The organism is Pseudomonadota bacterium (genome assembly GCA_026388315.1).
Classification (GTDB): domain Bacteria; phylum Desulfobacterota; class Syntrophorhabdia; order Syntrophorhabdales; family Syntrophorhabdaceae; genus MWEV01.
In genome coordinates this window covers 1-42,614 of sequence record JAPLKA010000087.1, presented here as the reverse complement: position 1 = coordinate 42,614, position 42,614 = coordinate 1, and the positions used below count along the sequence as shown (strand labels likewise).

Here is a 42,614-nt window from a genome sequence, read left to right as displayed (position 1 = left end):
TTCACTTATTTTAAAATTGTTGATAACATTGACTTTAATTTTGCAAATAGTGTATTATTAAAATATGGGCGGTTAGCTCAGATGGTTAGAGCGCTGGTCTCACATACCAGAGGTCGTAGGTTCGACTCCTATACTGCCCACCATTTTTGTTTTCAGGGGGTCCAATGTCAGGACATAGCAAGTGGAGTTCAATAAAGCACAAAAAAGGTGCAGCCGACGCAAAAAGAGGGAAAATCTTTACCAAGCTCATCAAGGAAATAACCACTGCGGCAAGGATTGGAGGCGGCGACCCGGAAGCAAATGCACGATTGAGGGTTGCCGTTGCACAGGCAAAAACTGAAAATATGCCGAAAGATAACATCGACAGGGCAATCAAAAAAGGTACCGGGGGCCTTGAAGGTGAGAGTTATGAAGAGTATACATACGAGGGGTATGGACCAGGTGGAGTAGCCATATTGATCGAGGTGTTAACGGATAATAAAAAACGTACAACCGCAGAGGTCAGGCACACCCTTTCGAGGTTAAACGGTAATATGGGCGAAGCAGGCTGCGTATCCTGGATGTTTAATAAAAAAGGGTATATATCCTTCGATAAAAAAACCGTTGATGAAGATAAAATTATGGAGCTTGCCCTTGAGGCAGGTGCCGAAGATGTTACGGCAGATGAAAATGAGATAGAGGTGATTACCGATATTTCAGATTTCGAGAATGTAAAAAAGGTATTCGACTCAAATGGGATAAAATATACCGTTTCCGAAATCAGTATGATCCCTCAGACATCGGTAAAGCTTGACGGCAAAAACGCCGAAACAATGCTAAAACTCATGGAGATGCTTGAAGATTCCGACGATGTGCAAAATGTATACGCCAACTTTGACATTTCCTTTGAGGAAATGGAAAGATTAACAAGCGGCAAATGAGACCTTATGGTCATTCTTGGCATCGACCCTGGTTTAGCCAGTACCGGTTTTGGTGCAATCACATTCAATGATAGCGCTTCCCCTTCCCTCCTCAAATGTGGCTGCATAAGGACATCACCCGGACTCCATATTTCTGACAGGCTGGCCCAGATATACAATGATATGGAGCACCTTATAACATCTATCAATCCTGAGCTTGTAGCTGTCGAGAATATTTTTTCCTTAGTCAGGTATCCAAAGGCCGGCATATTGTTAGGCGGGGTGCTTGGCATTATATACTTATCCGTCTTTCAGAATAATATCCGAATGGTTGAGATTACACCTAAAGAAGTAAAAAGTTCTCTTGCGGGATACGGCAACGCAAACAAAAAACAGATAAAAGAAGCCACGCAGAAGGCGCTCAAAATCAGTGAACTCTTGTCGTTTCATTCGGCAGATGCACTGGCAATAGCGCTTACCGCCTATTACAGAAAAAGCTTTCGGGGAGTCAAATGATAAATTATCTGGAAGGGAAACTGAAGAGGATATATGACGATCGCATTACCCTGCTGGTGAGCGGTATTGGTTACGATGTACTGATTCCTGCATATGTAATGAGTGAAATCAGGAAATCTCATGATCCGGATACGGAAATAAGCCTTTATATCTCATTTAACCAGACCGAAAGGCAGCCCAAACCTATTCTTGTAGGGTTTAAAAATGAATTAGACAGGCAATTTTTTGAGCTTTTCATTTCCGTTGAGGATATCGGGCCCGTTGCAGCGATTAAGGCTATTGTCATGCCGGTAAGGGATATAGCCCGTGCAATTGAGGAAAAGGATATAAAGGCATTGAAACGTTTAAAGGGCATTGGCGAAAGGAAGGCCGAGAAAATCGTTGCCACATTAAAGGGAAAAGTTGCCAAATATGCATTGATACCGGAAGTTTCGCTGCCAGTTGAAGCAAAAGAAGATTTCAAAAAGGAAGTCGAATATGTCCTCATCAATCAATTAGGCCATAAGACAATAGAGGCCCGGAGGATGATCGAGGAGGCAATAAAACGGAATCCCGACATCGCATCTTCGGAGGAATTGTTTGAAGAGGTATACAGAGGTCAAAAACAGTGATAAACGAAGAATCTGTAAAAACATCACATGCTGCAAAACAGGATGTGGTTCAAGACCAGGATGAAGCATTAAACATCAATTTACGGCCGAAAATGCTCTCGGAATATGTCGGGCAGGACAAGGCTGTAGAAACACTAAAAATAGCAATAGAGGCTGCTTTAAAGAGAAATGAGCCCTTGGAGCACATTCTTTTTAACGGCCCCCCCGGCCTTGGAAAAACTACCCTTGCGCATATCATTGCAAACGAGATGGGAACGAAAATTATCACCTCTTCCGGGCCTGCGCTGGAAAAAGGCGGCGATTTGATGGGTCTCCTTACCCACATGGAGAGAGGAGATGTGTTTTTTATCGATGAAATCCACAGGATTCCAAAGGTCGTCGAGGAATTTCTGTATCCCGCCATGGAAGATTTTGCCGTTGACTTCATATTTGATAAAGGGGTGCATGCACGAACCCACAGGTACAGACTGGAACTGTTCACGTTAATCGGCGCTACAACGAGGGCGGGACTTCTTTCATCGCCATTAAGGGATCGGTTCGGTATCACGCGGGACCTGGATTTTTATGCTGAAAAAGACCTGGTCCACATCATCAAACGCTCCGCTTCAATCCTCCAGATTGCAATAGATGAAGATGGGGCCTATGAGACAGCAAAAAGGGCAAGAGGAACGCCAAGAACAGCCAACAGGCTTCTAAAGCGTATCCGCGATTATGCCCAGGTAAGGGCTGAAGGACATATCACGAAGGAAGTTGCCCTTGAAGCCATGAAATTAGAAGGTGTTGATGAATACGGGCTCGGCGAAACTGATAGAAAGTTTTTGAAAACGATTATACTGAATTATAAAGGAGGGCCTGTAGGCATCGAAGCCATTGCCGCAACGCTTCAGCTTGAAAGCGATGTCCTCATAGAAGTGGTAGAACCGTTCCTATTAAAAATGGGTTTCATAATACGAACATCCCAGGGAAGAAAGGCCACTGAGAAGGCATATGCCCACCTTGCAATACCCCATAAGGTTAAATCAGGCGAACTATTCGATTAATATAGTATAATGCGAGGCAAATGAACATAAATATTGGAATTATCGGTGTAGGGGGTGTTGGTGGATACTTCGGTGGTAAGATCTGCAAACTGGGGACTGCGCAAGGGATAAACACCTACTTCATTGCACGAGGCAAGCACCTTGACGAAATCCGTAAGAATGGGCTCCATGTCAGCACCGCAGCTGAAGGGGATTGGGTTTGCATGCCAACTTTCGCTACAGATCGTATCGAAGAGCTGCCTGTTCTTGATGTCTGTTTGTTGTGTGTTAAATCCTATGACCTTAGGAATGTCGTCTTGCAGCTTCAGAGAAAAGTATCGGGGTCAACCTTAATAGTTCCCTTGCTGAATGGTATTGATATCTACGAAAGGATAAGAGAAACCCTCAGCACCGCTAACATTTTGCCCGCTTGTGTCTATGTGGGTACCCATATTGAAACATATGGGAAAGTGACCCAAAAAGGTGGAGCATGCAAAATTTTCCTCGGTAAAGACCCGCAAGCAGCTAACGCAGCTCCCCACCCACTCTTCGAGCTTTTTCATACAAGTGGCATCAAGTATGAATGGTTTGAAGATGTTTACCCTGAAATCTGGGGAAAGTATGTTTTTATTGCAGCCTTTGGTCTCGTAACGGCAAGTTTTGATAAAACGCTTGGACAAGTTATAGAATCGAGTTCTTTGAGCAATTACGTCCTTTCTGTCATGAATGAAATTGTAGCGCTTTCCAGAAAGATAGGGATTGTTTTGCCGGAGACAATCATAATGGATTCCTATCAAAAAGGTCGCAATTTCCCATATGAAACAAAAACTTCATTCCAGCGTGATTTTGAGTGCATGAACAAACCAGATGAACGTGATTTGTTCGGTGGTACGATCCTTCGCCTCGGTAAGCGGTTAGAGATCGAGACTCCTGTTACACATGAGTTATGGGAGGTTCTAAATCATAGAAAACCCTTACCATGGTAAGGATAGAAACTATCACGGTCAGGTTTTGTTTTCTTGCATTACTGGACCTGGGTGTGTATCGGAGGGAATTTGCGGACACAGTGTCCGCAATCGTGATATAGCTGTTTTGTAATTATATTTTTCTTGACAACTATCTGAAATTGCAGGAATATTAAAGACAAAAAAGGGCTGGGTCGGCATAAACCATCACATCTTCGGAAGCTGCCCTTTTAGATTCATGGGGGAATCGGGGTTGAAAAGCATCAGGGGGATATCAAACTATCAAAAAAATAATGACATTGTGATGTGGAATGTCCTCTCTCATTTGGTACTCCATGGCTCTGCTGTCAATAATAAGCGCCCTGTTGCTCAAATCTATTTCACGCCGGAACACTGTTTTACTCTCTGCTCCCTGCGCTTTCTTACCCATGCATCGATATGCTTCCATTCAATTTTCAAACTTGACCTGGTCTTCGAACATGAAAATTGGCCTGAACGTGGCCTGGCCGCAGGCCCATTTCAGCCTATCGGCAGGGTCCCAAGAAATGCTCGAAGTCGCGGTTCGCAAAAAGTTCTTCCGGCTTGCTACCTCAAATGTGCCCGATGGTTGTTTGGGCAACAGACCGTAAAGATATGACCCTATATTCCACGTGCTGGGCAAGCCGGGAATCAGCGTGAGGAGCCCCTCGATGGATAGAAAGGTTGTACGTATTTCAGGGTGTGCTGTATATCCCGGCCATGGAGGGGGAAATACAGCACCAGGAGAGGAATATCGGGATATATTGCTGTAGAGATGTATAGTTAATTGTTATGCCTATGAGGACTTCATGAACCTTGATGACGTACAGAAAATCATGCAGATTTTACAAAGCATGAAAGCATTACTCGGTCAGCAAAATCCGTGGATTCCGGTCTATGCGGCCATTGGTGGCGCCTTGGCTGGTGCTATTGCCGCGATTATTCCAAATATGATAATCGAAAGACTTAAAGAACGACGAGCAGTAAACGCTCTTTCCGACTCCATAGTCTGTGAGGTGTCGGCAATACTCACAATAATCAAGCACCGCAGGTACCTCGAGACCACTGAACAGATTGTTGCAAACCTTTTTTCAACACCAGGTAGCACTCGGCAGCTTCAGGTTGTGGTCCCAGATAACTATTTCAAAATCTATCACGCCAACCTGGACCGGGTCGACCTAATTCATCGTAGCATCCGGGTGAAAGTCGTGACATTTTATCAACTGCTTGAAGCAATCATTCAGGACGTTAAGCCAGGCGGTTTGCTATCCGTTGCCGCTCAACGTGCAGAGCCATTCGCTGAAGCCCTTTCAATCCTCAAACAGGCGATAGAGCTTGGTCACGAAATTGAACATATTTGGGGCGATAGAACAAGGCATAACCATGGCGTGCACCCGATCGCCGAAAAAGCCAGCTCCGGGTGACGCCCGCGTTAGCCAAATAAAATAGGAGGCAATAGCCATAGACATACCTTTTCTTGAATTCGATACCACGTATGTACTACTTCAAAAAGAGGGTTATCTCTTCCGCTCCTCTCTTTGTGCAGGTCTCACAGGCTTGCGTAATGCAAACTTAAGCAATAAAGGAGGGTACTATTTGGCCTTCTTTGAGCTTTCTATCGGTTTTGAAAGGCTAATGAAGACTATATTAGTTATTGATCATATGAACAAGAACCGCCTAACAATTCCACCGGGACTGAAGCTGAAGAGCTTAGGTCATGACTTGGTGGGTCTATTTTCTGCATGCAAATCACTTGATACCGCGAGAGACGTAAAGGAATTTTTAGAAATCAAGCAGGATTCAATCGAGGATCGAATTATTAAGTTTCTGTCGGATTTTGCAAAAACCGATAGGTACCACAATTTGGATCATCTGACAGGCAAAACTGTGCCGAAAGATCCGCTGGCGGAGTGGTCAAAAATCCTGAAAAAAGTGCTTGAAAGCGATGTTTCAGCGAGACACATCAAAAAAATAACGCAAAAAACTAACGTTATTTCTTCGCTTATTGAGAGCCGCTCGGTTGTTGTTGGCCACGATCTGGAAAACCGACCTCTCGATCTTAAAACAATGGTTTTGCAGCCGACATTACAGGACATTGCCGCAAAACATGTAATTTACCATGTGATGGTGATTATCAAACCACTTAAGATGCTCTTGTCGCTCGTAACAACTATGGCAATCCAGCTTCACGATGGTGAAATGAGGAACAAACCTAGGGTTCCATTCATGAATGAATTTCTTGATTTCGCGTGGTTCAATAGACCATACATTCTTAGAAAGAAAAGGTGGCCATAATGACCGAACGGACACATAAGCAACAGATTATTCCGGGTACATAGGTAACACTTTTGTATTAATTCATAGACACGAAGAGGATCAAAATGGCATCTGACAAAAGTTTCATTGAATTTATCGTAGACCAAATGGGAAATGCTGGATTTATTTCTCACAAGAAAATGTTCGGTGAGTATGCAATATATTGTGACAGTAAAGTCGTGGCGCTCGTTTGTGATAATCAGCTTTTTATAAAACCAACTGAAGGTGGCAGAGCGTATATAAGCAATATTGTTGAAGCTGCACCATATCCCGGAGCTAAGTTGTATTTTCTAATAGAAGATGCATTTGAAGATCGGGAATGGATCAGGGGTTTAATCAAGATAACAGCACAAGAACTTCCGGTTCCCAAACAAAAACGAAGTAAAACAAATTGACAGCCTCTTGAAAAGACAGGAAATTGAACATAATGTTGCCAAGGGACGGAGACCGGGATGCGCATCGGAGAAAATTGCTGACAATGTGTCAGCAATTCTTAAAATCTCCGAAAAAGCAATACAGCCAAGCAAATCCGTGAAGTATAATATGTTATCAGTTATGGGTATAAAACTTTGATTGCAATCGAAGGCACGAGGACGTATCTGAGAAAGTGGTAGCAACATTTGCTACCACTTTTGAAATCTCCGTAAAGTCAATATCCACCTTGTTTCGCACGCTTTTGCTTTTAAAAATATTTCCCGGGATTCGGAGAACAATTGCCTTGAAAAACATAAAGAGTCATATAGCTGTTTTGTAATTATATTTTTCTTGACAACTGTCTGAAATTGCAGGAAGATGAAAGACAAAAAGGGGCGGGAACTAACAACATAGCAGGACAACAGGAAGGGGAGGAAAACAATGGGAGACAAGGGAAAGAAGGACAAAGAAAAAGGCCAGAAGCAAAATACTGACAAGCAGCAACAGAAAACAGCAAAAAAACTGGAGAAACAACCCAAAAGAACCTCTTGACGGTTTCGGCAGTTATGCGTCAACAGATTCATATCGGCACGTTCGTATTGATAGTTTACTTTTCTTGTGTTATTCGTATTGCATGCTGAAAAGTAAATTCCTATCAGTCTGTGTTCAATATATTTTGTCCCGGATTCCGCAAATGACGTCAATCAGAAGCGGATATGTGATATCTGCGTTTCTTCTCATGACATTCTCACTTGTTATTGCAATCATCTGCCGGGTTACTCCAGTATATGCGGACCAATCACAGAGTTTCGTCTGGGTGGCAGACACCCGTGGGGATGCAAACAGCGATGTCATCAGTTGGAGTGTTCTCATCCCCATCGTGAACTCTATCCTTGCCCAGAACCCCGCCCCAAAGGTAGTGATCTTCGGCGGCGACGCAGCCTACAGGGGTGGCACGACCAATTTGACAGATTTCAAAACCGGGTTTACGGATCGCATAGAGGGCGCGGGCATCCCCGTGGCTTTCGCCATAGGCAACCATGAGATATACACGAGGAGTGGGGAAACCCCGGCCCCCCTGGACAGGCAGACGGAATTCCAGGCCATGTTTAACAAGCCAAGCGACCTCTCCCCCATCGTGATGCAGAACGGCCCCGCCGGTTACGATAAGTTGGCCTTCTCATTCCGTATAGGCAATTCTCTCTTCATCGTTGCCGACAGTTTTTATGCTACCTCAAACGCGATTGAGCCGTCATACGGCGTCAGCCAGGCGCAACAGGACTGGATAAAAGGCCTTCTGCAAAACAACAACTCAGCCCATACTTTCATGCTTACCCATGTCCCGTCATGGACTCCTGGACATCTTTCGGTCGACAGCAATATGGCGGATTTCTGGCAAATGATCACCACTTCAGGCAGTGCTACAAATACCAATGCCTCCATTCTGTTTGCCGGACATGAGCACCTCTACTTCCGCACCCTTCATGACGGAACACATGAAGTGCTCGCCGGTACCGGCGGAGCCCCTATAGGGTGCGAAACCGGTGAGGAGTGCAACCTTACCATCTTCTACCCCGGCGACATCCTTGCCCTACGTTACAACTACGCTACCGTTTCCGTCAACGGCAGATACGTCACCGTAAGTGTACTTGACCAGGCTAATCAATTTATCGATTGGTTTCAGTTTTTCGACAATTCCGGAGTGAACAATTCCACTATCACCAACACGGCCGCCATCGCACCGGACTCGGCAGAGAAACAGCCTACAGGCATCCTTGCGGGAAGCAGCAACACCATCAACAACAGCGCTGCCATAAGCAACGTCATCACCGGCATAGACGCTGTCAGCAACAACATCATCACTAATTCCGGCAGTATCACCCCGTTGTCCGGCGGAAACGGCATCCACGTCTACGACAACAATACAATAACAAACACTGTAGCCGGAAACATCACGGGAAACTCGACAGACCTGTGGGGAATATGGGTCAATACCGGAAACACGGTGGTTAACCAGGGTACGGTCGCGGTTTCGGGAACAAACAGTGTCGCTTTTTTAGCCCAGGGCGATAATAACATCCTCACCAATACCGGCACCCTCAGCGCTTCCGGAACAGACTCCTACGCAGCGAAGTTTCTGGGCACAGGGAATACCCTCGTTAATTCCGGTACCATTTCGGGAAACATCTGGTTCGATGCCGGCAACAACGCCTTCACCAACAACGGAACCCTCAACGGCTCCGGCAGCCTCTACAAAACCGGATCGGGAACACTGACCTTACGGGGCCCCGCATCTTATACCGGGGGTACGTATCTCAATGGCGGCGTCATCAATGTCACACAGGACGCCAGTTTGGGGGCATTGTCCGGCGGCCTGCTTTTTAATGGAGGAACCCTGCAGGTGTCGGCGGACATGACATCAGCCAGGAACACAACCCTCAATTCCGGCGGCGGTACGTTCGATACCAATGGGAATGCCCTGACGCTTTCCGGCGTCATCTCCGGTCCAGGAAGTCTCACAAAGGCGGGGACCGGGACCCTAACGCTTTCCGGCGTCCATACCTATACCGGTCAGGGCACCGTGTCCGAAGGGATGCTCTTCCTTACCTCGGGGGCTTCCCATAGCAGCACGCTGACCGTGAATCCAGGGGCCACAGTGGGTGGTTACGGGACGCTTGGCAACGTGAACAACAATGGAGTTGTATCGCCGGGAGGGTCCATCGGCACCCTCAATATTATCGGCAATTATACCCAAGGCCCAGGGGGAACCCTTGATATCGAGATAGCCTCCACGACCAGCAAGGATCTCCTTGCCATAAACGGTACAGCCAACCTCAGCGGTAGCCTCAAGGTTCTATGGTCAGGTGGATACGTCCCGGAGCCGCAGAATAAATTCACCATCCTTACTGCTTCATCAGGGATAACGGGACAGTTCTCCTCTCTTCTTACCAATATTACCCCGACGGTACTCTTTAAACCCAAGTATGATATTCCCAACCAGGCGTACCTCATGGTAGAGAGAGACTACACCAACCAGACCCTCCTCCCCTACCTCACCGTGAACCAGAGGGCGGTAGGCTCCATGCTCAATTCTGTGGGGAATACCGCAACAGGGGACCTTGATACAGTCTTAACCGTCATTGATGCCCTCCCCGCATATGGACAGACAGCATATGCCTTAGATCAGCTTGCCCCCAAGGGCAGTGATGCCCAATCCGGCATGGGGATTAGCAGCGCCTCCTTCCAGACAGGGAATCTCTCTGAACGCTTAAGCGATCTCAGGTACGGGATACGGGGTACGAGTCTCAAGGGGCTGTACTTCAAGAACGGGAATGGAGCACCGGTAATGCTTGCTGATATCAATCCGGATCTTACCGGTATGCTTCCCTCGGGGGTGGATGAAAGATGGGGTTTCTTTGTGAAGGGCAATGCCGTCTACGGGGACCAGAAAGACACACCGGATATGACAGGGTATAACTTCACCAGTGTGGGTATCACCATGGGTTCCGACTACCACTTTTCCAAAAGCTTTATCGCCGGTCTCATGTTAGGGCTCAACAACTCCAGGGCCAATGTGGACAATATGGGCAGCAAGGTGAAGATGGACAGCTATACCCTGGGAACCTACGGGACCTACTATAAAAAGAACTTCTACATGGACGGCAGCATAAGCTACGGCTTTGCCAACTACGACAATACCCGCCGTATCGTCTTCCCTGGACTTGACCGTACTGCAGCATCATCCCCTAACGGCAACCAGTTTACCGCTTACACAGGTACAGGCTACGACCTCCGCAAAAGCAACTGGATCATCACCCCGAATGTATCCTTACAATATACCAAACTCAATACAGACAGCTATACCGAGAGTGGTGCAGGCGCCATAAATCTCAATGTGGACAGACAGAACACCGAGTCCCTTCTGGGGAATGCAGGAGCCAGGGTGTCCTATACCTGGCAGACCGATAAGGCAGTCATCATGCCGGGTATCCGCGCCTCCTACGGATATGAGTTTTCACGGGACAGCCAGAACGTTACTTCACGTCTCGCACAGGGGAGCTCACCCTTCAGTATCCAGACCATGTCCCCTGACAGGAACTTTCTCTCCCTCGGTGCAGGGATTACCGCTTTTACCGTCCGCGATATGTCTGTCTACATAAACTATGATGTTCAGATCGGCGAGAACAAATATGTGGCCCAAAGCGTGAATGCAGGGCTGAGGATGGGGTTCTGACAATTACCCTGCATGCCGTCTTTCATTGCCCGGACACAGGAAGAGGATTACAGAGTAATTGGTAATCGGGAGTAATCGGGGTCGGACCAAACCCCGGTGAAATAGAGTAGCAAATTCATTTCACACGGAGGCCCGAAGACCTATCCAAGGAAATTGCATTCACAAAAGAATCGGTCGTGAAAACATTAGGTATACCTGAGAATCACATAATTGGTGTGTTCCACAGGTGAATAGCATAGCCTCTATTCACCCCTGAGTGCGGTAATGGGATCAACCCGTGCTGCTTCACGGGCAGGATAGAAACCGGAAAAAACACCGACTGCGGTTGAAACACCGACACCAAGAAGAATCGCAGCATAGGATACAATAAAATCCCACTTCGCAAAGTATGCGAAGATATAAGAAACTGTAATCCCCAGCAGTATACCAATGATGCCCCCTGCAAGACAGAGGGTAACAGATTCTACGATAAACTGACTCTGTATGTCACTTTGCTGAGCGCCAAGGGCCCGGCGGATACCGATCTCCTTTCTCCTCTCCGTAACGGAAACGAGCATTACATTCATTACGCCGACACCGCCTACGATAAGAGATATACTTCCGATAGCGCCAAGGAGAAGCGTAAAAAGCCGCATCTGTTTGCCCATGTCTTCTATCAACTGCTCGGCAGTGCTTACCTTTATGGTGAGCCCTCTCTGTTTTGCACCGAAATAGTGGTTTAATTCTTTTTGCAGGACAGAAACGGGCTGAATTTTTTTCAGTCTTGCCAGAAACGTGTTGATACCTCTTTCTTCAAAGCTCCTCGATGCAGTGGTGATATGGGTGATTACTCCTTTATTGAGCCCACCCGGCAGCATTCCCCCGCCTTCAGAAACCTTATTGATAACCCCGATAACTGTGTAGATGCGCTTTCCGAACTTAAAATCCGACCCAAGGACATTTTTGGTCCCCGATTTTTGCAAAAAATCTGCAAAATCGGACCCTATGATACAAAAATATCTGTAGCTGTCGAGGTCGGATATCAGTCGTCCCTCGCGGACTGTCAGTTTGCATATATCAAAAAAAGATTGTGTCACACCAAGCATGTCGATGAAAGCGTTTTTGCTGCCATGTGAAAATTGGGTACCAGAAACAATATAGGGTGCAACACTTGCAATGCCGGGAACATGTTTGCCAAGGGCGAGGGTTCCCGAAAGGGGGAACGTTGCCGTTTTGTTCGGGCTGTCGTAATCCTTAGAGACCGTTATGATGTTAATGCCCATATCCTCGAACTGTTTAAGGGCTTGATTCTTGACTATCTCCCCGATGGATATCATACCGATAACAGAACCAATACCTATAATAATACCGATGAGCGCCAAAACAGTCCGTTGCTTGGCGCTTGAGAGGCTCTCCAATGCCTCACTTATATTGACCCGAAGCATCATTGTTTGCCTGTTGGATCCTGTCTGTCGGTGATGACTCCGTCCCTAAGTTCCGCCATTCTCTTGCACTGCCTCGCTATATCAGGGTCATGGGTAATAATCACAAAGGTAATCCCCTCCTTCTCGTTCAACTGCTTGAAAAATGTTAAAATTTCCTGCCCTGTTTGGGTGTCGAGGGCGCCGGTCGGTTCATCGGCAAGGATAATTGCCGGGTTTCCTACCAGGGCCCGTGCGATTGCAACCCTTTGTTGCTGACCCCCTGAAAGTTCGTTCGGCTTATAGTTGGCCCACTTATCCATCTCAACCCTCTTGAGATATTCCATTGATTGCTCTTTGATCTCGTTTTTTTTAAGGCCTCGATATATGAGCGGGATGCCAACGTTCTCAATGGCGGTCTTACGGGGAAGAAGATTGTATGATTGAAACACAAAACCTATCTTCCTGTTCCGCAGGGTTGAAATCACCCTGTCATCATCATAGGTTATCTGTGTATCTTCAATAAAATACGATCCCGATGTCGGTTTATCGAGGAGCCCCATGGTATTCATCAACGTTGATTTTCCACTACCTGACGGCCCGATGATGGCGAACAGCTCCCCTTTCTCTATTGTCATGGAGATGCCCTTGAGAACTTCCACCTCTTCAGGGCCGACCTTATATGTCTTGTGTATGTCGATTAACCGCAGCACGAATCATTCCTCAATCAGCACTTCATCGCCTTCTTTTATACCGTTGATAATCTCCACCGAATCGGGGGTGGTAATGCCGGTCTCAATCTGCACCCTCACGGGTTTGCCGGTTCCCTTATCTCTCACGGCAAGGAAATAACGCCCATCCCCCTCTGTTACTGCCTTGATAGGGACGGTAAGGGCATCAGCCCTTGAGTAGGTTAATATTTTAACGTCGGCGGACATGCCAAGGCGTATCTTCTCCATCACCGACTGAGGTATCCCCTTGAGACGAATCTTATCCATCTCCGACTGGGGAAGTCCGCCGAGGAGGATGATCACCCTGAAGGAAGGCGGCCCTTTCTGTGCCTCATCCTGTGTTGCCTGTGATGAGATGCTGGATACCTTTCCTTTCAGCACTATGCCGGGAAAGGCATTCCCTGTTACCGTCACATCCTGACCGTTTTTTATTTTCAGCACCTCTATTTCGTCTACATCAACCTGAACGGAAAGATTCTCGATATTTCCTATTGTGATAAGCGTCTCCCCGCGAGTGAAGGAAACACCTTTGTCAACCCTTTTACCTTTCTTGTCTTTATCTCCGGAAGAAGGCAAGACAACGATTCCGTCAATGGGTGCAGTCACATTCGCCCGGTCAAATTGTTTTTTTAATTCGTCGAATTTTATTTTAGCGCTTTTCATATCCAATACAGCTACTTCAAGATAATTCCCAGCGCCTTTTGCCCTCGCGTTTTTCAACTCATCAACTGCATTATCATAGTCAAGCTTGGAGCTCGAATATTGTTGCTTGGCGTTTTCATACTCCGTTTCGGCGACAATCCCTTCTTTAAACAGACCTTCGGTAGCCTGAAACGTCTTTTTTTGAGCTTCTAATGTCATTTTTGATTTGGAAAGGGAGCGCTTCGCTTTCATCACATCATCACTGTTTTCCCAGTCCCGCATATCCTTTACTTTGTCGGCCGCCTTTATGTAATCTGTCTTTGCCCCGTCATATTTAACTTCAATATCGGATATATCCAGTTCTAACAGGGGTTGACCTTTTTTTACAAATGCTCCGTACTGGAATGATGTTTCTTTTACAACTCCGTCAAAGGGGCTCACGATATTTACTACTTCGCTGGGTTTCAACGTCCCCTCCAGGGCAATGCTTTCCGATATTGGTCCGGGTTTTACTGTGAATGTCCTCACTGTCGACGTCTTTTCCTTCATGTGCAGGCTTTTCTCTACACGTCTCTCTATGTAAGGCATCTTTTTCCATACATAAAGCCCGACGACCACAAATACCAGAATAATAAAGAGTGTTACAAAGATGCGTATCTTATGTGCCTTTTTCAAGTCTGCCATGATGGTATTACATTCACGCTCAACCTCAAGATATGCCTCCCTGAGCTTTTCGTGCTTTTCTATCATTTCCTCGAAAGAATTGGTATGGGTCTTATCTGGTTGTTCCGGTTCTGCCATACTGTCATCACCTCTCATCATTTGTCTGCCACCTTTACTTCATTGTCATCCTTCTTTACCTCGATCCTCCATGTTTTTAATGTAGTACCGAGCGTCTGATCGAGGTTCGTCAGGGCATTAATGTAATTGATAAAATTAGAAAGTTCATTGTTCTGCGCATTTATGAGATCATTCTGGAAGCTGACCAATTGAAAATTAGAGGTCTGGCCGGCTTTCAATTTTTTGTTTTCTATATCAAGTTTTTGCTGCGAAAAAACGCGCGTCTGCCTGGCAAGCTCCAGTTGTTGAAACTGCATTTCTACGGTCCGTATAGCATTCTGTACGGCTATCGATAGAGTAATATCCGTTTTTTTCAGGCTAACCTTTGCCTGGTCATAGGCTACCTTGTTGGTGAGATAATTTTGCTCATAGGTCAGGTCATTAAAAGGGATGGAAAGGGTTATTCCCGCATTCCAGTCACTCTTCCCCGCGCTTGCTAATGCATCATAGACAAAGGGGTATTGGGTGCCGGTTATGCCGCTGCGTCCAACGCCTGCCCCCAGGGAAAGACCCCAGAGGCGGTTGTTTTTCGCTACCACGTAATTTAATCTCGCTGTCTCAACGTTCTGCAATGCCTGCAGGTAGTTAGGGCTGTTTTTCCTGGCTATCTCCATGGCTTCCTGAAAAAAAGGAGGAGTAGCCTTCACATCGCCCTCGTCCACGGGCTCGAAAAAGGTGTTCTGGTCGATGTTGAGTATCTGGATCAGGGCGAGTCGCGCAGATTCAATATTGTTCCTGTCCTGGACAATCTGTAGTTTTCTCTGGGATATATCGGCATCTGACTGGACAAGCTCCGTTCTTGCCATCCTTCCGGCATCTATCAGTTTCTTGTTTGTCTCGTAAGTCTTCTGCGATGTGTCCAGCGCCTCCTGATCTATCTTGAGCTGGCTCAGTGCCTGGGAGTAGGTTCTATATTGCTGTATGGCCGAGACTATTGTATTGATTATTGTCCCCTTTAAATTAAGGACGCTGATTTCTTCACTAACACGTGCGATCTTCACCGATGCTGTAGTGACCTCGACCCCGCCGCCCCTTAGAAGAGGCTGCGCAAAAGAGAGCGACCAGGTGGGAGAATATTGGTTGAGTTGCTGAACATCCGCTTTGTTTGCAGGGTTATCCCAGGTAAAATTGAATGTGCCTCCCGTAGGAATAGTCACCAAAGTGCTGAATAGGGCGTCCTGATTGGAACCCGTTGTCCTTGGTATATCCTGCGGGTTTGTCGAAATGCGCTGGCTTGAGAGCTGAATGGCGCCCACGCCGAAAGGGGTAAACTTATATTCGGCAACCTTGAGATTAAACCTATCGCTGATACGACTCAGAAAATTGCTCCTGATGTCGAGGTTATTCTTTACGGCCAGCATTACACAATCGGCAAGGGTCATCTTTGGCAGTTTTTTCTGTTGGTTTTCCTGGACTTCCTCAGAATATCCCTGAGGAGACAGGAATATGAGAATAACAAAAATTAACCAGAACTTTTTCATGTACTTACCCTATAATATCAGATAAGGGCCGGCTTTGCCACTATCTTCGTAAGCCGGGACGGTGCATACCTGCCTTAACCGGACTCCTCTTCTTCTCCACTCTCCCCGTGATGTTTGCTGCCAATAAGGTGTCCCATGGCAGTTGTGCCATTTTCCTCCTGTGTCAACACAACAGCTTGAACTGTGCTGACACCCCTGGCACTTTCCCCCGCATTTTTCATAGCTGCCGTTGCACCACGCGGCGAGGTAGCTCCATTGACCGCTACCGTGACAGGGTTTGCACTCAGAGTGTTTCCAACTATAGCACATGCTGAAAGTGGTAGTCGCCACAGTCTGAGATGCGCTCCCGTCGATATCTCAGCCAATTTTCATGTCGTCGCAGAATGCATCGGCGTGTCCGGAGAACACACCAAGGGAGAAAATCACGGCAACAGAGATGTGCAAATACCTCCTTTTTCTACTTCTTCTCAATCTTCAGTACCGTATGGGCTATGTAGGTGTTTCCTTTTTTGTTATAACCTACACGGACGGTATCACCGGGTTTGATAGTCTTGTTGCCCACGATGGTGGCCTCTGAGGTATTGAAGGCAATGTCCACTTCATCGATGACAAGTTCCTTAAGAACCGTATCCTTCTCTTGGAGGAAAAACTCTCCTTCTATGGTCGCCTTTACGGTCATGGTCTTCTTTGCGGGATCAAAGGCAGTCACTTTCCCCAAGAAGGTCTGGATGGAGGAACGGGGCTGTCTTTTAGGGATGATAAGGACGGTATGTGCGATATAGCTGTTTCCTTTCTTATCGTAGCCTACCCGGATAAGTTGGCCTCTGACAACGCCGGAGATGTCTTTAACCCCCTGGAACTTTGCCGTGGAGACATCGAAGGCGATGTCCATCTCATCGGTCTCAAACTCTTTAAAAAGGGTATCTCCTTCAGAAAAGTAGTATTCGGTCTCGATCATGGCGGCAATGGTGATGGTCTTCTTCTCAATATTAACTGTCTTTACCCTTCCGGCAAAGGTCTGTATCATAGAACGTTCCACCTTCTTGGACGCTGCCTTCTTTGGTGCAGGTTGTGTCTTTTCCGCGGCGCTGAGGTCGGCGGTTGAAAAAACGGTGAGGATCATGAGGGCAAAATAAAAGATTAAAAGCTTTTTCATTGGTGGTACCTCCTGTTCTTTGTAATATTCTGTAGCCATCTCCAGCCCGTACCTGACCGAATACACAACATACCCCGTCCGGTTCAACGCTTAGAATCGGATGATTTTTTGCGGCCGATAGAAGAACCAGAGCATCCTGCTCCGTAACAATTACCGTTGTTGTCCCAGCAGGCTGGCTGGTAACCGTCCAGTTTGGTGCTACATCCCCAGCAGTTGCCCTGACACGCTGAATAATCGCCGTTGCAGTGATTAGCCGGTGAGGCGTCTCCACCACAAAATTCACAGCTAAGATCATACCATTTGTAGCAACAGGGGCAACTGGCATTTCCTAAATAGCTTCCATTTCCGGCATTTGCATAACAGTAAGCCGTGAAGTTCGAGCAGTCGGCATAACCAGATCCTGCAAATCCCAGAATACTCACCGTCATAAATAGGACCACCAATACTGTCAGTTTCATAACATTCCTCCTTCTCGGAATTTTTGATATATTATATATCTGGATCACAAATCCCTCCTTTGCAGATCATCCTGCTACGGCACGCTTGTGCAGTTAGGGTGAGCAGCTAAAGTTAAAGATCGTACCTTTCGTGGTGATTGTGAAGGAGTCAGGGAGGGGATTCCCGGTAGACCAATTGTAGGTACAACTGCCCCCGCCCCCTACCAGGGTAACATCCGCTTCTATGTTGGGGACAGCCTCGAGAATCTGAACGCATTTTGTGAGCCCGAGTGTGACATCGCCCGTTTCATATTCCTGTGTGTCCGCATGGACAACAAGCTTGGCAACAAAACCCCCCTTGTTATGCAAGCATATAGTCTTTGAATCTGCTTTGGTAATGTTGCCAAATCCAAAAAAAAGACAAAACGTAATAAAGATCATAAATATCTTTCTCATGTGAAACCTCCTTTATTAAACAGCCGATTTTTTTATCAAACATATAAACAATATTTCCAGGTCCATGTTGCTTTCAATATTGGCAGTCCTCATCTCCCTGTTTATTAAAGCCGCAGTTCTCGTTTGACCAGCATGCGCAGCAATTATCTTTGCGCCCTTCGTAGTTACCATTGCACCATCCGGCGAGGTAGCTCCATTTACCCTCGCCGCTACAGGGTTTGCACTGAAAACGCTTCCAGCTCCAGCACATACTGAAAGTTGTAGTTGTGTAGTTGGAATGGTAATGGTATTTCAGGTAATCTTTAGCCATTTTACGGAGATCATTGATTGTAGATGCTTCAGGGTTGGCAGCTTTTTCTCTCATAGTGCAACCCTCAACAAAAACACTGACGGCAAAAAACCAATAAGAAAACGAGCGGGAGTGGATTCTTCATCACATCTCCCACAATTTTCCTGCTATTTTAAAACGGGACAAGCCCTTATCGTTGACATACATTGTTGTGCAAAGCAAAGACTTGTCCCAAAGGAACGACCATGTCAGCGTATTACTGTTCGCATTTGACGCTCAGGGTAGTTCCGGAAGCAAAGTATGTTATATTACCTGTATAGGAAGGGTTGTAGGGGATTTGGGGACTACAGGATACCGTTTTCCCCATTATTGCCTTTACCTCGACGGTATACGACGCGCCGGATGCGAGGTTCGCTAACGGTTGACATTTGGTGCTGCCAATGGGGAAACTGCCTGACCAATCGGTCTGCCAACTGGCTGAGGTTACCCGCATCTCTGCAGCGTACCCTGCGCCTACTTTCAAAAAGACGCATGCTTGCGATTGAGCTCCCACTGACGACACCATTAGCATGAGTATCATCATGCTTGCAAAACCAAAACAAATGACCTTTGAAAAATGTTTTTTGTGATCCATAACGCCCTCCTTTTTTTTAGTTCATTTACTATATTACGTTACTTTTTATAAATGTCAACCTTTAATTGAGAAGGTCCTCATAAAAAGAAATGGGCTCAGCCCTGGATGGGAATGGGGTCAAATATTTACAGCCTGTTGCCCAAATATACATACAACAAATGATAATGGAATATGAGCAGGGAGCTAAACAGTGTTCCTGCGAATATTGATATTTATGAAATACATTAATCCTATATTCCTGCAGATGGCAGCAGGCAGGGAAGGAAGGAAAGTAGTGAAGGGTCGCGATACGAGATGCGAGGAACAATGGAACATAATAAATTAAACGCCAAGGTAGGCTGTCTTTACGTGCTCATTATTGAGTAATGATTCACCTGTCCCCTGTAATACTATCCTGCCGTTTTCCATTACATAGGCCCGGTCGGCTATTGCGAGCGTCAGTTTTACATTCTGCTCTACAATCAATACAGTGGTACCCTCTTCTTTGATCCTTTTAATGACATTAAAAATATCTTTTACAAGTATGGGGGAAAGGCCGAGAGATGGTTCATCAAACATTTGTAATTTTGGCTTGCCCATAAGCCCTCTGCCTATGGCCAGCATTTGCTGTTCACCACCGCTGAGAGTGCCTGCAAGCTGTCTTCTTCGCTCAAGAAGTCTCGGAAATAGCTCAAACACAAGTTGTTTGGTTATCTCACGCTCTTTTTTTGCTTCTCCTTTTAAAGAACCCATGTCGAGGTTTTCTTCAATGGTCATTTCCACAAAAAGCCTTCTTGCCTCAGGAACATGGACTATCCCGGTTTCTATCAGCTTGTATGGCTCCAACCTGTGAAGAGGTATATCATTAAAGAGTATCTCACCTCTTCTGGGTCTCAATATGCCTGATATTGTTTTTAAGGTTGTTGATTTCCCTGCACCGTTTGCGCCAATGAGGGCAACGATCTCGCCTTGTTTTACCTCAAAAGAGATATCCCAGATTACCTGAACATCACCATAGAAAACATCAATATTTTTTATCTCAAGCATTGTGTGCCTCTCCTAAATAAGCTTCAATCACAACGGGATTACGGCCGATTTCTAACGGTGCCCCTTCTGCTATTTTCTGGCCATAGCTCAACACAACAATTCTGTCAGAGATAGACATGATTACTCTCATATGGTGTTCGATAATCAGTATAGTGATGCCTCGCTCCGTTCTTATCTTGTTTACGATCTCTATCTGTTCGTTAATCTCTGTAGGGTTAAGCCCTGCAAAAGACTCATCAAGCAGAATAATCTCAGGCTTTGTGGCAAGTGCACGGGCGATCTCAAGCCTTTTTCTTCTACCAAGCGGCAGGCTCTTTGAGATAACGTTTCTGTCCTCATAAAGATTTGTAAACTTCAGCACTTCCATGGAAATTTCTTCAGCCTGAGCCTTAGTCTTTGTGCGTATAAAGGCAGAAGCTATTACGTTGTCGAGAGTGGACATTCTTTGTAAAGGCTTTACTACCTGAAAAGTTCTTGCAACCCCAAGCTTGCACAAGACGTGAGGTTTCAGGTTTGATACCTTTTCCCCTTTTAAAAGGACATCGCCCTTAGTGGGTGGGTAAAACCCATTGATTACATTAAACATTGTTGTTTTACCAGCGCCATTCGGCCCGATAAGGCCAAGGATCTCTCCTTTGTTCAAAACAAAAGAAACATCCGTGAGAGCTGCGAGCCCACCAAATTGCTTAGAAACATTTCTAACCTCAATTAAACTCATGATGACGCTCCCTTTTTGCCCTTGAAAGGTTTAATCAGTTTCCGGAAATCACCAACAATACCATTCGGGAGGAACATGACAATAAGAATCAGTATAATACCAAATATTGTCTGATGGGCAGCCCCTATAAAAGGGATAGAGCGTATTTCTTCGGCAAGAAAAACCATGATTACCGCACCTACAATGGGACCCCAGTATGTGGCAGCGCCTCCAACCATAACAACCACAACAGTAGCAATTGATACTTCCGAGAGTGGAAATACTGTAGATGGGTCAATATAACCCATATAATTCATATAATAGGCGCCTGCGATTCCGGTTAAGACCCCGCTTATACAGAGAGAGATCGTTTTGTAAAAGGTCGTGTTTATCCCGAGCGATTCTGCTGCATCCTGGTCCTCCCTGATTGCAACAAAATAGTATCCAAGCTTTGACTCCATGACCATCTTAATCAGTATGTACGTTCCGGCAGCAAGCAGGAGAATTATGTAAAAATACCACGTTTTATCAACCCATGTCCTTTCTCTGAGCATAATACCCATGTTGCCCTTGGTAAAGTCTACAAGGTTTTCTGCTGCAACTCTGCAAATTTCTCCAAGCGCAAGGGTTGCAAGGGCAAAATAGGCGCCTCTCAGCCGAAGGCAAATATATCCAACGACAAGTGATAGCGCTGTGAGTATCAACACACAAACAGGTAGCCCCCACCAGGCAGATATGCCAAGGTGTTGGTAGAGAAGCCCCGCTGCATATGCACCCATACCAAAGAATGCAGCGTGACCAAAAGAAACCTGACCTGTATATCCGCCGAGGATATTCCAACCCATACCGATTATAGACCATATGAGAACAAGTATGAATATGTGCATAGCATAAGTGCTCAGGCCTATAAATGGTAAGGTGCACAGGATCGCTAATATTATCAGAGGAAGGAATTTTTTCATTTTCCTAACCTCCGCTTTCTGAGAATCGACGCTACTCCTCCAGGGAGAAATACAAGGGCTGCCACGAATATTGAGAATCTTCCTGCGGGTGCCCACCCCATACCAATATATGTAGCTGTCATAGATTCAAAAATTCCGAGGATCAGACCACCAATGACTGCTCCATCTGTAGAACCCATGCCGCCTATGACAGCAATGACGAATCCGATATTTGTAAATTGTTTTCCCAGTGCAGGGTATAAATAATAAATGGGGAGAAAAAGACAGCCTGCGACGGCAACCAGGACCAACCCGATGCCAAACGTCACCATCCTCACCCAGTTTACATTTACGCCCATAAGGAGCGCTGCATCAAGGTCTTGCGCCGTAGCCCTGATTGATTTGCCGGTATCGGTTTTTGTGAGGAACATCCATAAAGCAATTGTAATCATGACAGCAATGACGAATGATATTGTCCACGGCATGGAAAGGGATAGCTCTACAGGAGAATTTTTCCAGAAATCAGTCAGATACCAGGCGCTTGATGCATAGCTTACCGGCGTAGAACGATAGTCGCCTGTGAAAAACACGGTTGCGAGGTTCGAAAACACCATAGCCAGACCCACTGTGAGTATTACCTGATTATGAGGTAGTATAGAGTCTACTTTCATTACAGGGGTTAAAAGGTATTTCTGGATAGCAAGCCCAAAGAAAAAGAGCGCGGGACCAGCGATAAAGACAGATACATACGGGTCTATACCAAAGAAAGTAAAGAGCCAGTATGCAATATACATGGCTATCATCATAAAATCCCCATGGGCAAGGTTGATAACCCTCATAACCCCCATGATAAGCGCCATACCAAGAGCTATCAGGGCATAAAGGCCCCCTAATAGAAAACCGGATATGAGTGTCTGAAGAAAAAGTTCAAGCTGGGCCATTAATCCCCCTTATATTACTTTACTTTCTGTCTCTCCACTTTGGAATAGGATATACGTATTTTGCGCTTGCATATTTTAGAGGCCAGATGGTTTCATGTTTGCCCTTAATGACTTGCATTACAAGGGTATCCATGAAGTTCTGATTCGTGTAACCTTCCTTGTCCTCAAATTTTACAGGACCAAAGGCTGTCATCATGCTCGTTGCTTTAAAGGCAGCACGGATATCATCAGGTTTCCAGGATTTTGCCCGTTCTAAAACGTCCTTTATGATATAAAGAGCTGAGTATGCCTCTGCGCCGTGATAAGAGGGATAATCTTTGTACATCTTTTTGTATTTTTCCGCAAACTCCCTTGAACCTGGATACGTTACCTGTTGGCTCCAGAGGGTTGCTGTGACTACCAATTCTGAGGCCTCTTTTGCATTTTGTATAAATTCAGGGATTGCAAAACCTGCAGCGCCGCCGGCATAAAGGTTTGCATCAATTCTCAATTCTTTTATCTGCCTCATAAGAAGCGCTGCATCCATGACATAAGACACCATGTAAATAACATCCGGTTTTGCTGCTTTAACCTTCGATAAGATTGGTTTAAAATCCACAGCGCCTTTTTCGTACTGTTCTTTTACAAGGACTTTTATACCCACTTTAGCTGCCTGCTTCACCATATCCTCAGCGCCTGATGTACCGAAATCGGAACTTTCATAGAGGATTGCAATTGTTTTTGGTTTTACAACTTCCTTCAGAAAGGACATAAGCCCTGTTGCATAATAAGCGTTTGTAGGGTTCATACGGAATACATATTTGTATTTCTGTTGGGTAATGTCATCCGTTGCACCCGTAACTACCAGATAGGGAATCTTTCTTTCCTCGGCTACTGCTGCAACGGCCTTCGAACAGGAAGAGCTATACTCACCGAAAATAACAGGTTGTTTTTTGACATCAATAAGCCTCTCGACTATTGAACGTGATACTTCCGGTTTTCCTTGAGAATCCTCAAATTCCAGCACTACTTTTTTTCCCTTAATGCCTCCTTTTGCGTTTATTTCCTCCAGGGCAATTTCGTATGATTTTTTCTCGATTTCGCCAAATTTAGCGTTCGTACCGGTGAGCGGCAGCGGAATACCAAGTTTTAATACATCCTGTGCAAATAGTTGAGGCGCAAAAAGACTCAATAAAAACATGCATGCTACAATTACCGAGAAACGTTTCATGTTGTGTTCCTCCTTACTTTAATAAAATTTTGTTGTGTAACGAAATGGCTTGATAGATAAGCCCCTCAAAAAAAACTCCCCATATTTCCAGTAAACCATGTATGTCTTTAATAATATCTTGTAATTTTTTTGTCAATAAAAAAGAGCAGCATTGGCAAAATATTGTATACAAAGGATAATATCGCGTATGGAATGAATGTTATTTCCCATTCTTACATAGCATTCACTTTCATGTCTCAAGCCTCTGGCAGATTTTTCCTGGCCGATTTCACGGTTTTACGCTCAAGCTCAGATATAACCTGAGCGCCCAACAAGAGGATTAAGGCTGCCGCCTCTGTGGTGAGAAGAGCCACCACCGCTGTGGCGAAGGAACCGTAAATCAGATTTACCATGGATAGAGCCGAGTAATACCACACCATCACACGGCGGGTGATCTCCCATAGAACCGTTGCGGTTATCCCGCCGATCAGCGCATAATGAAAACTGATACGTACAGTGGGCATCACCAGGTATATGGAAGCGAGCATGAGCACCTCGCCAATGATTCCCAGGAGATATAGCGCAATTCTGGAAGCGCCTTCAAGGCTCAAGGTCCATCCAAGGATTATCAGTTGCCTTTTTTCCAATGTGTCCAATACCCCCGCAATGAATGAAACGAGCAAAATGCCGAGACACATTGCGAAGACGTATAGATAAGGAATAAGAGCGGAAACGAGAAAACGGCGGCGCTGTTTTCTGGCACGATGAGAAAAGATCACCGACATGGCGTTTTCGAGCACTGTAAAGGCTATGGAGCTGAAAAACAGCATGACCAGAAATCCGATAATACCGATCACCTTACGGTGCACAAGAAATACCCGCACCTGCTCCTTCAATATTGCTGCATAGCCGGGTATCACCATTTCTAAATACGTGGATAAGGTTTGAAACAATTGTTCTTCCCCGATAAAATGGGACAGCACAATAAGGGTGAGTATTGACATGGGCACGATCGACAAAAGGGCGTAGTATGCAAGGGCGCCGGATAAGAGCAGACCCTGATTGCGCTTAAAACTGCGCAATACCCTCAGCGAGAATCTGAAAAATCCTTTCAGTGTCCAGCCCCCATTTTCCTGCTTCTGTTTCATGGGACAAGAATAGCACAAATTAAAGAATTATTTTATTTATTCCTTTCTGGAGTCAGCGGGGTTGCTGCACGGAACCGCTATAGAAGACCTCGCATTTGCCGACTTGGGCAAAGCGTTTTGTTTGCTTGTAAAGATTCAAGATCGGGCTGGCAAGGGACTCGACCGTGCTTACCACACCGACTTGGGGAGCACCGAACGGACCGCTGATACTTTGTTTGAATTTTGCGCATCCCCTGGCGTCGAGAAGCGCCACTGTTACGTTATTATATCGCTCGCTGACAAGATTGAGTTTGCCTTTAAGGGCTACCCGATTATGGCGCGTCGCAAATGCGCAGTCCCTGGCGTCGGCCTCACCGCTCTTAATCTTCCAGTGGGAGACAAACTGCGTGATGGCGCCCCGCCCTCCCTGGGCTTGGTAATAAACGTCCCCGTAACGGTACCCTTTGAGGGCAGCGGAACCAAGAGGGCCGGCTACGAAAAAAGCACCGATGTCGACAAGGTTGAACTTCTGGCTCGTTTCAAACGTTGAGAGAACCTTGTCGAGGTCCACAGTATAAGTGGTGAGATTATTACCCTGGAGAGACAAAGTACCATCCATGCCGCTCATCAGGCTGCGGCCCCTTTTTTCTTTCACCGTCAAGGAGGCAACAAAATCACCCTTCCCGCTGATCAGCCTTTTTACACCAAAGGATTCCTGAAGTTTTTCGAAGTCCAGTTTCAACACATTTATATTGATTTTATACTCAGTGTCGGCTTCCGACTTGTTTGCTGTGACATCTCCTTCGCCCTTCGCGCCGAAGATATCCATGGTAAGGGGTTTAAGGGAAAATACCCCCTTCTCCGCTTTTATACTGCCCCTGATACTGTCAATTTTGAGGTCTTTTTTTCGCATCTCCATGCAGTCCATGGTTCCCGCGAACGAGATGTGCCTTATAATGTCCCCTGAGGTGTCCGCTATCGAAAGATCCTTGATAACCAGATTGATTTCTTTCAACTCGGTTTTTTCGCCCGTCTTCTTGTCAAGATAGACAAGGGACCCTTTGGACAGCTTGAACTCCTTCAGGCTCAAAGACGTTCCCGGCCCCCCTTTCGTCGATTTCTTTTCAGTACTCTCGAAATTGTATTTTCCCTCGGCGTCCTTCACGATAGTGACAGCCGGTTTGACAAGCTCGCAACCAGTGACCTTGAGCTGTTTCCTCAGCAAAGGCATCAACTCCGCCCATAGTCTGAGGCGTTCAAGTGAAAGGATTCCGCCGCCCTTGACGGCAACATGGACATCCTTTGCCGATATGCCAAAGGGAAAGAAAGAGAGCCCCATCTTCCCATTGATCCTTACATCTAAGCCGGTAGTCACGGAGGCAACGGTTTCGATCTTCGACTTGTAAGAATTGATATCGAATAATAATACAGCTACGATTGCAGCGATTACAATCAAAGCAACTACACCGCCCGCGATGATCAGACCTTTTTTTCTTTCTGTCCTGATAGCTTTCACCCTGATACAGATATTTGCTTATTTTAAGTATATGCATTTTTGTTCAAGTGTCCACCTTTTCAAGTAGATAAATTTAGATATAACATGTATATCTGAGTTAACGGCCACTTTAAAGAGCAGCTTGCCGACGGGTTAAGGATTTTTGAAATTCGGATGGGCTATATGGAGGTTGTAGATATTGAAGAAATACTCAAAAAGGCCGGGATTGTCGAGAAAGGCATCTTTTACGGGCTCGAAGAGATTGCTACACATCATGTCATATGGAAAATATTTTCTATATTCAAAAGGCTTGCACCCCCCTTTGTACAGTTCCACGATTTACCCCCCAACAAACTTCACGGCGTTGTCACAAGAATAGAAATGTAATCTAATATTAGTTTATACCTGAACCGCTCCTTCTTAACCCAAATAATGCAATATATATTACGATGTCAACAGAGCCGGGGGTCGTGCTGAATTCTTGATAATAATTGACACAAAACGGTTGAGGGTTGCAGGTAATAAACCCGCAACCCTCAATGAACTTTACTTCCTTAATAAATTTTTACTTGAATCGAGATTGCCAGCGAAAAAGCATTTTACATTCAATCGGTATGTTTCCAGCTAAAGTCTTTGCCAATTCTTCAATACGTTTTATATCTTCATAAACATAAACAACGCCTCGTAAGGTTAATCCATATCGAGACAATCCTTCTTCTTTAACTATAACATCAAGAGATGAAATAAAAAATTCGGAATTGATTGCGATCTCGGCCTTTACTTTTGCAGCAAGGGTTCTCAACTCTAAAACCTTCTTAGCCTTTTCTGTTTTAAATTGATCCTTTTCTACCAGTTCATTTTTTATAATGGCAACAATCTCATCATAAGTCTTAACGCCTGTATCAAATACCATGTCGTATTGCTTTGGGTCATTCCATTGGCTTCCATAAATCATATAAACCGCACCTGCCATATCCTTATCGGCCTTTTCAATGAGCCAGCGCGCATACTCACTGTTTGTTTCCTCCTGCCATTTCATAACATTTTCAATTCTTTTCTCGATAGGTCCTTCTGTTCGTATTCTTAGTGCAAAAGGAATGTCTTTAAGCAGAAAGTTTCCACCCCTGCCCATTATTACGACATTATCCTTCATGGCATAGCCCAGGATATGATACTGGTTCAGCGCAACAAATGCCCTGAAAGACCACTTGTGTTTGTCCCAAGTGCTTGGCCGAACCTCGTCGAACATCTTTGCCTGTTCCTCCCACTTGATACCCACCTTTTTCATATCCTCAAGAATCTTTTTTCTATCGACATATTCGTAGCCCATGGCTGCTGCCACGGCTTGTCCAATCTCTTTCCCGCCGCTTCCGTATTCCCTTGCTATGGTCAATATTGCCATATATTCCCCCTTATTATTTTGCGAATGGTATAACCCATATAAGCATAGCCGGAATATAGCAGAAGATCAATGATATGATGACGTAAGGCACTGTAATACCGAGGAATTCTTTCAGGCTAACCTTTCTCTGGTCTTCCTTTTCACCGAGGTTCTTAGCGACAAATAATGCCGGGGCGCCTGCAACGGTCAGGTTACTGCCCAGAGTGCCTGCCCAGAGGAGCATCCAGTAAAGAGGCCATGGATTTATTCCAGTATCCTTGGCAAGATCTCTGATGACATAGAGCATGGTAAGAATATAGGCATCATGTTCCACGATACCGACAATCGGAGCAGTAACCCAGTAAAGCACAGTGCTTCCGACAATAAGGCTCTGCTGGATTAACGGCGTGATCGCATTGGATACCAGCTTTATTACGCCCGCATGTTCCAGCCCTCCCACCAGGGCAAAGAGGGAAACGTAGAAAAAAACCGCCCTCCAGTCGAGCTCGGAGAGGACCTGTTCAACATTGGGGATTTCGAGGGTAAAACGGTCTTTAAATATTTCAAACACAAGGATGATTGCGATGGCGCCCCACATGGCGATGAATCCCAGGGTATAGCCGAATATCGGCCGCAAAGCCATGGCAATGATTGTAAGAACAAAGATACTGCAGGTAATTATTGCAAATGGTTTGTCCTTAATCAGGTCGGAAGGTTTCTCGCCAGCCATGGAGGCGATATCCATTTTGATATCCTTATATTTTCTCGAAAACAGCCAGTAAAAGTACGCGCATGTAAAAAAGTATGAAATACAGAGAATAAAAAATGACGATGGCCTTCCGAGATACCATATAAAACCACTGAATTCAATGCCTGAGACACTGTGGAGCATCTGCGGCGGTAGGTCACCCAACAGCATAGCGGTACCCATAAAGTTTGCGCACAAACCTACAAACATGACTGGCGCAAAGGCGGGAAAATTAAATCGCCGGCATGCATGAAAAACAACCGGGGCAAACATGAGGACAACAACAACATTATCAATCAGCATGGAGACAAGCCCTGCAAGTGCGCCAAGGACTGTAACAAATATTGCCACGTTTCCTTTAGACATTCTTAAGATGATGGCGGCTAAAAAATCCGGCACACCGGATTTTCCGAAATAGCCCGATATGATCCAGATGCTGAGAAGTATAGCTATAACATTCCAGTCAACAACTTTAAACGCATCAATGTCGCTGTATACACCCGCAAAGATCATCAGAATGATCCCCAGGAGCGCCGCGATAACACTGTCAATCCAGCCCGTAATAACAAGAATTATGCTGGCGAGAAAAATAACACATGCCGCTATTTGCAGAAAATCCATCTCCATGTACCCCCTGATATTTTATTATATAGCTTCTTTAAAAAATAGGGGCGGGAGGATTTCCCCCACCCCTGAATGATTCTGCATAAAAAACACCATTTCTTTCATATATAATGGGCAGTTTAAATAACTCCCATGCCTTTCAACACGGAGAGCATAACCGCTGCCGCCATAACCGAACCGACCTGACCGCCTGCATTGGCGCCCATTGCATGCATAAGGAGATAATTTTTCTTGTTATATTTCTGACCTTCCTTCTGAACAACACGGGCAGACATAGGGAAAGCGGAGATACCTGCCGCACCGATAAGCGGATTCACCTTTCCGCCTGTCACGTAATAAAGTATCTTTCCGAAGAGTACGCCGCCCACCGTGTCAAGGCATATGGCCAAAAGACCCAGTGCAAGAATAATTAAAGTTGTAGGTTTCATAAATAACGGTCCGTTCATTGTAGCGCCGATTGATAATCCGAGAAACAAGGTAACGATGTTGGCTATCTCATTTTCAGATGCCTTGGTAAGTCTGGCAACTGCACCGGACTCTTTCATAAAATTGCCGAGCATGATCGTTGCAAGAAGCGGCAAGCCCATCGGTGCAATAAGTCCGCCCACTACGGTGATGACAACAGGGAAAAGGAGGGCTGTGGTATCTGAAACAGTCTTCTTGTGTGTCTTCATGATAGTCTCACGTTCTTTCTTTGTGGTGAGCATCCTCATAATCGGCGGTTGAAGCACCGGTACTAATGACATATACGAGTATGCCGCAACCGTGCATGGACCAAGCAGTTCCTTTGCATATTTGGATGCTACAAAGATAACTGTTGGCCCGTCGCAGGCGCCTATGATTCCGATGGTGACAGCTTCGTTATAGGGAAAACCCATCCAAAGGGCAATAAGAAGTACCAGGAATATACCGAGCTGCCCTGCGGCCCCCAATAGAAAAGTATAGGGGCTTTCAAGTACAGGCCTGAAATCCGTCATGGCCCCGATACCGACAAAAATGAGCAAGGGGAACAATTCCGTTATAACACCCATATCATAGAGGGTCCTGAGAAAGCCTTCTTTTTCCATAAGATCTGCAAGAGGAACATTCACAATAATACACCCGAAACCAATCGGAACGAGAAGTAACGGTTCAAAATCTTTTTTAATGCCGAGATAAAGGAGAGTTCCACCGATTATCATCATTAACGCATTTGACCATTGAAGCGCTGCAAAACCTGCTATAAGTCCGGATAAACCGCCTAACATTGCATCAATCATATACCTTCCCTCCTTCCCTTTTAGTCTTCTTTTTTGTACGGAAAAATCTTTTTCAAAGCCGACATGATAAAACTGAAAAGAATGAGGGTTACAATTGTTCCGCCCATCCCGACTACAAGCATGGTTAAGCCGAACGTCCATTTATCCATCATAGGCCTGCCTCCTCGAAGGTTTTTTTGTTTCGTATTTCATATAATTATCAGGGTATATTGTCAAGAGAATGTTTTCACAATATAACACTTTGTAGTATAAAGTATACGGTAATTTATTATCACCGAGGTAACAATCAGGAAATTCCTGATTTTCATCTTCGAAAAACCTGAGAGAGCCATACAATCATTTCGTTCATTTTTTCACTATTATCGGGGCTTACGTCGCCCCCTCCAGCAGCAAAGCTGCCGGAGCCTTCCCCTCTCGCACGCTGCACGTGCTAAGGCTCATTGTCTTGACCGGGAACTCACACCTGTCCCCGTAAGGGGGTCGCCCCCTCTTCATTTTAAATGCTCAAAGGGTTAAAACGGTTTGAGCGGTCTTAATGAATTTCTTATGGTTCGAGGGAGGTAAGACCCTCCCTGATTGCGTACTTGGTCAATTCCGCTACGCTGTGAATGTCAAGTTTCTCCATGATCTGCTGGCGATGGGTTTCTATGGTTTTAACGCTCACATTCAAAAATGCGGCTATCTGCTTTGTTGCCTTTCCCTCTGCAAGGAGTTGGAGCACCTCCCTTTCCCTTACAGTGATTTTTGTAAAAACTGATTCTTCATTCTTTGGAAGAGAGACAATATACTCTTTGATAACCACATCCGTTATTTTGGGGCTCAAATAGGGTTGCCCAGCCATGACAGTTTTTATGGCCAATGCCAGCTCCTCAAAGGCGCTGTCTTTTAAAAGGTATCCGGAAGCGCCTGCCTTTAACATCTGAAGGACAAACCTTCTGTCAGAGTGCATGGAAAGGGCTATCACCTTTATCCCCTGTGTCTCTGAAAATATCTGTCGCGTTGCATCAATACCGTTCATATCGGGCATCCCTATATCCATAATAATAATATTTGGCAGCAGCTTTTTTGCTAATTTTATGGTTGTCAAACCGTCTTGAGCTTCACCTACAACCTCCATGTCCGGCTCCTTTTCCAACAAAGCCCGGAGACCTTCCCTTATGATTTTATGGTCATCCGCTAAAAGAATTCTTGTACTCATATTATATTCCCCTTTTTTTTATTTCAGGTGCGAGAGGCGCTACAAGGCAAATCCTGGCTGAGCGTCCTCTCTGTGACCGGATATCCATTTGTCCCCCTAAATGACTCAGTCTCTCCCGAATACTGAAAAGTCCAAACCCTTTATTTTTATCCAGATAGGAATTCATCCTGGAGACACTGAAACCAATCCCATCATCGGCAACATGGATTGAAATAGTATCGCCTATTCTTCTCACTGTTACCTTAACTTTTTGTGCGCCCGCATGTTTTGCTACATTCACAAGCAGCTCACGGACGGCGGTAAAGAGAAAAACACGGATTTCATCGCTTACCGGTTTTGGATGGTTATCGTTTTCAAACTCATACATGATGGCGTGCTGCTCATGGACCTGCTCCGTAAGCCACTCCAGCGCAGCTTCAAGCCCCAATTCATAGAGGATCGGCGGGCTGAGCTCAAAAGTTAGTGACCTTGTGTAACGGATTGCCTGCTCTATGTGTTCACGAACCTCTTTTAAATTATCTATAAAAGTACTTGTTTTTGCCAGTTCGAGCAGTGCGCCGAGTTTTATCTTTGAAATAGCGAGGATCTGACCGATATGGTCATGAAGTATTGTTGCTATGCGACGTCTTTCTCGCTCTTCGGCCAGAGACAGGTCAGAGGCTAAAGACCGCAGTTGTTTTTGATAGGAATCTATTTTCTCTTCAGCTTTTTTCTGCTCGCTTATATCTTCAACAGTCCCTTCGTAATACAGGACTGCTCCATCGGCTGCCCGGATCGCCTTTGCGTTTTCGCGAACATAAATAACGCTATTGTCGTGACGTTTCCATTTTGCTTCAAAACCCCTGACCCGCTCCCCCTTTTCAAGCCTCTTCTTGATCTTCTTTTTCAGATACGTCGGCTCATAATCTGCCTTTTTTGAAGAAGATGATGCCAGTTCATTAAATGAATTATAACCGAGCATCCTCACAAGGGTCGGGTTCGCCATAAGTATGCGGCCATCCGGATTGGTCCGGTAGATGCCGATAGGGGAATTTTCAAACAGGTTTTTATACCGCTCAGCTCCTTTGCGGAGCATTTCTTCAATAAGTTTTCGCCTGTTTAGTTCAAGAACGAGTCTTTCGTTGGCCCCTCTCAATTCGGCGGTTCGCTCCCCTACCCTGTGTTCAAGCCCATCCTTTGCTTTCTGTAATGCTTCTTCGGCCTGCTTATATTTTGTGATGTCATTATTAATCTCCATAATGGCAACTGGATTATTATTTACATCTTTTCTTAAAGCCCAACGGCTTTCAACGATAATCCTTTTCCCTCCAATGCTTTTATGAGTAAGCTCGCCCTCCCAGCGTCCCTTTTCAAATAATTCCTTTTTTATATTATCAAACGGTTCAGGAAATTCCGTTTTCAGGAGTTCATGAATATTTTTACCAAAGGCTTTATCCTTTGACCATCCATATCTTTCCACGGCACCATGATTCCAGAATATAATTGTTCCGCTGATATCACTCACAATTATTGCATCCTCCGCAATATCGAGCAATTCAGCCTGTTCTCTTAACCTGTCTGCCTGCTTTTTAAGCTCATTTTCCGTCTTCAACCGCTCTGTGACATTTCGAACATTCACCATTATAACGTGGGAATCGCCATAACTGATCAACGTGGAGCTTATCTCCACATCAATAAGTTTACCATTCTTTGATACATACTGGCGTAAGCCGGATAAATATTCCCTGTTCTGAAATACCTTCTGGATATTTATGTCTATGGTTGCCCTGTCCAATGTAACAATTTCGTACATCGAGAGGTGCAGAATCTCATCTTCAGAATAACCGAGCATTTTTAAAAACTGATTATTTGCCTCGAGGATTTTCCCTGAATTAGGATCAAATATGTAGACCCCGTCTGACGATTGTTTAATGAGCGACCTATACCGCTCCTCGCTTTCCCGCAAGGCCTTTTCTACACGCCTCAGCTCTGCCTCAGATTTTTCAAGTTCACTGATCTTCTGTCTGAGTCTTGCAAGCTCACTCATCGCTCAATACTCCATAATTCATTCAAAATTATAATTTTTATCCTTTGCAGTGATAATATTCCATAATTTACAATACAAGAGTGTACTTGTCCAATTCATTACATATAACTTTTCACAATACACATTCTCACATTGACAATCAATAAATGCAAGGTATACAATTGATTCACCGGCAGAAATATTGTGAATATGAAATAGTCTAAAAAAATCAACACAGGACTGTATAAATGGAAAGAAAAAAGACAAAAAAAATCCAAATCGGTAAAATATCGGTCGGGGGAGACAGCCCTATAGTTGTTCAATCAATGCTCAAAACAGACCCGGATAATATTCAGGAAACATTGAACCAGGCAAGAGAGTTGAAAAAAGCCGGATGTGAGCTGATAAGGATGGCCCTGCCGCAGGAAGATACATGCAAAATCATCCCGTTTTTCAAAAAAGAAATTAACATGCCGCTGATTGGCGATATCCATTTCAACCACAAGATCGCACTCAAGGCCATGGAATTAGGTATTAATGCCATAAGGATAAATCCTGGCACGATCAATAACGTAAGGAAGGTAAAAGAAGTCATCCGTTGTGCAAAAGAAACAAAAACCCCTGTGCGAATAGGTATCAACGTTGGGTCCATAGAGAAGAGAATACTGAAAAAGCATGGGAAACCAAACGCAGATGCCATGGTTGAAAGCGCACTTTATTATACAAAAATGTTCGAAGATTCGGGCTGGACCGAACTGAAGGTTTCATTGAAAGCATCAGACATCTTTCAGACGATAGAGGCCAATAAAAAATTTTCAGAAGTATCTGACTATCCCGTCCATGTCGGAATCACCGAGGCTGGGCCAATTTTCTCAGGTGTTATTAAATCCGCTCTCGGTATTGGGATACTTCTCTATGAAGGTATCGGCGACACCATACGGGTTTCTTTGACCGGCAATCCTGTCTATGAAGTTGATGCGGCCTACCATATACTGAGAAACTTGGGGCTCAGAAAACGAGGAATAAATATTATATCATGCCCGACCTGCGGAAGATGTAAAACAAATCTAATGGAAATAGTTGATAATTTTGAAAAGGAAATTAACCATTTTGATGGGCACTTAAACGTTGCCATCATGGGATGTGAAGTCAATGGTCCAGGCGAAGCCAGAGAGGCGGATATTGGAATTGCTTTTGGTGCAAACAAAGCCATGCTCTTTTCAAAAGGCGTTGTCATAAAAAATAATATTCCAAAAGAAATGGCTAAGGATTTACTGAAAGAAGAGATTTTTAATATGACAGCGCGGCAAGAGGGGCAAGGGGCAAATAACCAATAACCAATCTTCCAAATCACAAACAATTTGGAATTTGTTATTTGACTATTGGAATTCGCCTTTAATCGTGTCAGTACTTTTCTTTACAAAGAGAATCCTTTGAATAACCGTTACGTGGGTTAACACTGCAAGGATTATAACAACATAAGGTAAAAGATTAAAAAGCAATCCGATAAACAATATTATTAACCGTTCGGGTCTTTCCAGTATGCCGGTGTTGCATTGGATGGAAGATGCCTCAGCCCTTGCCTTGGCATAGGGAATAATTGCAATACCTATGGAAGCAAAGAACGTCAGAATGGCATAGAGGGTATCGCCCTGCATTGCAAAAAAAATAAACAAACCAAACATAATGAAAAGGTCTGAATACCGGTCAAGAACAGAATCAAGAAAAGCTCCGAATATTGTGACGTTGCCGGTATTTCTTGCCAGAGCTCCGTCCATAAGATCGAAAAACCCTGAAACAAGGAGGAAGATGGCGCCAAACAGCAGAAAACCGAAGGCTATGCAGAAAGATGAGATGATCGCAAAGACCATTCCCGCTATAGTAAAAACGTTGGGGTTTATAACTTTGTTTTTAAAGAATAGAGAGTAAATTTTAAGGAATACAGGGTCAAGGGCATGGCCTATCTTTGCACTAATCACATGCGATGCCTATCTTTCCCTTTCGCCTTTTATGAATGCCTCCACCATCTCCCTGGCCTCATTATCGGGGAATTGGTTAAGGGGGTGCTTCATTGTATAGGCCGATATGGATTCCAGCACTCCTCCGACCTTTCTATCTCTTGCAACTTTGCAGCATCGTATAGCGTCTATCATACAACCGGCGCTATTTGGCGAATCTTCTACGGAAAGTCTGAGTTCCAGGTTTATTGGTATGTCTCCAAAAATCCTGCCTTCGATTCTTATGAAGCATACCTTATTGTCATTCTGCCAGGGGACATAATCAGAAGGCCCTATATGAATATTCTCTGATGAAATAGGTATACTTAACGACGATTGGACTGCTTCAGTCTTGGAAATCTTTTTTGAAACAAGCCTGTCTCTGTTGAGCATATTTAAAAAATCAGTATTCCCGCCAGTATTGAGCTGGTACGTCCTGTCTATTTTAACCCCTCTGTCATCAAATAATTTTACAAGTGCCCTGTGAACAATCGTGGCGCCTATCTGAGATTTAACATCATCACCTACAATAGGTATTTTCTTCTCTTCAAATTTCTTAACCCAGTCCTTATCTGAAGCAATAAAAACAGGGATACAGTTTACAAGACTTGCCCCGCTTTCAAGGCAACACCGGGCATAAAAGCGAGCCGCTTCCTCAGAGCCAACCGGTAAATAGTTGATAAGGATTTCTACATTTTTTTCCCTGAGCACCGAAACCACATCTTCCGGTTTCTTATCAGATAAGACAAACGTCCTGTTTTCAGGATAGTCTTTCATATGCGGAGAAATACCATCTAAGGCGTGGCCCATGGAAACAAATACATTTGATTTGGGAATGTCTTTTTCAATTGTCTTTGTGCAGTTTGGATTTGCGAATATTGCCTCTTCGATGGGGCTTCCGACTTTTCTCTTATCAATATCAAAGGCGGCTACAATCTTTAGATCCTCAGGTCTGTAACCACATATCTCATAGTGCATGAGGCCAATTACTTCATCCTTCTTTTTTGAGTAGTAATTAAGCCCCTGTATCAGGGAACTCGCACAATTACCAACACCAACTACACCAATGCGTATTTCTCCCATCCTGACCCCTTATGATTTTTTTCTTTTAAAATATTTGTCTTAAAATGTCAAAATAAAATATGGAGGCCTATTTCTTATAACGTTGTATACCTGCTTCATACAAATCATTTCCATGTATATCATTTATCACAAATAACGGTAAATCTTTCACCTCAAGTTTTCTTACTGCCTCAGGTCCAAGTTCCTCATAAGCTATGATTTCTGAAGATACCACGCTTTTTGAAAGAAGAGCGCCTGCTCCGCCGGTTGCGCCAAAGTATATGGATTTATACTGTTTTATGGCATCTTTTACCGGTTGAGACCTTTTCCCTTTGCCTATCATACCTTTCAGACCCAGGGAAAGTAACCTCGGGGCGTACGTATCCATCCTTGAACTTGTTGTTGGTCCACATGCTCCTATGACTTTGCCGGGAGGAGCCGGTGATGGCCCACAATAATAAATAATCTGTCCTTTTATATCAAGAGGAAGTTTCTCACCTTTTTCTAAAGCATCGATAAATCTTTTGTGAGCAGTATCCCTTGCGGTATATATATACCCGCTTAAAAACACTTTCTCGCCAGCCTTTAACCCTTCAATAACACTATCTTCCAGTGGAGTTGTAATTTTTTTAATTTCCATTCTTTCACCTCATTTTTAGCGGATAGCTAATAGCAGAGGGTTTATCTCTACGCTCTACGCTATATAATTACTTCCTTAATCCTGTGCGCATGACACTGTATATTCACAGCTACAGGGAGCGAAGCTATGTGGCATGGCATCATTTTAATATGCACATCCAGTGCGGTGACGGTGCCACCATAACCTTGCGGGCCAATACCTGTTTTGTTTATTTCATCAAGGAGTTCCAGTTCAATGGCAGCAATAACAGGATCATTGCTTCTTTTGCCGAGGGGAACCATTAAGGCTTCTTTTGATAAAAGGGCGGAGGTTTCGAAATTGCCCCCTATTCCTACACCAACAATAATTGGCGGACACGGATTAGGCCCACCTTTGTTTACCATATCAAGTACAAATGATTTTACGCCATCTTTGCCCTGAGAAGGAACAAGCATTCTTGCTTCCCCATAATTCTCGCTTCCACCGCCCTTTGGTAAAGCTACAATCTTTATTTTATCCCCCGGAACAATTTTTGTATGAACAATAGGCGGCGTATTATCACCTGTATTTTTCCTTGTAAGAGGATCACAACAGGACTTCCTCAAATATCCATCTTTGTATCCTCTCCTTACCCCCTCAGCAACGGCATCAACCAGTGACCCGCCAACAATATGAGCATCCTGACCAATTTCCATAAACGTTACTGCAAGCCCGGTATCCTGGCAAATAGGTATGTGCTCTTCCCTGGCAAGATTCGCATTGACAATCAACTCTTTGATAACCTCTTTGCCGACAGGAGATCCTTCTCTCTCTGCTGCCTTACTCAATGCATCTAAAACGTTGTCGGAGAGGTTGTAGTTTGCATCAATAAATAGTTTCTCTATAGCAGAAACTATTTTATCTACATGGATTTCTCTCATAATTCACCCCATATTGAAATCAATTCTTCACTCTTCATTGTTATTCTACGTATGCCTCAATAATGCCCTTATCCATAAGCAGACCCACTTCATCCCTGGCCCTTTTTATCTTAGTCTCTGCCATCTGAAAAAGTTCTTTCTCAGTGAATTTCAAACGTGCAACACCCTGTTCCATTGCCTTCTTTGCGACGGCAACAGCCTCCCGCGGGAATATTTCCCATTCATCCATAGTAGGGAGAAGATAATCTTCACGCAATCCTTTATCTTCTGCACATTTTGCAAGTTCGTAGGCTGCAGCAATGCACATCTCATCTGTAATGGTTCGCGCCATCACATCGAGGGTGCCCCTGAAAATCGCAGGGAATCCTACAGAGTTGTTTACCTGATTCGGGAAATCACTTCTGCCGGTGGCAACTACCCTGGCGCCTGCCTCTTTTGCTTCCCATGGCCATATCTCGGGTATGGGGTTTGCACAGACAAACACTATACCATCATCTGCCATTTGACTTATCCATTCCTTTTTGATCGTATCAGGCCCCGGTTTTGAAAGGGCAATCACCACATCCTGCCCTTTTATCGCTTCTTCCATGTCGCCATCCCTGTTTTCAGCGTTGGTTATCTGACAGAATTCAAGTTTTTCTTTATGGGTTGGCTTTATATCATCCCTTTTCCTGCTGAGTATGCCCTTACTGTCAACAACGAGAAACTTCTTCGGGTCCGCTCCTGCCTTTATGATCATCTTCGTTATACATACATTGGCTGCGCCTATACCGATCATGGTGATCTTCACATCCTCAATTCTCTTTTTCACCACCTTCAAGGCGTTAATGAGGCCTGCCAGGGTGACTGCGGCAGTTCCCTGCTGGTCATCATGCCAGACGGGGATGGAGGCCTCGGCCCTTAACCTGTCAAGGATGTAAAAACATTTCGGGTTCGCGATATCTTCAAGGTTTATTCCACCAAACGTCGGGGATATTATCTTAACTGTTCTGATTATTTCATCGGGGTCTTTTGTATCAAGGCAAATAGGAAATGCATCCACTCCGCCAAGATATTTAAAGAGAAGCGCCTTGCCTTCCATGACAGGAAGCGCTGCCATAGGACCTATATCGCCTAAGCCAAGCACCCTTGTCCCATCCGTAACAATGCCGACCATATTGGCTTTATTGGTGTGTTGAAAAACTTTTTCGGGATCCCTATAAATGTCCATACACGGCTCTGCAACCCCGGGCGTGTACCATATGGCAAAGTCTTTAATGTCCCTGATAACACATTTTGGCACAATCTCAATCTTCCCTTTGTAGAAGGGATGCATCTTCATTGCATCCTGTGCCGGTTTTTTTGCCTTCTCAATGAGTTCTTCCTTGGTTACTTTTGAAGCTTCCATACAATGCCCCTCCTTAAAGATTTTTTTCGAGGATATTTGCTGAAAACATTTTATAGATAATTAACGAAAATTCAAAGGAAAATATTTAATTTTTATACACTAATCTTCCATGCCCTTGACAAAGAATAACGGTATCGGTTATTCTATAAAAAATGGGCCCATAGCTCAGTTGGAAGAGCCACCGGCTCATAACCGGTAGGCCCCTGGTTCGAGCCCAGGTGGGCCCAAAAAGATATTTTTTATATGAATATATTAAAAAATGAAATAACATTTATTGAGGGGGGTGTTCCAAATGGTTCACCCCCCTTTAAATTTTTGGAGGGACTGAATTGGAGCACGAATTAAAAACTATCCATGAAGCACAACAGTTAGATACACAGATAATTGAAAAGGAAAAAAAGTTGGTTTCAGCTCCAATGATGATTGAAGCAATGGATCAAGAAATCGAGGAACTGAAAAGCAAAATATTAAAAGAAAAAGAAATTATAGATGAACTGGAAAAGGAAAGACGAAAAAAAGAAAAAGAGCTCGATATTGATAAAGAGAAGATAAAAAAGCATGAATCCAAGCTTTATGAGGTTAAGACGAACAAAGAGTACCAAGCCTTACTTAAAGAAATTGAAACGGCAAAAGCGACAAATGACAAAACAGAAGAAGATATATTGATTTTGATGGAAAAGGTTGAAGAACTCAAAAAAGATTTTGAACATTTATCTGCACAATTAAAAAAGAGTGAAAAAGAGTTTGAGCAGAAAAAGAACAAATTGTTAAAAGAGGTTGAGACCATAGACAAAGATGTGAGGAAACTCAAAGAAGAAAGGGACAATTTACTGAGTATTGTAAGCAAGAATTTGAAAGCTACTTACAGAACCCTTATCGAAAAGAGAGCAGGAACTGCTGTTGTAAATCTTAAAAACGGTGTCTGTCTTGGCTGTTTTATGAACATTCCTCCGCAGCTTTTTATCGAGGCCACAAAAAACAGACAACTTATACTCTGTCCGAGCTGCAACAGGATATTCTATTTTCAAGAAGAATTTGAAGAACAATAATGGCATGGCATATATACATTGATGGGGCATCTTCCGGTAATCCAGGGGAGGCCGGGGCAGGTATTATTGCATTTGATGAAAAGGGAAATGAAATACTCAATGAAAGCATTTACCTTGGACATATGACAAATAATATGGCCGAGTATTCAGCCCTCATCGTTGCATTACAAAAAGCAGAAGAAGCATCTGTCCATGACCTGTTCATTTATACAGACTCTCAACTCGTGGCGTATCAGATACAGGGGAAGTATAAAGTAAAAAATCACCAATTAAGCAAATATGTTAAAAAGGCAAAAACCATTATTAAACATTTCAATAATTTTGACATACAATATATACCGAGAACAGAAAATAGATTAGCTGATAAACTTGCAAAAAATGGAGTAAATAAAAAAGGGTAGACGGGTAATCGCCCCGTTCAACGGGGAGGAAAGTCCGGGCATCGAAGGGCAGGATGGTCCCTAACGGGGACTGGGGAAAACCCTAAGGAAAGTGCCACAGAAAAGACACCGCCCTGCTCGCCTTCGGCGAGAGTTATGGGTTTTTTGAAACTATAAACTCCGGGGCTTCAGCCCCGGCAAGGTAAGGGTGAAAAGGCGAGGCAAGAGCTCACCAGTGCTTAGGCGACTAAGCAGCTTGGCAAACCCCATCCGATGCAAGGCCAAAAAGGGGGCTGTCATAACCGGCAGCGAGGATTGCCCATCCTTTAACTCGGGTAGGCCGCATGAGGTTCAGGATAACCTGAATCCGAGAGAAATGATTGCCATCCCGCCACAGGCGGGAAACAAGACCCGGCTTATAGTCTACCCTTCTTTTTTTTAATGCATCTGATAGCTGGTAAAAGGGGGAACAATGACAATCTTCGTTATCGTTGGAATGCCTGCTTCCGGCAAAAATATCGCACGCATATATGCTGATTCAAAAAACATCCCCTACTATGCGACGGGAGATGTAGTGAGGGGAGAGGTCAAAAAACGGGGTCTTGAACCAAATGCAGAAAATACGGCAGGGGTTTCCACAGAATTAAGAGGTATTGACGGCATGGGCGTTACAAGAAAGGCTTTGTTGTTGGCCGTTGACACAAAGAACCCCCTTGTTTTTCTTGAAGGGATGCGATCGTGGCCTGAAATTGAATTGATCCGCAGAAAGGCAACGTGTATTGTGGTTGCTTTCCTTGCACCAAAGTCTTTGAGATTAAACCGGATAACCTCAAGAGGAAGGCCGGATGATTCTCCCGATGCCTTTGAAGAACGCGATATGCGGGAAATTGCATATGGTACTGCCACACCTGTAGCATTAGCCGATGAATATATTCTCAACACCGGAAGCATAAAAGATGCCTTTACAAGGCTTGAACAGATTATTAAAAACCATGTAGCAAAATCAGATTGTTAAATGAAAATATTACTACCTGTTATATGCATATTGTGTGTCTCTTTGTTTCTTTGTAATCTTGGGGTAAGAGACTTCTGGGCACCCGATGAGGGCGACTTCGCAGAAATCGTAACAGAGCTGAAAGACGACTTTACCGTACCCCATCTCAATGGAACGCCCTACGGCGAGAAACCACCATTATTCTACTATATCACCTATGCATCTAAAAACATCTTATCCTTTACAAAAGATGAAGTTTCCATGCGATTCTCTACTGCCGTCTTTGCCATCGCCGGAGTGATATTTTTTCTTCTCACCACATGGAAGTTCTTTGATAGCAAAAACGCCATGTTTTCCTCACTCATCCTCTTGAGTGCACCTCTGTATTACTGGCAGGCAAGGTACCTTCAGGTTGACATGATCTTTTCGGTCTTTGTCGCCGGCAGCCTTTTATCTTTCTTCTGGTTTTACTATACCGAAAAAAAGGGCTTTTTTTACCTGTTCTTTTTACTTATGG

43 protein-coding genes, 2 tRNA genes, 1 other RNA gene and 1 pseudogene are annotated in these 42,614 nt (G+C 44.6%); 18 read left to right on the top strand and 29 right to left on the bottom strand.

The features are described from left to right. Positions 1-66: 66 nt before the first annotated feature. The 6 genes from NTX75_12565 (at position 67) to NTX75_12540 (ending at position 4,031) form a co-directional block, all read left to right on the top strand. Positions 67-143: transfer RNA gene (locus NTX75_12565), tRNA-Val, on the top strand. A gap of 21 nt (positions 144-164) precedes the next feature. Then, positions 165-920 (top strand): YebC/PmpR family DNA-binding transcriptional regulator, encoded by a 756-nt coding sequence (locus NTX75_12560; protein ID MCX5817050.1) that lies wholly within the window; start codon positions 165-167, stop codon positions 918-920. A gap of 6 nt (positions 921-926) precedes the next feature. Continuing rightward, positions 927-1,415: a crossover junction endodeoxyribonuclease RuvC gene (locus NTX75_12555; protein ID MCX5817049.1), complete on the top strand. Its 489-nt coding sequence runs from the start codon at positions 927-929 to the stop codon at positions 1,413-1,415. After that, positions 1,412-2,026 carry a helix-hairpin-helix domain-containing protein gene (locus NTX75_12550; protein ID MCX5817048.1) on the top strand — a complete coding sequence of 205 codons (615 nt, stop codon included), beginning with the start codon at positions 1,412-1,414 and terminating at the stop codon, positions 2,024-2,026. Before NTX75_12555 ends, NTX75_12550 begins: the two co-directional genes overlap by 4 nt. 44 nt (positions 2,027-2,070) lie before the next feature. Next, the gene (ruvB, locus tag NTX75_12545; protein MCX5817047.1) at positions 2,071-3,066 is read left to right on the top strand and encodes a Holliday junction branch migration DNA helicase RuvB; all 996 of its coding nucleotides are present in this window, start codon (positions 2,071-2,073) and stop codon (positions 3,064-3,066) included. Between the two features lie 20 nt (positions 3,067-3,086). Then, on the top strand, positions 3,087-4,031 hold the full coding sequence (locus NTX75_12540) for a 2-dehydropantoate 2-reductase (GenBank protein MCX5817046.1): 945 nt from the start codon (positions 3,087-3,089) through the stop codon (positions 4,029-4,031). 253 nt (positions 4,032-4,284) lie between these two features. Here NTX75_12540 and NTX75_12535 read toward each other — a convergent pair whose 3' ends face one another. After that, a complete protein-coding gene (locus NTX75_12535) occupies positions 4,285-4,440 on the bottom strand; it encodes a hypothetical protein (GenBank protein ID MCX5817045.1) in 156 nt (51 codons plus the stop codon). Between the two features lie 397 nt (positions 4,441-4,837). Here NTX75_12535 and NTX75_12530 point away from each other — a divergent pair, with 397 nt between their 5' ends. From NTX75_12530 to NTX75_12515, 4 genes are all read left to right on the top strand, one after another. Then, positions 4,838-5,452 carry a hypothetical protein gene (locus tag NTX75_12530; GenBank protein MCX5817044.1) on the top strand — a complete coding sequence of 205 codons (615 nt, stop codon included), beginning with the start codon at positions 4,838-4,840 and terminating at the stop codon, positions 5,450-5,452. Between the two features lie 172 nt (positions 5,453-5,624). Further along, on the top strand, positions 5,625-6,323 hold the full coding sequence (locus NTX75_12525) for a hypothetical protein (protein MCX5817043.1): 699 nt from the start codon (positions 5,625-5,627) through the stop codon (positions 6,321-6,323). Positions 6,324-6,409: 86 nt separating this feature from the next. Then, on the top strand, positions 6,410-6,739 hold the full coding sequence (locus NTX75_12520) for a TfoX/Sxy family protein (protein MCX5817042.1): 330 nt from the start codon (positions 6,410-6,412) through the stop codon (positions 6,737-6,739). 737 nt (positions 6,740-7,476) lie between these two features. Further along, on the top strand, positions 7,477-10,992 hold the full coding sequence (locus NTX75_12515; protein MCX5817041.1) for an autotransporter domain-containing protein: 3,516 nt from the start codon (positions 7,477-7,479) through the stop codon (positions 10,990-10,992). 242 nt (positions 10,993-11,234) lie between these two features. On the opposite strand, the gene NTX75_12510 is transcribed toward NTX75_12515, so the two are convergent. The 17 genes from NTX75_12510 to NTX75_12430 all read right to left on the bottom strand — a co-directional run bounded on the left by NTX75_12510 (position 11,235) and on the right by NTX75_12430 (position 26,495). Then, complete coding sequence (locus NTX75_12510; protein ID MCX5817040.1) at positions 11,235-12,419, bottom strand: ABC transporter permease; 1,185 nt, start codon at positions 12,417-12,419, stop codon at positions 11,235-11,237. Then, positions 12,416-13,105, bottom strand: coding sequence for an ABC transporter ATP-binding protein (locus tag NTX75_12505; protein MCX5817039.1), 690 nt, complete (start codon positions 13,103-13,105; stop codon positions 12,416-12,418). Before NTX75_12505 ends, NTX75_12510 begins: the two co-directional genes overlap by 4 nt. Before the next feature lie 3 nt (positions 13,106-13,108). Next, positions 13,109-14,587: an efflux RND transporter periplasmic adaptor subunit gene (locus NTX75_12500; protein MCX5817038.1), complete on the bottom strand. Its 1,479-nt coding sequence runs from the start codon at positions 14,585-14,587 to the stop codon at positions 13,109-13,111. After that, the gene (locus tag NTX75_12495; protein ID MCX5817037.1) at positions 14,584-16,086 is read right to left on the bottom strand and encodes a TolC family protein; all 1,503 of its coding nucleotides are present in this window, start codon (positions 16,084-16,086) and stop codon (positions 14,584-14,586) included. Before NTX75_12495 ends, NTX75_12500 begins: the two co-directional genes overlap by 4 nt. A 74-nt stretch (positions 16,087-16,160) precedes the next feature. Next, complete coding sequence (locus tag NTX75_12490; protein MCX5817036.1) at positions 16,161-16,451, bottom strand: hypothetical protein; 291 nt, start codon at positions 16,449-16,451, stop codon at positions 16,161-16,163. 92 nt (positions 16,452-16,543) lie between these two features. Next, positions 16,544-17,242 carry a hypothetical protein gene (locus NTX75_12485; GenBank protein MCX5817035.1) on the bottom strand — a complete coding sequence of 233 codons (699 nt, stop codon included), beginning with the start codon at positions 17,240-17,242 and terminating at the stop codon, positions 16,544-16,546. A gap of 83 nt (positions 17,243-17,325) precedes the next feature. Continuing rightward, complete coding sequence (locus NTX75_12480) at positions 17,326-17,700, bottom strand: hypothetical protein (GenBank protein ID MCX5817034.1); 375 nt, start codon at positions 17,698-17,700, stop codon at positions 17,326-17,328. A gap of 93 nt (positions 17,701-17,793) precedes the next feature. Further along, complete coding sequence (locus tag NTX75_12475; GenBank protein ID MCX5817033.1) at positions 17,794-18,135, bottom strand: hypothetical protein; 342 nt, start codon at positions 18,133-18,135, stop codon at positions 17,794-17,796. Positions 18,136-18,208: 73 nt separating this feature from the next. Then, the gene (locus tag NTX75_12470) at positions 18,209-18,499 is read right to left on the bottom strand and encodes a hypothetical protein (protein MCX5817032.1); all 291 of its coding nucleotides are present in this window, start codon (positions 18,497-18,499) and stop codon (positions 18,209-18,211) included. A gap of 181 nt (positions 18,500-18,680) precedes the next feature. Beyond that, positions 18,681-19,058: a hypothetical protein gene (locus NTX75_12465; protein ID MCX5817031.1), complete on the bottom strand. Its 378-nt coding sequence runs from the start codon at positions 19,056-19,058 to the stop codon at positions 18,681-18,683. A 321-nt stretch (positions 19,059-19,379) separates the two neighbouring features. Continuing rightward, positions 19,380-20,084, bottom strand: coding sequence for an ABC transporter ATP-binding protein (locus tag NTX75_12460; GenBank protein MCX5817030.1), 705 nt, complete (start codon positions 20,082-20,084; stop codon positions 19,380-19,382). After that, entirely contained in the window at positions 20,077-20,802 is a 726-nt protein-coding gene (locus NTX75_12455) for an ABC transporter ATP-binding protein (protein ID MCX5817029.1), read from the bottom strand. The genes NTX75_12460 and NTX75_12455 overlap by 8 nt, the downstream gene beginning before the upstream one ends. Continuing rightward, positions 20,799-21,743 (bottom strand): branched-chain amino acid ABC transporter permease, encoded by a 945-nt coding sequence (locus NTX75_12450; protein ID MCX5817028.1) that lies wholly within the window; start codon positions 21,741-21,743, stop codon positions 20,799-20,801. Before NTX75_12450 ends, NTX75_12455 begins: the two co-directional genes overlap by 4 nt. Beyond that, positions 21,740-22,663: a branched-chain amino acid ABC transporter permease gene (locus NTX75_12445; protein MCX5817027.1), complete on the bottom strand. Its 924-nt coding sequence runs from the start codon at positions 22,661-22,663 to the stop codon at positions 21,740-21,742. The genes NTX75_12450 and NTX75_12445 overlap by 4 nt, the downstream gene beginning before the upstream one ends. Positions 22,664-22,682: 19 nt before the next feature. Continuing rightward, a complete protein-coding gene (locus tag NTX75_12440) occupies positions 22,683-23,873 on the bottom strand; it encodes an ABC transporter substrate-binding protein (GenBank protein MCX5817026.1) in 1,191 nt (396 codons plus the stop codon). Positions 23,874-24,109: 236 nt separating this feature from the next. Then, entirely contained in the window at positions 24,110-25,000 is an 891-nt protein-coding gene (locus tag NTX75_12435; protein ID MCX5817025.1) for a YihY/virulence factor BrkB family protein, read from the bottom strand. Between the two features lie 52 nt (positions 25,001-25,052). Beyond that, positions 25,053-26,495 (bottom strand): AsmA family protein, encoded by a 1,443-nt coding sequence (locus NTX75_12430; protein MCX5817024.1) that lies wholly within the window; start codon positions 26,493-26,495, stop codon positions 25,053-25,055. 156 nt (positions 26,496-26,651) lie between these two features. Here NTX75_12430 and NTX75_12425 point away from each other — a divergent pair. Then, positions 26,652-26,861, top strand: a pseudogene (locus tag NTX75_12425) (potassium transporter Kup). Positions 26,862-27,039: 178 nt separating this feature from the next. Here the strand turns inward: NTX75_12425 and NTX75_12420 are convergent. The 6 genes from NTX75_12420 to NTX75_12395 form a co-directional block, all read right to left on the bottom strand. Further along, positions 27,040-27,876, bottom strand: a complete 837-nt coding sequence (locus NTX75_12420) for a cytidylate kinase family protein (protein ID MCX5817023.1) — start codon at positions 27,874-27,876, stop codon at positions 27,040-27,042. 13 nt (positions 27,877-27,889) lie between these two features. Beyond that, on the bottom strand, positions 27,890-29,224 hold the full coding sequence (locus NTX75_12415; protein ID MCX5817022.1) for an SLC13 family permease: 1,335 nt from the start codon (positions 29,222-29,224) through the stop codon (positions 27,890-27,892). Positions 29,225-29,346: 122 nt separating this feature from the next. Further along, positions 29,347-30,486 (bottom strand): sodium ion-translocating decarboxylase subunit beta, encoded by a 1,140-nt coding sequence (locus tag NTX75_12410; protein MCX5817021.1) that lies wholly within the window; start codon positions 30,484-30,486, stop codon positions 29,347-29,349. A gap of 20 nt (positions 30,487-30,506) precedes the next feature. Further along, positions 30,507-30,638 (bottom strand): OadG family protein, encoded by a 132-nt coding sequence (locus NTX75_12405; protein MCX5817020.1) that lies wholly within the window; start codon positions 30,636-30,638, stop codon positions 30,507-30,509. Between the two features lie 392 nt (positions 30,639-31,030). Further along, positions 31,031-31,684 (bottom strand): response regulator transcription factor, encoded by a 654-nt coding sequence (locus NTX75_12400; protein MCX5817019.1) that lies wholly within the window; start codon positions 31,682-31,684, stop codon positions 31,031-31,033. A 1-nt stretch (position 31,685) separates the two neighbouring features. Beyond that, positions 31,686-33,710 (bottom strand): PAS domain S-box protein, encoded by a 2,025-nt coding sequence (locus NTX75_12395; GenBank protein MCX5817018.1) that lies wholly within the window; start codon positions 33,708-33,710, stop codon positions 31,686-31,688. A gap of 227 nt (positions 33,711-33,937) precedes the next feature. Between NTX75_12395 and ispG the strand changes: the two genes are divergently transcribed. Beyond that, entirely contained in the window at positions 33,938-35,026 is a 1,089-nt protein-coding gene (gene ispG / locus NTX75_12390; protein ID MCX5817017.1) for a flavodoxin-dependent (E)-4-hydroxy-3-methylbut-2-enyl-diphosphate synthase, read from the top strand. Positions 35,027-35,068: 42 nt separating this feature from the next. Here the strand turns inward: ispG and NTX75_12385 are convergent, their stop codons facing one another. From NTX75_12385 to NTX75_12365, 5 genes are all read right to left on the bottom strand, one after another. Beyond that, complete coding sequence (locus tag NTX75_12385) at positions 35,069-35,668, bottom strand: CDP-alcohol phosphatidyltransferase family protein (GenBank protein ID MCX5817016.1); 600 nt, start codon at positions 35,666-35,668, stop codon at positions 35,069-35,071. Between the two features lie 9 nt (positions 35,669-35,677). After that, on the bottom strand, positions 35,678-36,769 hold the full coding sequence (locus NTX75_12380) for an inositol-3-phosphate synthase (protein ID MCX5817015.1): 1,092 nt from the start codon (positions 36,767-36,769) through the stop codon (positions 35,678-35,680). A gap of 67 nt (positions 36,770-36,836) precedes the next feature. Beyond that, on the bottom strand, positions 36,837-37,388 hold the full coding sequence (locus tag NTX75_12375; protein ID MCX5817014.1) for a Fe-S-containing hydro-lyase: 552 nt from the start codon (positions 37,386-37,388) through the stop codon (positions 36,837-36,839). A gap of 59 nt (positions 37,389-37,447) precedes the next feature. Next, the gene (locus NTX75_12370) at positions 37,448-38,287 is read right to left on the bottom strand and encodes a fumarate hydratase (protein MCX5817013.1); all 840 of its coding nucleotides are present in this window, start codon (positions 38,285-38,287) and stop codon (positions 37,448-37,450) included. 40 nt (positions 38,288-38,327) lie between these two features. Continuing rightward, positions 38,328-39,674, bottom strand: a complete 1,347-nt coding sequence (locus NTX75_12365; GenBank protein ID MCX5817012.1) for an NADP-dependent malic enzyme — start codon at positions 39,672-39,674, stop codon at positions 38,328-38,330. Positions 39,675-39,828: 154 nt separating this feature from the next. Here NTX75_12365 and NTX75_12360 point away from each other — a divergent pair. The 6 genes from NTX75_12360 to NTX75_12335 all read left to right on the top strand — a co-directional run. Further along, positions 39,829-39,901, top strand: a tRNA-Ile gene (locus NTX75_12360). 102 nt (positions 39,902-40,003) lie between these two features. Continuing rightward, complete coding sequence (locus NTX75_12355) at positions 40,004-40,723, top strand: C4-type zinc ribbon domain-containing protein (protein ID MCX5817011.1); 720 nt, start codon at positions 40,004-40,006, stop codon at positions 40,721-40,723. Next, on the top strand, positions 40,723-41,124 hold the full coding sequence (locus NTX75_12350; GenBank protein MCX5817010.1) for a ribonuclease HI family protein: 402 nt from the start codon (positions 40,723-40,725) through the stop codon (positions 41,122-41,124). The genes NTX75_12355 and NTX75_12350 overlap by 1 nt, the downstream gene beginning before the upstream one ends. Beyond that, positions 41,117-41,538: RNase P RNA component class A (rnpB, locus tag NTX75_12345), an RNA gene on the top strand. Before NTX75_12350 ends, rnpB begins: the two co-directional genes overlap by 8 nt. 37 nt (positions 41,539-41,575) lie before the next feature. After that, entirely contained in the window at positions 41,576-42,118 is a 543-nt protein-coding gene (locus NTX75_12340; protein MCX5817009.1) for a hypothetical protein, read from the top strand. Then, positions 42,119-42,614: phospholipid carrier-dependent glycosyltransferase (locus NTX75_12335; GenBank protein ID MCX5817008.1), on the top strand; the 496-nt coding region annotated here is incomplete at its 3' end.

Bases quoted from the DNA above. Each gene is read 5' to 3' on its own strand.
- NTX75_12560 (MCX5817050.1), top strand. From the start codon at position 165: ATGTCAGGACATAGCAAGTGGAGTTCAATAAAGCACAAAAAAGGTGCA.
- NTX75_12555 (MCX5817049.1), top strand. From the start codon at position 927: ATGGTCATTCTTGGCATCGACCCTGGTTTAGCCAGTACCGGTTTTGGT.
- NTX75_12550 (MCX5817048.1), top strand. From the start codon at position 1,412: ATGATAAATTATCTGGAAGGGAAACTGAAGAGGATATATGACGATCGC.
- NTX75_12540 (MCX5817046.1), top strand. From the start codon at position 3,087: ATGAACATAAATATTGGAATTATCGGTGTAGGGGGTGTTGGTGGATAC.
- NTX75_12535 (MCX5817045.1), bottom strand. From the start codon at position 4,440: ATGGGTAAGAAAGCGCAGGGAGCAGAGAGTAAAACAGTGTTCCGGCGT.
- NTX75_12530 (MCX5817044.1), top strand. From the start codon at position 4,838: ATGAACCTTGATGACGTACAGAAAATCATGCAGATTTTACAAAGCATG.
- NTX75_12520 (MCX5817042.1), top strand. From the start codon at position 6,410: ATGGCATCTGACAAAAGTTTCATTGAATTTATCGTAGACCAAATGGGA.
- NTX75_12510 (MCX5817040.1), bottom strand. From the start codon at position 12,419: ATGATGCTTCGGGTCAATATAAGTGAGGCATTGGAGAGCCTCTCAAGC.
- NTX75_12500 (MCX5817038.1), bottom strand. From the start codon at position 14,587: ATGATGAGAGGTGATGACAGTATGGCAGAACCGGAACAACCAGATAAG.
- NTX75_12495 (MCX5817037.1), bottom strand. From the start codon at position 16,086: ATGAAAAAGTTCTGGTTAATTTTTGTTATTCTCATATTCCTGTCTCCT.
- NTX75_12485 (MCX5817035.1), bottom strand. From the start codon at position 17,242: ATGAAAAAGCTTTTAATCTTTTATTTTGCCCTCATGATCCTCACCGTT.
- NTX75_12480 (MCX5817034.1), bottom strand. From the start codon at position 17,700: ATGAAACTGACAGTATTGGTGGTCCTATTTATGACGGTGAGTATTCTG.
- NTX75_12475 (MCX5817033.1), bottom strand. From the start codon at position 18,135: ATGAGAAAGATATTTATGATCTTTATTACGTTTTGTCTTTTTTTTGGA.
- NTX75_12470 (MCX5817032.1), bottom strand. From the start codon at position 18,499: ATGAGAGAAAAAGCTGCCAACCCTGAAGCATCTACAATCAATGATCTC.
- NTX75_12465 (MCX5817031.1), bottom strand. From the start codon at position 19,058: ATGGATCACAAAAAACATTTTTCAAAGGTCATTTGTTTTGGTTTTGCA.
- NTX75_12460 (MCX5817030.1), bottom strand. From the start codon at position 20,084: ATGCTTGAGATAAAAAATATTGATGTTTTCTATGGTGATGTTCAGGTA.
- NTX75_12455 (MCX5817029.1), bottom strand. From the start codon at position 20,802: ATGAGTTTAATTGAGGTTAGAAATGTTTCTAAGCAATTTGGTGGGCTC.
- NTX75_12450 (MCX5817028.1), bottom strand. From the start codon at position 21,743: ATGAAAAAATTCCTTCCTCTGATAATATTAGCGATCCTGTGCACCTTA.
- NTX75_12445 (MCX5817027.1), bottom strand. From the start codon at position 22,663: ATGGCCCAGCTTGAACTTTTTCTTCAGACACTCATATCCGGTTTTCTA.
- NTX75_12440 (MCX5817026.1), bottom strand. From the start codon at position 23,873: ATGAAACGTTTCTCGGTAATTGTAGCATGCATGTTTTTATTGAGTCTT.
- NTX75_12435 (MCX5817025.1), bottom strand. From the start codon at position 25,000: ATGAAACAGAAGCAGGAAAATGGGGGCTGGACACTGAAAGGATTTTTC.
- NTX75_12420 (MCX5817023.1), bottom strand. From the start codon at position 27,876: ATGGCAATATTGACCATAGCAAGGGAATACGGAAGCGGCGGGAAAGAG.
- NTX75_12415 (MCX5817022.1), bottom strand. From the start codon at position 29,224: ATGGATTTTCTGCAAATAGCGGCATGTGTTATTTTTCTCGCCAGCATA.
- NTX75_12410 (MCX5817021.1), bottom strand. From the start codon at position 30,486: ATGATTGATGCAATGTTAGGCGGTTTATCCGGACTTATAGCAGGTTTT.
- NTX75_12405 (MCX5817020.1), bottom strand. From the start codon at position 30,638: ATGATGGATAAATGGACGTTCGGCTTAACCATGCTTGTAGTCGGGATG.
- NTX75_12400 (MCX5817019.1), bottom strand. From the start codon at position 31,684: ATGAGTACAAGAATTCTTTTAGCGGATGACCATAAAATCATAAGGGAA.
- NTX75_12395 (MCX5817018.1), bottom strand. From the start codon at position 33,710: ATGAGTGAGCTTGCAAGACTCAGACAGAAGATCAGTGAACTTGAAAAA.
- ispG (MCX5817017.1), top strand. From the start codon at position 33,938: ATGGAAAGAAAAAAGACAAAAAAAATCCAAATCGGTAAAATATCGGTC.
- NTX75_12380 (MCX5817015.1), bottom strand. From the start codon at position 36,769: ATGGGAGAAATACGCATTGGTGTAGTTGGTGTTGGTAATTGTGCGAGT.
- NTX75_12375 (MCX5817014.1), bottom strand. From the start codon at position 37,388: ATGGAAATTAAAAAAATTACAACTCCACTGGAAGATAGTGTTATTGAA.
- NTX75_12370 (MCX5817013.1), bottom strand. From the start codon at position 38,287: ATGAGAGAAATCCATGTAGATAAAATAGTTTCTGCTATAGAGAAACTA.
- NTX75_12365 (MCX5817012.1), bottom strand. From the start codon at position 39,674: ATGGAAGCTTCAAAAGTAACCAAGGAAGAACTCATTGAGAAGGCAAAA.
- NTX75_12350 (MCX5817010.1), top strand. From the start codon at position 40,723: ATGGCATGGCATATATACATTGATGGGGCATCTTCCGGTAATCCAGGG.
- NTX75_12340 (MCX5817009.1), top strand. From the start codon at position 41,576: ATGACAATCTTCGTTATCGTTGGAATGCCTGCTTCCGGCAAAAATATC.